Origin of the sequence: Streptomyces sp. NPDC050418 (assembly GCF_044458745.1) — a bacterium.
GTDB lineage: Bacteria > Actinomycetota > Actinomycetes > Streptomycetales > Streptomycetaceae > Streptomyces.
The window spans coordinates 57672-115135 of sequence record NZ_JBITIG010000008.1 but is presented as its reverse complement, the minus strand read 5'-3'; the positions used below and the strand labels follow the sequence as shown (position 1 = coordinate 115135).

The 57464-nt window shown below is 71.6% G+C and carries 47 protein-coding genes and 1 other RNA gene (2 of these 48 cut by a window edge); 17 read left to right on the top strand and 31 right to left on the bottom strand.

The features are described 5' to 3' along the window. The 4 genes from ACIBI4_RS20640 to ACIBI4_RS20625 all read right to left on the bottom strand — a co-directional run. On the bottom strand, positions 1 to 1576 hold the 5' portion of the coding sequence (locus ACIBI4_RS20640) for a xanthine dehydrogenase family protein molybdopterin-binding subunit (RefSeq protein WP_399205394.1). 707 nt of this gene lie to the left of the window's left edge; only the first 1576 of its 2283 coding nucleotides appear in the window; it begins with the start codon at positions 1574 to 1576; its stop codon lies beyond the left edge, outside the window. Beyond that, positions 1573 to 3075 carry a 2Fe-2S iron-sulfur cluster-binding protein gene (locus tag ACIBI4_RS20635; protein ID WP_399205393.1) on the bottom strand — a complete coding sequence of 501 codons (1503 nt, stop codon included), beginning with the start codon at positions 3073 to 3075 and terminating at the stop codon, positions 1573 to 1575. Before ACIBI4_RS20635 ends, ACIBI4_RS20640 begins: the two co-directional genes overlap by 4 nt. Further along, positions 3072 to 3959 carry an FAD binding domain-containing protein gene (locus tag ACIBI4_RS20630; RefSeq protein WP_399205392.1) on the bottom strand — a complete coding sequence of 296 codons (888 nt, stop codon included), beginning with the start codon at positions 3957 to 3959 and terminating at the stop codon, positions 3072 to 3074. The genes ACIBI4_RS20635 and ACIBI4_RS20630 overlap by 4 nt, the downstream gene beginning before the upstream one ends. 289 nt (positions 3960 to 4248) lie before the next feature. Continuing rightward, positions 4249 to 5895 carry a beta-N-acetylhexosaminidase gene (locus ACIBI4_RS20625; protein WP_399205391.1) on the bottom strand — a complete coding sequence of 549 codons (1647 nt, stop codon included), beginning with the start codon at positions 5893 to 5895 and terminating at the stop codon, positions 4249 to 4251. Positions 5896 to 6096: 201 nt separating this feature from the next. On the opposite strand from ACIBI4_RS20625, the gene ACIBI4_RS20620 reads away from it, so the two are divergent. Then, entirely contained in the window at positions 6097 to 6492 is a 396-nt protein-coding gene (locus ACIBI4_RS20620; protein ID WP_399205390.1) for a hypothetical protein, read from the top strand. Positions 6493 to 6613: 121 nt separating this feature from the next. Here the strand turns inward: ACIBI4_RS20620 and ACIBI4_RS20615 are convergent, their stop codons facing one another. Next, positions 6614 to 6907 (bottom strand): DUF3039 domain-containing protein, encoded by a 294-nt coding sequence (locus ACIBI4_RS20615; protein WP_399205389.1) that lies wholly within the window; start codon positions 6905 to 6907, stop codon positions 6614 to 6616. 53 nt (positions 6908 to 6960) lie between these two features. Then, on the bottom strand, positions 6961 to 7521 hold the full coding sequence (locus ACIBI4_RS20610) for a YqgE/AlgH family protein (protein ID WP_399205388.1): 561 nt from the start codon (positions 7519 to 7521) through the stop codon (positions 6961 to 6963). A gap of 279 nt (positions 7522 to 7800) precedes the next feature. On the opposite strand from ACIBI4_RS20610, the gene murA reads away from it, so the two are divergent. Next, the gene (gene murA / locus ACIBI4_RS20605; protein ID WP_399205387.1) at positions 7801 to 9147 is read left to right on the top strand and encodes a UDP-N-acetylglucosamine 1-carboxyvinyltransferase; all 1347 of its coding nucleotides are present in this window, start codon (positions 7801 to 7803) and stop codon (positions 9145 to 9147) included. 118 nt (positions 9148 to 9265) lie between these two features. Next, on the top strand, positions 9266 to 9901 hold the full coding sequence (locus ACIBI4_RS20600) for an HAD family hydrolase (protein ID WP_399205386.1): 636 nt from the start codon (positions 9266 to 9268) through the stop codon (positions 9899 to 9901). A gap of 87 nt (positions 9902 to 9988) precedes the next feature. Here the strand turns inward: ACIBI4_RS20600 and ACIBI4_RS20595 are convergent, their stop codons facing one another. The 7 genes from ACIBI4_RS20595 to ACIBI4_RS20565 all read right to left on the bottom strand — a co-directional run bounded on the left by ACIBI4_RS20595 (position 9989) and on the right by ACIBI4_RS20565 (position 17794). Next, positions 9989 to 10270 (bottom strand): HU family DNA-binding protein, encoded by a 282-nt coding sequence (locus tag ACIBI4_RS20595; RefSeq protein ID WP_016645140.1) that lies wholly within the window; start codon positions 10268 to 10270, stop codon positions 9989 to 9991. 440 nt (positions 10271 to 10710) lie between these two features. Further along, a complete protein-coding gene (locus ACIBI4_RS20590) occupies positions 10711 to 12129 on the bottom strand; it encodes an NAD-dependent malic enzyme (RefSeq protein WP_399205385.1) in 1419 nt (472 codons plus the stop codon). 435 nt (positions 12130 to 12564) lie between these two features. Further along, on the bottom strand, positions 12565 to 14961 hold the full coding sequence (locus ACIBI4_RS20585) for a HelD family protein (RefSeq protein WP_399205384.1): 2397 nt from the start codon (positions 14959 to 14961) through the stop codon (positions 12565 to 12567). A gap of 79 nt (positions 14962 to 15040) precedes the next feature. After that, positions 15041 to 15832, bottom strand: a complete 792-nt coding sequence (locus ACIBI4_RS20580; protein ID WP_399205383.1) for a zf-HC2 domain-containing protein — start codon at positions 15830 to 15832, stop codon at positions 15041 to 15043. After that, positions 15829 to 16413, bottom strand: coding sequence for a sigma-70 family RNA polymerase sigma factor (locus ACIBI4_RS20575; RefSeq protein ID WP_399205382.1), 585 nt, complete (start codon positions 16411 to 16413; stop codon positions 15829 to 15831). The genes ACIBI4_RS20580 and ACIBI4_RS20575 overlap by 4 nt, the downstream gene beginning before the upstream one ends. 134 nt (positions 16414 to 16547) lie before the next feature. After that, positions 16548 to 17129: a CGNR zinc finger domain-containing protein gene (locus tag ACIBI4_RS20570; protein ID WP_399205381.1), complete on the bottom strand. Its 582-nt coding sequence runs from the start codon at positions 17127 to 17129 to the stop codon at positions 16548 to 16550. 143 nt (positions 17130 to 17272) lie between these two features. Further along, complete coding sequence (locus ACIBI4_RS20565) at positions 17273 to 17794, bottom strand: GNAT family N-acetyltransferase (RefSeq protein WP_399205380.1); 522 nt, start codon at positions 17792 to 17794, stop codon at positions 17273 to 17275. A gap of 127 nt (positions 17795 to 17921) precedes the next feature. On the opposite strand from ACIBI4_RS20565, the gene ACIBI4_RS20560 reads away from it, so the two are divergent. Further along, positions 17922 to 18458: a DUF1772 domain-containing protein gene (locus tag ACIBI4_RS20560; RefSeq protein WP_399205379.1), complete on the top strand. Its 537-nt coding sequence runs from the start codon at positions 17922 to 17924 to the stop codon at positions 18456 to 18458. 57 nt (positions 18459 to 18515) lie between these two features. Here the strand turns inward: ACIBI4_RS20560 and ACIBI4_RS20555 are convergent, their stop codons facing one another. The 6 genes from ACIBI4_RS20555 to dacB all read right to left on the bottom strand — a co-directional run bounded on the left by ACIBI4_RS20555 (position 18516) and on the right by dacB (position 27485). Continuing rightward, positions 18516 to 19649: a uroporphyrinogen-III synthase gene (locus ACIBI4_RS20555; RefSeq protein WP_399205378.1), complete on the bottom strand. Its 1134-nt coding sequence runs from the start codon at positions 19647 to 19649 to the stop codon at positions 18516 to 18518. 107 nt (positions 19650 to 19756) lie between these two features. Beyond that, entirely contained in the window at positions 19757 to 21136 is a 1380-nt protein-coding gene (locus tag ACIBI4_RS20550) for a nitrate/nitrite transporter (protein ID WP_399205377.1), read from the bottom strand. Positions 21137 to 21244: 108 nt separating this feature from the next. Beyond that, positions 21245 to 22699: an acyltransferase gene (locus tag ACIBI4_RS20545; RefSeq protein WP_399205376.1), complete on the bottom strand. Its 1455-nt coding sequence runs from the start codon at positions 22697 to 22699 to the stop codon at positions 21245 to 21247. Next, positions 22696 to 24858 (bottom strand): polysaccharide deacetylase family protein, encoded by a 2163-nt coding sequence (locus ACIBI4_RS20540; RefSeq protein ID WP_399205375.1) that lies wholly within the window; start codon positions 24856 to 24858, stop codon positions 22696 to 22698. Before ACIBI4_RS20540 ends, ACIBI4_RS20545 begins: the two co-directional genes overlap by 4 nt. After that, positions 24855 to 25595 (bottom strand): hypothetical protein, encoded by a 741-nt coding sequence (locus tag ACIBI4_RS20535; RefSeq protein WP_399205374.1) that lies wholly within the window; start codon positions 25593 to 25595, stop codon positions 24855 to 24857. The genes ACIBI4_RS20540 and ACIBI4_RS20535 overlap by 4 nt, the downstream gene beginning before the upstream one ends. 297 nt (positions 25596 to 25892) lie before the next feature. Further along, positions 25893 to 27485: a D-alanyl-D-alanine carboxypeptidase/D-alanyl-D-alanine-endopeptidase gene (dacB, locus tag ACIBI4_RS20530; protein WP_399205373.1), complete on the bottom strand. Its 1593-nt coding sequence runs from the start codon at positions 27483 to 27485 to the stop codon at positions 25893 to 25895. 122 nt (positions 27486 to 27607) lie between these two features. Between dacB and ACIBI4_RS20525 the strand changes: the two genes are divergently transcribed. Both ACIBI4_RS20525 and ACIBI4_RS20520 read left to right on the top strand, forming a co-directional pair. Further along, positions 27608 to 28033, top strand: a complete 426-nt coding sequence (locus tag ACIBI4_RS20525; RefSeq protein ID WP_399205372.1) for a DUF4870 domain-containing protein — start codon at positions 27608 to 27610, stop codon at positions 28031 to 28033. Between the two features lie 83 nt (positions 28034 to 28116). Further along, positions 28117 to 28686 (top strand): DUF1203 domain-containing protein, encoded by a 570-nt coding sequence (locus tag ACIBI4_RS20520; RefSeq protein ID WP_399205371.1) that lies wholly within the window; start codon positions 28117 to 28119, stop codon positions 28684 to 28686. Positions 28687 to 28729: 43 nt separating this feature from the next. Here the strand turns inward: ACIBI4_RS20520 and ssrA are convergent. The 5 genes from ssrA to ftsE form a co-directional block, all read right to left on the bottom strand. Then, positions 28730 to 29098, bottom strand: a transfer-messenger RNA (tmRNA) gene (gene ssrA, locus ACIBI4_RS20515). Between the two features lie 100 nt (positions 29099 to 29198). After that, entirely contained in the window at positions 29199 to 29708 is a 510-nt protein-coding gene (gene smpB / locus ACIBI4_RS20510; protein ID WP_399205370.1) for an SsrA-binding protein SmpB, read from the bottom strand. Between the two features lie 28 nt (positions 29709 to 29736). Continuing rightward, positions 29737 to 30915 carry a S41 family peptidase gene (locus tag ACIBI4_RS20505; RefSeq protein WP_399205369.1) on the bottom strand — a complete coding sequence of 393 codons (1179 nt, stop codon included), beginning with the start codon at positions 30913 to 30915 and terminating at the stop codon, positions 29737 to 29739. A gap of 67 nt (positions 30916 to 30982) precedes the next feature. Beyond that, positions 30983 to 31900, bottom strand: a complete 918-nt coding sequence (gene ftsX, locus ACIBI4_RS20500; RefSeq protein ID WP_399205368.1) for a permease-like cell division protein FtsX — start codon at positions 31898 to 31900, stop codon at positions 30983 to 30985. Between the two features lie 33 nt (positions 31901 to 31933). Continuing rightward, positions 31934 to 32623 (bottom strand): cell division ATP-binding protein FtsE, encoded by a 690-nt coding sequence (gene ftsE, locus ACIBI4_RS20495; protein ID WP_399205367.1) that lies wholly within the window; start codon positions 32621 to 32623, stop codon positions 31934 to 31936. A gap of 267 nt (positions 32624 to 32890) precedes the next feature. Here ftsE and ACIBI4_RS20490 point away from each other — a divergent pair, with 267 nt between their 5' ends. After that, positions 32891 to 33082, top strand: coding sequence for a hypothetical protein (locus tag ACIBI4_RS20490; protein WP_399205366.1), 192 nt, complete (start codon positions 32891 to 32893; stop codon positions 33080 to 33082). A 91-nt stretch (positions 33083 to 33173) separates the two neighbouring features. Here ACIBI4_RS20490 and ACIBI4_RS20485 read toward each other — a convergent pair whose 3' ends face one another. Beyond that, positions 33174 to 33956 (bottom strand): hypothetical protein, encoded by a 783-nt coding sequence (locus ACIBI4_RS20485; RefSeq protein ID WP_399205365.1) that lies wholly within the window; start codon positions 33954 to 33956, stop codon positions 33174 to 33176. A 389-nt stretch (positions 33957 to 34345) separates the two neighbouring features. On the opposite strand from ACIBI4_RS20485, the gene ACIBI4_RS20480 reads away from it, so the two are divergent. Continuing rightward, a complete protein-coding gene (locus ACIBI4_RS20480; protein ID WP_399205364.1) occupies positions 34346 to 36532 on the top strand; it encodes a DEAD/DEAH box helicase in 2187 nt (728 codons plus the stop codon). Positions 36533 to 36751: 219 nt separating this feature from the next. Here the strand turns inward: ACIBI4_RS20480 and prfB are convergent, their stop codons facing one another. From prfB to ACIBI4_RS20465, 3 genes are all read right to left on the bottom strand, one after another. Then, positions 36752 to 37861: a peptide chain release factor 2 gene (gene prfB, locus ACIBI4_RS20475; protein WP_399205363.1), complete on the bottom strand. Its 1110-nt coding sequence runs from the start codon at positions 37859 to 37861 to the stop codon at positions 36752 to 36754. Between the two features lie 92 nt (positions 37862 to 37953). Further along, positions 37954 to 39180 carry a serine/threonine-protein kinase gene (locus ACIBI4_RS20470; RefSeq protein WP_399205362.1) on the bottom strand — a complete coding sequence of 409 codons (1227 nt, stop codon included), beginning with the start codon at positions 39178 to 39180 and terminating at the stop codon, positions 37954 to 37956. A 186-nt stretch (positions 39181 to 39366) separates the two neighbouring features. Then, positions 39367 to 41037 carry a serine/threonine-protein kinase gene (locus ACIBI4_RS20465; RefSeq protein ID WP_399205361.1) on the bottom strand — a complete coding sequence of 557 codons (1671 nt, stop codon included), beginning with the start codon at positions 41035 to 41037 and terminating at the stop codon, positions 39367 to 39369. 364 nt (positions 41038 to 41401) lie between these two features. On the opposite strand from ACIBI4_RS20465, the gene ACIBI4_RS20460 reads away from it, so the two are divergent. From ACIBI4_RS20460 to ACIBI4_RS20425, 8 genes are all read left to right on the top strand, one after another. Next, on the top strand, positions 41402 to 44593 hold the full coding sequence (locus tag ACIBI4_RS20460; RefSeq protein ID WP_399205360.1) for an FtsK/SpoIIIE domain-containing protein: 3192 nt from the start codon (positions 41402 to 41404) through the stop codon (positions 44591 to 44593). A 168-nt stretch (positions 44594 to 44761) separates the two neighbouring features. Continuing rightward, positions 44762 to 46123, top strand: a complete 1362-nt coding sequence (locus ACIBI4_RS20455) for an ABC transporter substrate-binding protein (protein ID WP_399205359.1) — start codon at positions 44762 to 44764, stop codon at positions 46121 to 46123. Between the two features lie 9 nt (positions 46124 to 46132). Then, positions 46133 to 47491: a carbohydrate ABC transporter permease gene (locus ACIBI4_RS20450; RefSeq protein ID WP_399205358.1), complete on the top strand. Its 1359-nt coding sequence runs from the start codon at positions 46133 to 46135 to the stop codon at positions 47489 to 47491. Then, positions 47488 to 48402 (top strand): carbohydrate ABC transporter permease, encoded by a 915-nt coding sequence (locus ACIBI4_RS20445; RefSeq protein ID WP_399205357.1) that lies wholly within the window; start codon positions 47488 to 47490, stop codon positions 48400 to 48402. Before ACIBI4_RS20450 ends, ACIBI4_RS20445 begins: the two co-directional genes overlap by 4 nt. A gap of 151 nt (positions 48403 to 48553) precedes the next feature. Further along, positions 48554 to 50818: a CDP-glycerol glycerophosphotransferase family protein gene (locus ACIBI4_RS20440; RefSeq protein WP_399205356.1), complete on the top strand. Its 2265-nt coding sequence runs from the start codon at positions 48554 to 48556 to the stop codon at positions 50816 to 50818. Positions 50819 to 50835: 17 nt separating this feature from the next. Further along, on the top strand, positions 50836 to 51669 hold the full coding sequence (locus ACIBI4_RS20435) for a class I SAM-dependent methyltransferase (protein WP_399205355.1): 834 nt from the start codon (positions 50836 to 50838) through the stop codon (positions 51667 to 51669). Continuing rightward, a complete protein-coding gene (locus ACIBI4_RS20430) occupies positions 51666 to 52460 on the top strand; it encodes a class I SAM-dependent methyltransferase (protein ID WP_399205354.1) in 795 nt (264 codons plus the stop codon). The genes ACIBI4_RS20435 and ACIBI4_RS20430 overlap by 4 nt, the downstream gene beginning before the upstream one ends. 90 nt (positions 52461 to 52550) lie before the next feature. Then, positions 52551 to 53471, top strand: a complete 921-nt coding sequence (locus tag ACIBI4_RS20425) for a L,D-transpeptidase family protein (RefSeq protein WP_399205353.1) — start codon at positions 52551 to 52553, stop codon at positions 53469 to 53471. Between the two features lie 59 nt (positions 53472 to 53530). Here the strand turns inward: ACIBI4_RS20425 and ACIBI4_RS20420 are convergent, their stop codons facing one another. Then, positions 53531 to 54865: a UDP-glucose dehydrogenase family protein gene (locus tag ACIBI4_RS20420; protein WP_399205352.1), complete on the bottom strand. Its 1335-nt coding sequence runs from the start codon at positions 54863 to 54865 to the stop codon at positions 53531 to 53533. Between the two features lie 28 nt (positions 54866 to 54893). Further along, positions 54894 to 55685, bottom strand: coding sequence for a class I SAM-dependent methyltransferase (locus tag ACIBI4_RS20415; protein ID WP_399205351.1), 792 nt, complete (start codon positions 55683 to 55685; stop codon positions 54894 to 54896). 203 nt (positions 55686 to 55888) lie between these two features. Between ACIBI4_RS20415 and ACIBI4_RS20410 the strand changes: the two genes are divergently transcribed. Next, entirely contained in the window at positions 55889 to 57232 is a 1344-nt protein-coding gene (locus ACIBI4_RS20410; protein WP_399205350.1) for a glycosyltransferase family 92 protein, read from the top strand. A gap of 122 nt (positions 57233 to 57354) precedes the next feature. Here the strand turns inward: ACIBI4_RS20410 and ACIBI4_RS20405 are convergent, their stop codons facing one another. After that, positions 57355 to 57464 carry the 3' end of a CDP-glycerol glycerophosphotransferase family protein gene (locus ACIBI4_RS20405; protein ID WP_399205349.1) on the bottom strand. Its footprint extends 3514 nt past the window's final position, so only the last 110 of its 3624 coding nucleotides appear in the window; its start codon lies off the right edge, out of view; it ends in the stop codon at positions 57355 to 57357.

Here is a 57464-nt window from a genome sequence, read left to right as displayed (position 1 = left end):
GGCAGCCCGCGCCGGCCGGCGGCTGGTCGGTGTCGACCGCCGCGACGTGGACCTCCTCGATGCCGAGGGTCTCCTGGACGATCTGGCGGGCGAGCGTGGAGAAGCCCTGGCCGGTCTCGACGGCCGCGCAGATCACGGTCGCGACGCCGTCCTGGACCTTCACGGTCGCGGTCGACACCTCGTCGGCGCCTTCCGCTCCGAGCATGTGCACCATGCCGAGCGCGTAGCCGACACCGCGGCGCACAGCGCCGGGTTCGCCCGCGCCTTCGAGGCCGCCGGGCAGGATCCACTCCTCCTCCGGAGTGTCCTTGGGCAGGGGCGGGAGCTCGAAGTCCCGGACGGCGCGCAGGAGTTCGGCCACCGGGGCCGGGCAGGTCACGGTCTGGCCGGTGGGCAGGATGTCCCCGGTCGCCAGGACGTTGCGCAGCCGCAGCTCGGCCGGGTCGACGCCGAGCTTCGCGGCCAGCTTGTCCATCTGGGCCTCGTACGCCGCGCAGACCTGGAGCGCGCCCTCGCCGCGGACGTGTCCGGACGGCGGGTTGTTGGTGCGCACCGCCCAGCCCTCGATGAAGGCATGCGGCACGACGTACGGGCCGCAGGCGAAGGCGACCGCGGCGGCGAGGGACTCGGCGGAGGCGTCGGCGTAGGCGCCAGCGTCGAGCAGGATCTGCGCCTCGACCTTGACGAGGCGGCCGTCGGCGTCCGCGTGGTGGCGGTAGCGCAGGAGGGTCGGGTGGCGGTGGGCGTGGCCGAGGAAGGACTCCTCGCGGGTCGCGGTGAGCTTGACCGGGCAGCCGGTTTTCAGCGCGAGCAGGCCGAGCGGGAGCTGGAAGCCGGGGTCCTCACGGTCGGCGGTCGCGCCGGGGACACCGGTGACGACGACCTTCACGCGGTCGGGTTCGAGCCCGTAGCAGGCGGCGGCCAGATCGCGGTCGGAGTGCGGGTCGGTGGAGGCGACGTACAGCTCGACGCCGCCGTCGGGGCGCGGCACGGCGAGACCGGCCTCGGCGCCGATCGGCGCGGGGTCCTGGCGGCCGATGCGGTAGAGGCCCTCGACGATGATCTCGCCGGTCGCCTCGGCGTCCCCGTACTGCAGCGGGATGTGCCGGATCAGATTGCCGTCGGGGTGCAACGGCTCGGCCGCGAAGGCCTGTTCGGGGTCGGTGACCGGTTCGAGCATCTCGTACTCGACGACGATCGCCGCCGCGGCCATCCGCGCGGTGTCCGGGTGGTCCGCGGCGACCGCGGCGATCGGCTCGCCGTGGTGCCGTACGACCTCCGCGGCGAACACCGGACGGTCCGCGATCCGCCGACCGTGCGCCGCGTCCCCGGGCACATCCTTGTGCGTGACGACCGCGTGCACACCCGGCATGCTCTCGGCGCCGGAGGTGTCGATCGCGGTGATACGGGCGTGGGGGTGCGGGGAGCGCAGGATCGCGGCCCACAGGAGCCCTTCGGCCCACAGGTCGGAGGCGTACGGGAAGGTGCCCTCGGTCTTCGCCCGCGCGTCGGCGGGCGGCAGCGAGGCACCGAGCCCGTGCAGCTTCTCCTCGGTCACCACGGTCTCACCGCTCACGCCGGCCCTCCGTCCTGCGGATAGTTCACACCGCCGGCACCGGGGGGTGCCTGGTGCGGGATGCGGGCCTGGTCGTCCTCGTCGGGGGCGGACGCCTGGCGTTCGGCGACGACGTCCTTGACCGCTTCGAGCACGCCCTTGTAGCCGGTGCAGCGGCAGAGGTTGCCGCACAGCGCCTGGCGGGCCTCGCGTTCGCTCGGCTGCGGGTTGCCTTCGAGCAGGTCGTGCACGGTCATCGCCATGCCCGGGACGCAGAAGCCGCACTGCACGGCGCAGCTCGCGGCGAGCGCCCGCTGCACGTCCGAGGGCTGTCCGTCCTCGGCGAGACCCTCGACCGTACGGACCTCGGCGCCCGCGGCCGTCGCGGCGGGCACCAGGCAGGAGGCCACGAGCCGGCCGTCGACCTGCACCGCGCACGCCCCGCACTCGCCCTGCGAGCAGCCGTCCTTGGCGCCCGCGAGACCGAGGCGCTCGCGCAGCACGTAGAGCAGCGATTCGCCGATCCAGGCGTCGGCGACGGGGCGGTCGGCGCCGTTCACGCGCAGGACGTAGGAGGCGAGGGGGTGTTCGTCGCCGAAGGCGGAGGGAGGTGCGGAGGGGGCGGCCGGATCGTCGGCGTCGAGGACGGAGGACGCGGCGTCGGGCTGATCGGAGGGCTCGTCGGCGGGCTGGTCCGCGGGCTGAGTGGCCTCCGCCTCGGGGGCCGCGGGCTGCTCCGCCCCGCCGTCCGAAGTGTCCGGTCCGCCGGAGTCCCCCGGCGCCTGCGCTTCCGCGGCCGCGGGCTCCTCGACGCGCACCCAAGGCGCCGAGGCGCCACCGGGCAGCTTCGCGGGGGCGCGCTCGGCCCACTGGTCGACGAGCGCGGACTGGGTGAACTCGCCCGATTCGTCCGGCAGATCGCCTTGCGCGAGCGGAATGGACCACTGTCCGGTGACCTGGCCGTGCGCCCCCGCGTCGGCGGCCGCGGGCTGCTCCCCGTCGGCCCCCTGCGTGAACGACCACTGCCCTGTCATCCCGGCCTCGTGCCGCGGCGCGGGCTCCTGCGGCGCGTTGGGCTCGGGCCACCGCACCGGGGCGGGCGCGGGTTCGGGCGCCGCCGGTTCCGCGTTCATCTGCGGCACCAGCGAAGGGATCACGAAGGTACCGGTCGCCGCCGGATCGGCCGCCGCACCGGGCACCACGGAGATCTGAGGCGGTACGAAGCTGCCGCCGGGCGCCGCGAGCGGGGTGTCGGCGAGCCCTTCGGGGAGCGAGACGAAGGCCGTCGCGTCGGCGTCGTAGTCGCCCTGGCTGGTGGGCTGCCAGCCGCCGTGCCCGTACTCGCCGTCGCCGTGGGCCGGGTCACCGTAGGTGCCGTCACCGTAGGCGCCGTCCCCGTACGGGCCCTCGCCCGTCTGCCCGTTGCTCACGTGCCCGCTTCCGTACGCGTCCCCCGCGCCGTATCCGTTGCCGCCGTACCCGGGAACCCCGGGCACACCGCTGCCGTCACTGCCGCTCATGCCAGCGCCCTCCCCAGAGCCCGCCGGGCCAGGACGGCGACCGTGCGGCGCAGCTGCTGCACGGCGGGCGGCAGCTCCTGCGGGGTGCCGTCGGGCGCCTGGTCGGGGATGCAGGCCGCGGCCACGTAGTCGCCGAAGGCGTGCAGTGCCTCGGGGGCGAGCGCACGGTCCGCGTCCCAGTCGATGAGCGAGGCGATCCAGCGCTCGGCCTCCAGGGGACGCAGCGGCATCGGCGCCACGGCCCCCACCGCGCACCGCACCCCGCGGCGCGCGGGGTCGAGCACGAGGGCGACGGAGGCGAGGGCGCGGCCGGGGCCGGTGCGCCCGGTCGCCTTGAGGAAGACCTGCGGGGCGTGCAGCAGCGGAACCCGTACGAAACCGATCAGTTCGCCGCCGCGCAGCCGCTCCATTCCGGCCAGGAGATGCGAGACGGGCACTTCGCGGCGCGCGCCGTCAGGTCCGGCGACGACGAGGGTGGCTTCGAGCGCGGCGAGCACCGGGAGCGAGTCGCCGGAGGGGGCGGCGGTGGCGATGTTGCCGCCGAGCGTCCCCGCGTTGCGGATCGTGGGCGGTCCGGCCGCGCGGGCGGCGGCCGCGAGCGCGGGGATCAGTGCGGCGAAGTCGGGGCGGCCCATGCGGGCGTGGGTGAGTCCGGCGCCGAGCAGGGCGTGCCCGTCCTGGTACTGCCAGCCGCGGATCTCGGCGATCCGGCCGAGACCGACGAGGGACGCGGGCCGCAGCAGGCCCTTGTTCACCGAGGCCATCAGATCGGTGCCGCCGGCCACGGGCACGGCGGCGGGCATGGCGGAGAGTGCCGCGACCGCCTCGTCGAGCGAGGTCGGCAACGTCACGGACTGCGCCACCTGCGGAGCCTGTGTGGTCAAGACCGGCTGCCCCTTCCCGTGTCCGACTCACGAGCCAGCGTGTATCTACTGCGCCGTACGGTACGTGCTCACTGGCCGGACGTGGCAACTCTGGCACATCTTCCGGGCCCACCGACGCGGGGGTCCAGTAGGACCCTTTCGTACGGGAATTCGCGCAATGCCCGGATTTCATAGGGCATGGTCGACCAGCCCGTACCGCCCTCCGCGGACGCCCGCGCGGGACGCCTGCGGCGGCCGGGCGCCCACCCTCCCAGGGCCGCACCCCCGGGAGTTGCGGACCGTGCTCGCCTCACACGTTCGGGGGCGCCCCCTCGATCGGGCGTCCGAGCACGCCGGGCCGCCGCTGCCACGGCAACGGGCCGCCGGGCGGCCGGAAATCGACGCCGAGCGCCTCAAGTCGGGCGTAGTGCGCGCCCATTCGCCGCTCGAAGTCCGCGACATCGCGCTCGGGACCGGGCGGCAGCGCGCTCCAGGCGACCTCCGCGAAGGCCGCGAGCCGCGGGAACGCCTGGTAGTCCACGCGCGCCTGGCTCTCCATCACCTCGGTCCACAGGTTCGCCTGCGTCCCGAGCACATGTGCGGCCTCCGCCTCGCTGAGCTGCGGGGGCACGGGCTCGAAGCGGTAGACGTCCTGCAGCGTGCGTACGTAGCCGATCGGCATGGGCTCGTCGGCGCCCCCGTCCTGCCGGTGGTCCAAGTACACCTGCTGCTCGGGGCACATGACGACGTCGTGGCCGGCCTGGGCGGCGGCGATCCCGCCCGCGTACCCGCGCCAGCTGGAGACCGCGGCGCCCTCCGCGAGCCCGCCCTCCAGGATCTCGTCCCAGCCGATGAGCCGGCGCCCGCGCCCGGTCAGCCAGGTGTCGAAGTGCCGGATGAACCACGACTGCAGCTCGTCCTCGTCCTTGAGCCCCAGCTCCCGCATCCGCTCCTGCGCGAACGCCGACTGCTTCCACTGCTCCTTGGGGCACTCGTCGCCGCCGATGTGCACGAACGGCGAGACCTCCTCGGGAAAGAGGCCGAGGATCTCCTCGAACACGCCCTCGTAGAAGCGGAGTACGTCCTCGGAGGGCGCGAGCACATTCGGGGTCACTCCCCACGTGTCCCAGACGTCCAGCGCCTCGGTGTCCACGACATCGCGGTTGCCGAGCTCGGGATACGCGGCGATGGCGGCCTGCGAGTGCCCCGGGATGTCGACCTCCGGCACGATCCGGATGTGCCGCTCGCGCGCGTACGCGACGATCTCGCGGATGTCGTCCTGCGTGTAGAAGCCGCCGTGCGGCTTGTCCTCCCACAGCGGGGAGGCGCGGTGCCCGTACTTGGTCCGCGACCGCCAGGCCCCGACCTCGGTGAGCCGCGGATGGCGCTTGATCTCGATGCGCCAGCCCTGGTCGTCGGTGAGGTGGAAGTGGAAGACGTTGAGCTTGTGCGCGGCCATCAGATCCAGGTAGCGCAGGACGCCGTCCTTGGGCATGAAGTGCCGGGAGACGTCGAGCATCATGCCGCGCCATCCGAAGCGGGGTTCGTCCTCGACGACGACCATGGGCACGGCCCACTCGGCACGCCGTTCCACGGGCGCGCGCCGGAAGGCCGCGGGTCCGAGCAGCTGCCGGAAGGTCTGCGCACCCCAGAACACACCCGCGGCGCTGCCGCCTTCGATACGGACACCGGTGTACGCCTCGACGGTCAGGCGGTACGCCTCGGGCGCGAGGTCCTCGTCGACGAGAAGCGTGATCGCGAAGTCGCTGTCCGCCCCGGGGTCCAGCGGCAGCCCGGTCGCGGCGCCGACGGTGGCGCGGAGCCAGCGCGCCACGCCCTCGGTCCCGGGGTGGGCGTGCAGGACCGTTTCGGCGTCAAGCGTGTACCAACCGCCCATGCCCCAGCGGTAGGTGCGCGGTTGCGGAATGAGGGTCGGGAGTTCCTCGGCAGTCGTCATACGTCCGACCCTGCCACGTAGATGGCATACACAACGAGGCTGAATATGTCCCGGTGCCGCACGCCCCGGCTTGAGTGCCCCGGCGCCGCGCACCTGAGTGCCCCTACTCATGCCCGCCCGTCCCGCGCGCACCACGCTGGCCGTACGCAGAGGGTCACCGCCCTCACCGCCCCACCGGCGAGCAGCAACGGAGCACACGCCATGAACCGACCGGCCGTCCCCGCCACCGCACCCCGCCCCATGCCGCCCGGGCTGCGCGAGCTGTACTACCCGTCGCCCCTGCGGCCGCGCCCCTCGTACCGCGGGAATCCGGGGCTGATCCTGCTGGGTGCCGTGTTCTGGGCCGCGTCGTTGCTGCCCGTTGCCTGTGCGGTCGTGCTTCTCGGGCTCGCCATGGTCTGGGGAGCGGCGGCGGGCGAGCCGGTCGGCGACCTGCTCATGACCCTGGCAGGGGTCGGCGCGGTCTGGGCTGCCGTGCTCGCCGCCGTCGCCTTCGCTCCTGGCATCCGCGGCCTCCCGGCCTCGGGCCGGTTCGCCGTCGTCGGCGCGGTGAACTGCCTTGTCACCGCGGGAATGGCCGTGTGGGCCGCGAGCTGACGGCCGCCGCCCGGCGCACCGTGGGCCGCGCGGGCGGCGTGGGCCGCGTGGGCGCAGTCGGCCCCCGGCACACCGCAGCGCACCAGGGGCCGTACAACTCGCAAAGGTCCGGCGGGACGGGCTACTTCTTGCCGCCGCCCTTGCCGTCCTTGTCCTTGCCGCCGTTGTCCCCCATGGACTCGTAGATCTCCTTGCACAGGGGGCAGACCGGGTACTTCTTCGGGTCGCGGCCCGGGACCCAGACCTTGCCGCAGAGCGCGACGACGGGGGTGCCGTCGAGCGCGCTCGCCATGATCTTGTCCTTCTGGACGTAGTGGGCGTAGCGCTCATGGTCTCCGTCGCCGTGCGACACCTGGGGTGTCGGCTCTACGAGGGTCCCCGTACCTGCGCCGCGCTCGGGCTCAAGAGTGCTCATACCTTGAGGCTACCGAAGCCCTCGACCGAACACCCCCGCGCGTCAACCCCGCCTCAGTTGAGCGAGGGGTCGTCGGGATACGTGGCGATCATCGCGAGCTCGCTGCGCTGGCGCCGCAGCACCGCCCGCCACAGCTTCTCCGGCACCGGCGAGGAGACGTCCCCCGGCTCGGACTCCACGACGTACCAGGCACCGTCGGCCAGCTCGTCCTCCAGCTGGCCCGGGCCCCAGCCCGAGTACCCGGCGAAGATCCGCAGCGAGCCGAGTGCCGCCGCGAGCAGCTCCGGCGGGGCCTCCAGGTCCACGAGTCCGATCGCCCCGTGCACCCGGCGCCAGCCGAGCGGACCGTCCTCACCGGGGATGACGGCCACGCCGAGGGCGGAGTCGAGGGAGACGGGTCCGCCCTGGAAGACCACGCCGGGGTCACCGGCGAGCTCCGCCCAGCCTTCGAGGATGTCGCCGACGCCGACGGGCGTGGGCCGGTTGAGGACCACGCCGAGCGACCCCTCCTCGTCGTGGTCGAGCAGGAGGACGACCGCGCGGTCGAAGTTCGGGTCCGCCAGGGCGGGGGTGGCCACGAGCAACCGCCCTGTGAGCGAGGACACCTCGGTCATGGTCGACATGATCCCGCATCCGCGGCCGCGGTGGACAGATACCGGGGCAGTACGGGCTTACGCGCCCCGTATCCGGTGGTGAGCCGGGGGTCGGGGCGACCGCGGGGAACGTTGGGACGCCCGCGCGTCCGGTGACCGTACGCAACTGCGAAGACACCGCTCGTATTGTGGCGAATCCATGACGGTTCCGAACCGCCCGCGGGCTTCCGGAACAGGGGTGTGCGGCCATTACGCTTGCACCTTCGGCCCCCCTGCCCGACTCATCGGAACGCGAGATACATGACCGTCAAAGGCACCGACGACGTACTCATCGTCCACGGAGGAACCCCTCTCGAAGGCGAGATCCGGGTCCGCGGGGCGAAGAACCTCGTGCCCAAGGCGATGGTCGCCGCGCTGCTCGGCCACGAGCCGAGCCGGCTGCGCAACGTGCCCGACATCCGCGATGTCCGCGTGGTGCGCGGCCTGCTGCAGCTGCACGGTGTGACCGTCCGTCCCGGCGACGAACCGGGCGAGCTCGTGATGGACCCCTCGCACGTCGAGAGCGCGAACGTCGCCGACATCGACGCGCACGCGGGTTCGTCGCGTATCCCGATCCTCTTCTGCGGCCCGCTGCTCCACCGCCTCGGCCACGCCTTCATCCCCGGCCTCGGCGGCTGCGACATCGGCGGCCGGCCCATCGACTTCCACTTCGAGGTGCTCCGCAAGTTCGGCGCGACCATCGAGAAGCGCGAAGGCGGCCAGTACCTGGAGGCCCCGCAGCGGCTGCGCGGCTGCAAGATCCGGCTGCCGTACCCGTCCGTGGGCGCGACCGAGCAGGTGCTGCTCACCGCCGTGCTCGCCGAGGGCGTCACCGAACTCTCCAACGCGGCCGTCGAGCCCGAGATCGAGGACCTCATCTGCGTACTGCAGAAGATGGGCGCGATCATCGCGATGGACACCGACCGGACCATCCGGGTCACCGGTGTCGACCGCCTCGGCGGCTACAACCACCAGGCCATCTCGGACCGTCTGGAGGCGGCGTCCTGGGCCTCGGCCGCGCTCGCCACCGAGGGCAACATCTACGTGCGCGGCGCGCAGCAGCGCACGATGATGACGTTCCTCAACACGTACCGGAAGGTCGGCGGCGCCTTCGAGATCGACGACGAGGGCATCCGCTTCTGGCACCCGGGCGGTTCGCTCAACGCCATAGCGCTGGAGACGGACGTCCACCCGGGCTTCCAGACCGACTGGCAGCAGCCGCTGGTCGTCGCGCTCACGCAGGCCGCGGGCCTGTCGATCGTCCACGAGACGGTCTACGAGTCCCGCCTCGGCTTCACCTCCGCGCTCAACCAGATGGGCGCGCACATCCAGCTGTACCGCGAGTGCCTCGGCGGCTCGGACTGCCGCTTCGGGCAGCGCAACTTCCTGCACTCGGCGGTGGTTTCGGGCCCGACGAAGCTCCAGGGCTCCGATCTCGTCATCCCCGACCTGCGCGGCGGCTTCTCGTACCTGATCGCGGCGCTGGCGGCGCAGGGCACGTCCCGCGTGCACGGCATCGATCTGATCAACCGCGGCTACGAGAACTTCATGGAGAAGCTCATGGAGCTCGGCGCGAAGGTCGAACTGCCGGGCGGCGCGCTCGTCTAGTTCCTCAGCTTGTACGCCCCCAGCTACCGCTGGGAGGTGCCCCCGGCGGGGCGGGTGCCGAAGTCGGCACCCGCCCCGTTCGTATGGCCCTCGTTCATCGCCCGCCGTGGAGGCGACCTTGATCACGCTCCCCCGCCCCGCAGCCCTCCTGTCCGACATGGACGGCACGCTCGTCGACACGGAGCACGCCTGGCTCGATGTCGTACGGGAATTCCTCGCGGCGGAGGGCAGGTTGGCGTCCGCGGCGGACCTGGCCCCGTTCGCGGGCGCGACGATCGCGGCGGCCGCGGACCTGCTCGTACGCGGCCAACTGACCGGCCGCCCGCGGGAGGAGACGGCGCGGGTCCTGGACAAGGCGTTCACCGAGGCCGTGGCGGCGGATCTGACGGTGCAGCCGGGGGCGCTCGAGCTGCTCGACCGGGCGCGCGAACTGGGCGTCCCCACGGCGCTCGTGACGTCCTCCGAGCGCCATGTGGCGGACCTCGTCCTCGACGCGCTCGGACGGCACCGCTTCGATGTCTCCTTCGCGGAGGGCGAGTCGGCCCGGGGAAAGCCCCACCCGGACCCGTACCTGAACGCCGCGGCGGCCCTCGGCGTCTCCCCCGCGGACTGCCTGGCGATCGAGGACACCCCCACGGGAGCGACCGCGGCCCTCACCGCGGGCTGCGCCCTCCTGGCGGTCCCTTCCCTCCCGGGAATCACCCCCGGCCCTCGTACGACGATCGTTGCGTCTCTGCGCGACGTCACGTTCTGAGGGCGCCCGCGCGCCGACGCCCGCCGGAAACGACGGAGGGGGTCACCGGGACGCACCCGGTGACCCCCTCCGCGGAAAACCGAAGGCTTACTTGCCCTTGGCGGCTTCCTTGAGCTTCGAGCCCGCCGAAACCTTCACGCTGTAGCCGGCGGGGATGTTGATCGGCTCGCCGGTCTGCGGGTTGCGGGCGGTACGAGCGGCACGGTGGGTGCGCTCGAAGGTGAGGAAGCCGGGGATGGTGACCTTCTCGTCGCCCTTGGCGACGATCTCGCCGACGGTCTCGGCGAACGCGGCCAGCACGGCGTCGGCGTCCTTGCGGGTCACCTCGGCGCGGTCGGCCAGCGCGGCCACCAGCTCACTGCGGTTCATGTTGTTACTCCCGTGTTCTTCTTGCTGTTGAGGCGGTGCCACGCGGCAAAGCCTGTCGGGCACAGCGAAGCCGATGCTGCCAGGGTCCTCGGCGGTCCCGTGACCCGGGTCCGTCGCCGGACCCTCGCGCCCTTCGGGTGCCCCGCGTTCGGAGCCCCTGGGGAAGCATCCTGCCCCCACCTCAGGCGGGAAAGCCAATCCGGCGCCCCGTCAGAGGAGCAGTAGTCACACGAAAAGCACCCATCGTAAGCAACGTGCCACGAAATGGTGACGCTCCGTCGGCTCCCTGCGCAGCGACGCCAGGCGTGAGGGCGTGGTTTCCGCCGCAACATTAGAGGGCCGGACCGCGCACCGCGTTCCACGACGCGCCGCCGCCGGGCCCGTGCTTCCGGTCACACCGGAAGCACGGGCCCGCGGAAGCACATCAGAGGCTCAGCGCCTCACGCGCCCGCGGCACCCGCCGCCTTGGCCGCGCCGCGCACCGCGCCGGCGACCGCGCCCGCGACCTTGTCGTTGAAGACGCTGGGGATGATGTAGTTCGGGTTGAGCTCGTCCTCGGACACCACGTCCGCGAGCGCCGAGGCGGCCGCGAGCATCATCTCCGTGTTGACCGTGCGCGACTGCGCGTCGAGCAGGCCGCGGAACACACCGGGGAACACGAGGACGTTGTTGATCTGGTTGGGGAAGTCGGAGCGCCCGGTGGCGACAACTCCCGCCGTCTGACGGGCGATCGACGGGTCGACCTCGGGGTCCGGGTTCGCAAGCGCGAACACGATCGCGTCGTCGGCCATGGCCGCCACGTCGTTGCCGTCGAGGACGTTCGGCGCCGAGACGCCGATGAATACGTCCGCGTCGACGACCGCTTCCTTGAGCGTGCCGGTGACGCCCTCGGGGTTGGTGTTGTCCGCGATCCAGCGCAGCGGCGAGTCCGCGGCGGCGTCGACCAGGTCGGCGCGGTCCGCGTGCACGACACCGTGGATGTCGGCGACGACGGCGTGCTTGACGCCGGCGGCGAGCAGGAGCTTGAGGATGGCCGTACCGGCCGCGCCCGCGCCCGACATGACGACGCGCACGTCACCGATCGACTTGCCCACCACGCGCAGCGCGTTGGTCAGCGCGGCGAGCACCACGATCGCGGTGCCGTGCTGGTCGTCGTGGAAGACGGGGATGTCGAGGGCCTCGCGAAGGCGGGCCTCGATCTCGAAGCAGCGCGGCGCGGAGATGTCCTCGAGGTTGATGCCCGCGAAGCCGGGGGCGATGGCCTTCACGATCTGGACGATCTCGTCGGTGTCCTGGGTGTCCAGGCAGATCGGCCAGGCATCGATGTCGGCGAAACGCTTGAAGAGCGCGGCCTTGCCCTCCATGACCGGCATGGCGGCCATCGGGCCGATGTTGCCGAGGCCGAGCACGGCGGAGCCGTCGGTCACGACCGCGACGGTGTTGCGCTTGATCGTGAGGCGGCGGGCGTCCTCGGGGTTCTCGGCGATGGCCATGCAGACCCGGGCCACACCCGGGGTGTAGACCATGGAGAGGTCGTCACGGTTGCGGATGGGATGCTTCGACGCCATCTCGATCTTGCCGCCGAGGTGCATCAGGAACGTACGGTCCGAGACCTTGCCGAGGGTCACGCCCTCGATCCCGCGCAGTTCCTCGACGATCTCGTCGGCGTGCGCCGTGGAGGTGGCCGCGATGGTCACGTCGATCCGGAGCTTCTCGTGGCCGGACGCGGTCACGTCGAGGCCGGTGACGGAGCCACCGGAGGACTCGACGGCCGTGGTGAGCTGCGAGACGGCCGTGCCGCTCGCGGGCACCTCAAGACGGACCGTCATCGAGTAGGAGACGCTGGGCGCCGTTGCCATTGCCGACTTCTCTCTTTCACCTGTTTTGCAAAAAAACTGCCATCGCGTGCGTCATCCGATCGTCGCACCTACCTGCCGGTACGAGGTAGCCGTCCCGGGTTTAGAACGTTTTGCTCTTGGAGACGGGCAATTTCGGAAAACTTCTTCCACCATACGAGAAGTAAGGTGCGGGACGGAAGTCCCTTCAGGGGCCACGTACCGACTCTGTTGCTACATACAAAGAGGTCCACGTCAGCGTGTGACGTGGACCTCTTCGCAAAGCTCAGTGACACCGACCCGCCATGCTCGCCTCGCGGCAAGTGGTCGCTCGTAGCGACGAAGGTTGGGCCCGGGGGCTTGGATCGAGCCGGTGCCACGTCCAAGGTAACAAACGATCCCCGCAAGGCAATTCCCGTCCCGGCGGATCCGTTCCGACCCTCCCGCGAACGGCCCTGTTCAGTCCCGCAGCAGGTCGGGCACCCCTTGCGCGTCGGGTGCGTCGGACGCCGCCGAGATCACCGTCAGCTGCTGGGTCGCCCGGGTCAGGGCCACGTACAGGACCCGCAGGCCCGCCGGTGACTCGTCCGCGATCTCCGCCGGGGAGACCACCACCGTCGCGTCGTACTCCAGGCCCTTCGCCTCCAGGGACCCGAGCGCCACGACCCTCTCCCCCAGGCCCTCCAGCCAGCGCGCGGCCTCGCCCCTGCGGCGCATCGCCACGACGACGCCGACGGTCCCGTCGACCTGCTCCAGGAGCCGCGCCGCCTCCGCCCGTACCGTCGCGCCGAGACCGTCCCGTGTACCCGCCGGCACCTGCGCGCCGACGACCGCGAAACGCGGCTCGAGGCCCGTGGAGCGGACCGCCTTCGGTGACGGCATGCCCGGCATCGCGAGCGCGAGGACCTTCGCCGCGAGGTCGGCGATCTCGGAGGGGTTGCGGTAGTTGACCGTGAGCTCGAAGCGGCGGCGCGGGCGGCTGCCGAGCGCCTCGTCACGGGCCGCGGCCGCGTCGTCCGGCTCGGACCAGGAGGACTGGGCCGGGTCGCCGACCACCGTCCACGTGGCGTGCCGGCCGCGGCGGCCGACCATCCGCCACTGCATCGGGGTCAGGTCCTGCGCCTCGTCCACGATCACGTGCGCGTACTCGACGCGCTCCTGCGCCAGTCGCTCCGCACGCTCGCGCTGGGTCTCCTCGCGCTGCGGCATCAGCTCCTCCAGGCCCGTGAGCTGGTCGAGCGGATCGGCCTCGCGGCGGCGCTTGGGCCGGGCGGGGGTGCCGAGGATCGCGTTGAGCTCGTCGAGGAGCGCCACGTCGTGGACGGTGAGACCGTCGCGGCGCAGCGAGCGCGCGACCTTGCGGACCTCGCCGGGGTTGAGGACCCGCCGGCCCCAGCGCGCGAGGCGCCGCTCGTCGGCCATCGCGGCCAGGACGGTACGCGGGGTGAGCTCGGGCCACCACGCGTTCAGGAACGCGGTGAAGCTGTCCTCGTCGCTGACGTCGTCGTCGAACGAGGAGCGCAGCTCGGCCGCGAGTTCCGGGTCCGAGTGCCGGGAGCCCGCACCCGACTTGGCCCACAGCGCGTCGAGCAGGAGCTTGCGGGCGCGCGGGCGGAGCAGGTTGACCGGGGCGGTGCCGCCGAGTGCGGTCTGGCGGATGCGGCGCAGGTCGTCCGCGCCCAGCTCCAGACGGCGGCCGAAGGCCACCACGCGGAGCAGGTCGGTGCGGACGGGGGTGCCCGCTTCCCGTACGGAATCGTCGTCGGAGCCGTCGGAGCCGTCGGAGTCGTCCGGGTCGTCGAAGGAGAGCTGCGGCTGGGCGGGCGGGGCGTCGAGGACGCCGCGGGCCGCCTTGCGGAGCACCTTGAGGATCCGGGAGGCGCCCTTCACGCGGGCGACGGCCGGATCGTCGTAGAGCGTGGCCTCGGCGCCGTCGACCAGGGAGCCCACCGCACGGATCGCGACCTGGCCCTCCTCGCCGAGCGAGGGCAGCACGCCCTCGGTGTACGCGACGAGCAGCGGGGTGGGCGAGACGATCAGGATGCCGCCGGAGTAGCGCCGGCGGTCCTGGTACAGGAGGTAGGCGGCGCGGTGCAGGGCCACTGCCGTCTTGCCGGTGCCGGGGCCGCCTTCCACGTAGGTGACGGAGGCGGCGGGGGCGCGGATGACCAGGTCCTGCTCGGCCTGGATGGAGGCCACGATGTCGCGCATCGAGTGGCTGCGGGCCTGGCCGAGCGCGGCCATCAGGGCGCCGTCGCCGAGCGCGGGGAGCTCCTCGCCGTCCAGGTACGCGGTGAGCTCGGGACGCATCAGGTCGTCCTCGACGCCCAGCACCTTGTGGCCCTTGGAGCGGATCACGCGGCGGCGGACGACCCGGCCCGGGTCGACCGGCGTCGAGCGGTAGAAGGGCGCGGCGGCGGGCGCGCGCCAGTCGATGACCAGCGGCGAGTAGTCGGCGTCGAGGACGCCGATCCGGCCGATGTGCAGGGTCTCGGCGATGTCGGCGGTGTTGTCCGGGCGGATCGCGTCCTCGGCGGGTTCCACCGAGGTGTAAGCGCCGTCGGGGCCCTTCTTGCCGTCCTTGCCGAGAACGAGGTCGATCCGGCCGAAGAGGAAGTCCTCGAACTCGTTGTTGAGGCGGTTGAGATGGATCCCCGCGCGGTACACCTGCGCGTCGCGCTCGGCGAGCGCGCCGGGTGTGCCGACCTGGGAGCGCTTGGCCGCGTCCTTCATCAGGAACTCGGCCTCGTCGATCTTCTCTTCGAGGCGGGCGTAGACCCGGTCGAGATGCCGCTGTTCGACGGCGAGCTCGCGCTCCCGCGTACCGGACGGCGAGGCGGCATTGACGTCGGCCACCGAGGTCCCCTTCTCACGTGCTGCTGCTCGATATGAGCAGCCGTCCACCGTAATCGAAAGGGGCCCCGGTCGGCGACCTTCAGGCCTTCACGTCGACAAGCTTCTTGCCGTCGAAGGTGCGGACCTCGAAGCGGTCGATCTCGTCCGGTTCGAGGGCCGCGCCGCCGTGGACGTACAGCGGGGTGCGGGACCATTTGTCCGAGCCGCCCTCGATGCCGTAGCCGCGGTCGGGGACGGACCACGAGGTGACCGTCTCCTCCTCGCCGTTCTTGCCGATCGCGATCAGGGAGCACTTGAGCGGTCCCTTGACGTTCTTGAGCTCCAGGACGGTGTGCGTGCCCCAGCCCTTCTTCTCGACGCCGACGGTCGCCGTGACCTCGGTGTCCGCGTCGGTCGCGGTGAGCTTGGTGTCCATGTGGTGGAAGAAGGCGTCCTCGGCGGGGCTCGTCGAGTGGGCGTGCGGGGTCGCCGTGCCGCCTCCGTCGTTCATCGCGACCACCGTGAGCGGACCGCCGATGATCAGCGCGGCCGCGGCGGCCACCAGATAGAAGCCGCGGCGCCGCTTCTGCGCGCGCTTCTGGGCCACTTCGCCGACGAGGTTGTCCAGGAGCCGCCCGCTCGGCTGCGCGGACAGCTGCTCGCCGACCTGCCGTACGGGCTGCTGCGGCAGATCCGCGAGCGCGGCGAGCATGGGCTCCATGCCGGCGAGTTCGTCGAGCTGGGCCGCGCAGAAGCCGCAGCCGGCCAGATGCGCCTCGAAGGCTGTCGCCTCGCGGTCGTCGAGGATGCCGAGCGCATAGGCGCCGACGGTCTCGTGGACGTCCGCGGGCTCGTATCCGCCCGGTGCGTCCGGACCGTAGTAGCCGCTCATGCCGACACCCCCCGCTCCTGCAGCGCCAGCTTCATCGACCGGAGGGCGTAGAAGACCCGGGAGCGGACGGTGCCGCTGGGTATGCCGAGCACTTCGGCCGCCTCGTTGACCGTGCGTCCCTTGAAATACGTCTCCACGAGGACCTCCCGGTGCGCGGGGGTCAGATCGTCGAGCGCGTCCGAAAGTGTCATCAGCCAAAGCGCCTTGTCGATCTCATCCTCCGCGGGGATGACCTCCAGTGGTGCCGGGTCGACCTCCTGCGGCCGGGCCTGCCGGCTGCGGTGTCCGTCGATGACGATACGCCGCGCGACCGTGACCAGCCAGGGGCGGACGGAGCCGGTGGCGCGGTCGAGCTGCCCGGCGTTCTTCCACGCGCGGATCAGCGTCTCCTGCACCACGTCCTCGGCACGCTGGCGGTCCCCCGCGACCAGACGGAGGACGTACGCGAAGAGGGGACCCGCGTGCTCGCGGTAGAGCGCGCGCATCAAGTCCTCGTCGGGGGCGGGTTGTTCCGAGGGCGGGGGCACCCGGTGCCTGGCCCGCGGAGGTCGTTCGTCGGCCACTGCGGAATCCTTGCGCACGCCTGCCTCCGGTGTCCCCTGATCGGACGGGGCTGCCCCCACATTGCTTCGCTCACAGGGGAGTTACGGGGCGGGCGGGCCGCGTGTTCAACGCGTCGGGAAGTTTTTTCCTGAACCGTCGTTCAGGAGCACCCTCACGACACGGCCATACGGCGCCGGTGGCGCGCCACCCGCTCCCGGTTGCCGCAGACCTCGCTGGAGCACCAGCGGCGGCGGCGCCCGCGCGAGGTGTCCAGGTACACCAGGCTGCAGTTGTCACCCTCGCACTGCCGGATCCGGGAAGCGGCGACGGGGTCGGTGAGCAGCTCGATCAAGTCGCGCGCCACCGCCGCGAGCAGGGCCGGTCCGTCCGGGTCGTCGTGCAGCCGGCGCACGAGCCGCCCGTCGTCGGTCAGGACGGCGCGCGGTGCGGGCGGAGCGCCGCGCGCGCGGGTGTTGATCCGGTCGAGCGCGGACTCCAGGGGCCTGCGGTCGAGCGCCGGTTCGGCCCGTATCAACTGGTCTATGTCCGCCCGCAGTTCACGGAAGCGCAGCAGACACCCGACGTCGATCCGCCCGAGCGGACCGCCTGCGGGCACCAGGCCCGCGCCGACCAGCCAGGCGCAGAGCGCGCCGGTGCCGTCGAGGCGTTCGACCGGATGGGCCGTGGCGAGCAGATCCAGACAGATCCTGCCGGAGTCGAAGCGCAGCTCGTACGCCGCCGTACTCGCCACCATGCGCCTGTCACCGCCTTGTGGGGTCACCGGTGTGGCCGGTGCCGGCGATGACGGTCACCGGCAGCCGGTGTCCCTCACAGAGTGCCCGTCCGCGCGCACGGCCGGAAGACCCCGCGTTCAGAGGCTCCTTGTGGACCGCGCCTTCAGATCAGCGGCGGCGGGTCGTCGTGCAGGATCCGCTGGAACAGGAAGTGGTCGCGCCACGCGCCGTTGATGTGCAGATACGTGGGCGCGAAGCCGATCTTCTCGAAGCCGCACTTGGCGAGGACGCGCTGCGAGGCGAGGTTGTCGGTGAGGGTGGCGGCCTCGACGCGGTGCAGTCCGAGGTCGTCACGGGCGTGCGCGAGCATCGTCTCGGCGGCCCGTACGGCGAGCCCGCGGCCGAGGTACTCGCCGTCGATCCAGTAGCCGAGGGCGGCGCTGCGGAAGGGGCCGAGCGCGACCCCGGAGAGGTCGGCGCGGCCGATGACCTTGTCGCCGTGGGTGATGATCCAGCGCACGCTCCCGTCGTTCAGGCGGGCGAGCTGGCCCTCGACGGTGAAGAAGGAGTCGGCGCGCACGGGGTCGGTGGTACGCAGGTGCTCCCTGTTGCGCAGATGCGCCTCGACGAGCGCGGCGGCGTCTTCCGGTGTCGCGGCCCGGATCTCATAGGTCTCATCGGTCATCGGCGCACCGTACCCCGGGCGGGAAACGGCCCGCGGTGGACCCTCGCGCAGCGCGGTGGACCCTCGCGTATGCCCCCGAGCGGCTGGACCATGGCCGCGGGGGCGGCCCGGGCGCTTGACTGATCACATGACGACGACAACCGCACCGCAGCAGCAGCGCACCAGGAGCACCGGCATCGTCCTGATCGCCGCCACCTTGTTCAACGGCGTCATGGCGGGTGTCTGGTTCGCCTACTCCACGTCCGTGATGGGCGCGCTCGCCCGCCAGGACGACCGCACCTACATCGGCATGATGCAGGACATCAACATCGTGATCCGCAACCCCTTGTTCTTCCTCGGCATGCTCGGCGCCCTCGCCCTGCCGGCCTTCGCCGCCTGGCAGTTGAGGAAGCAGCGGCCGGTCATCGGGTGGGTCCTGGCCGGGACCGCCCTGTATCTCGCGGCGTTCTTCGTGACGATGGGCGCCAATGTGCCGCTCAACGACGCTCTCGACGCCGCCGGCGACCCCGCGAAGATCGCCTCCCCCGCCTCCGTACGGGCGGACTTCGAGGACCCGTGGGTCATGTGGAACCACATCCGCGGCATCCTCAACGTGGCCGCCGTGGTCTGCCTGAGCCGCGCCCTGATCCTGTTCGGCCGCCGAACGGCCCGGACCGCCGCCTGATCGGACCGTACGGCCACGTGAACGGCCCCGCCCCCTGTGGGCGGGGCCGTGGGCGTGTCAGCCCGAGTACTTCGTCTCCGCCGCCGGGTCCAGGGCCAGGCGGTATCCGCGTTTCACCACCGTCTGGATCAGCTTCGGGGCGCCCAGGGCCGCGCGGAGGCGGGCCATGGCCGTCTCCACCGCGTGCTCGTCCTGCCCGGCGCCCGGCAGGACGCGCAGCAGGTCCGCGCGGGAGACCACCCAGCCGGGACGGCGGGCCAGCGCCCGCAGGAGCGCCATGCCGGCGGGTGGGACGGGCCGCAGTTCGCCGTCGAGCACGGCCGCGTGGCCGCGGATCTGCAGCCGGCGCCCGGCCACGGGCAACAGCGCGGCGCGGACGGGGAGTTCGACGCACAGGAGCTGGACCAAGGGGCCGAGGCGGAAGCGCTCCGGCTGGATCGTGGTCAGGCCCTGGGCCTGCAGCGGCAGGGCGGTGACGGGTCCGACGCAGGCGGCGAGCACGTCGTGGCCGAGCGCGGCGAGCAGCTCCGCGTCCTGGCCTCGTTCCGCCGCGCGGTTCAGGAGCGAGACGGCGGCCGGGGCGCTGGTGAACGTGACCGCGTCCACGGTGCGCGCGAGGACCGCGTCGAGCAGCCGGTCCACGGGCGTCAGGTCCTCCGGCGGCATCCACCGGTACACCGGGACGCCGACGACTTCGGCGCCTCCTGCCCGTAGCGACTCGACGAAACCGGGCAGGGGCTCGCCGTGCAGCTGGAGGGCGATGCGGCGGCCGTCGACGCCCTCGGCGAGCAGCCGGTCGAGCACCTCGGCCATCGACTCGGACGCCGGCGACCAGGACTCGGTGAGCCCGGCGGCCCGGATGGCGCCCTTGACCTTGGGCCCGCGGGCGAGCAGTTCGGCCTCGTGCAGGCACGCGAGGAGCGCGTCGCCGATGCCCCAGCCGTCGGCCGCGGCCAGCCAGCCGCGGAAGCCGATCGCGGTGGTGGCGACCACCACGTCGGGCGCGTGGTCGAGCAACTGCTTGGTGGCGGCGAGCAGTTCGCTGTCGTCGGCGAGCGGCACGATCCGCAGCGCGGGCGCGTGCAGGACGGTCGCACCGCGCCGTTCCAGGAGCGCGCCCAGTTCGTCGGCGCGGCGCGCTGCCGTCACGCCGACGGTGAATCCGGCCAGGGGGCGGGTCTGATCTGCCATGTCGTTGTCCCATCGTGCGGTCGACCGAGCCTGCCAACGGTGCGTGACAGGCTCGGTTCGCCCTGATTGCACGGGTGTTACGCGACCCGGCGCGCGGGTTGCAAGGATCACACCTCGGCGTAACTGAGCTGCGGCTTCGGCTCGGTGGCGGCCGTGGCGGGTGCGGGGGCCGGGCGGCGCAGGTACACGGCCCAGGTCACCACGAAGCACAGCGCGTAGCAGACGAGGAAGGCCGTGAAGGCGGCCGTGGCGTTGCCGACGCTCAGGAAGGACTGGCGGAACGCGAGGTTGATACCGAGTCCGCCGACCGCGCCGACCGCCCCGATCAGACCGATCGCGGCGCCGGAGAGCCGGCGCGCCCAGGCATCGGCCGCCTCGCCGGTCAGGCCCCTGGCCAGCGCCTTCGCCTGGAAGATGCCGGGGATCATCTTGAACGTGGACCCGTTGCCGAGCCCGCTCAGGACGAACAGGGCGGTGAAGCCCACAAGGAACACCGGCAGGGACTCGCGCAGCGACGCGAAGATCACCACAAGGGTCGCCACGGCCATGGCCGCGAAGTTCCACAGCGTGATCCTGGCCCCGCCGAAGCGGTCCGCGAGCAGTCCGCCGACCGGCCGGATCAGCGAGCCGAGCAGCGGTCCGATGAAGGTGAGCGAGGCGGCCTGCAGCGGGGTGCGGCCGAACTGGGTCTGCAGGACGAGACCGAAGGCGAAGCTGTAGCCGATGAACGAGCCGAAGGTGCCGACGTAGAGGAAAGACATGATCCAGGTGTGCGGATCGCTCACCGACTCGCGTACGGCACGGGTGTCGTTGCGCACGGGCGCGAGGTTGTCCATCCGCAGGGCGGCGAGCGTGGCCGCGAGGACGATCAGCGGCAGATAGATCCCGAGCAGCAGCCGCGGGTGTCCCGCGCCCACGACGCCGATCACGAGCAGGCCCATGAGCTGTACGACCGGCACCCCGATGTTGCCGCCGCCCGCGTTCAGACCGAGCGCCCAGCCCTTCTTCCGCAGCGGGAAGAAGGCGTTGATGTTGGTCATGGACGAGGCGAAGTTGCCGCCGCCCACACCGGTGAGCACCGCCACCATGAGGAAGGTGGTGTACGAGGTGCCGGGCTCCATGACCGCGAAGGCGGCCAGGGTCGGGGCGAGCAGCAGCAGCGCGCTGAAGACCGTCCAGTTGCGCCCGCCGAAGCGCGCCACCGCGAAGGTGTACGGGACCCGGATCGCCGCGCCGACCAGCGTCGCCGTACCGATGAGGAAGAACTTCCCGGCCGGGTCGATGCCGTACTCCGGGCCCATGAACAGGACGAGCACCGACCACAGCGACCAGATCGAGAAGCCGATGTGCTCGCTGAGGACGGAGTAGAGAAGGTTGCGCCGTGCGACCTTCTCCCCCGTCGTCGCCCAGAACTCCTCGTCCTCCGGGTCCCACCGCTCGATCCAGCGGCCTGACCTGCGCTGTTGCGCTGTGGCTCGGGCTGTCATCGCGCCTCCCCTGATGCGTCATCCGGTCGAGGACGACGCTAGGGAGCGGTGGTTTCCGGGCGGTGCCCGATCAGATGACCGCGGCGCAACCTTGCTCTCACCCGTACATCAGGCGGCGTGTGAGCGCGCCCTCCGACCGGACCCGCCTGATCCGCCGGTCCCCGTGGAGCCCCGGCGCTTCGAGCCGTTCGGCCACAGGCGTGGCTTGCGCTTGGCGGCGATGTCCTCGATCCAGCCGACGGCCACGATCATCAGGCCGATGAGCGGCCAGACGAGCACGAACATCCAGACCGTGTACGTGGTCTCGAAGGCCGGCCCGAAGTTCTCGTAGAAGCCGGGGATGTCCCAGACCTGGTCGAGGATCGGTATGGTCGCCATGATCAGCGCGTTGTGCCACAGATAGATCGTGACGGCACGGTTGTTGGAGAGCGTGATCAGCTTGTCGAACTGCTTGAGCCGGCCCGGCAGCTCCTGCCACGACGGCGCGTACTGCAGCAGGATCACCACGCAGCCGAAGGACCAGGTGGCCTGGGCGAGCGGGATGTCGTTGAGGTCCCAGCCGTCGGGGCCGAGGTGGTTCGAGGCCCACCACAGGCCGAAGGCCATCAGGAGCGCGGCCAGCGAGACCGTCATGTACCGCGGGATCTTCTTGAGCGTGCCCTCCTGGTGGGCGAAGCCCAGGACCCAGCAGGAGCCGTAGACCGCGAAGTCGGTGACCGCGTTCCCCGTCTCGCCGGGGATCTTCACGAGGCCCGTGCCGACCACCGCGGTGAGCGCGAGCGGGGCGAGCAGCGTGGCATACGGCAGCCGCCGGAAGGCCCACAGGAGCAGGGGCGAGGCGAGCACGAACCACAGGTACGCGCGGATGTACCAGAGCACACCGGCGGCCTGCACCGCCCAGGTCTCCTCCAGGAGTCCGGAGGGCGAGCCGCTCTGCCACGGGTAGGGCGGGGCGCCCACCGGGAACACGTAGTTGAGCAACTGCAGGAACCAGGTGCCGCCGAGGTCCTTCGCCGGGTCCCAGCCCTGCAGGAACATGATCGGCACGATGGCGGCGCCGAACAGCCAGACGGGCGGCAGCAGACGGCGGATCCGGCCGCGGATCACACCGAGCGCGGGCCGCTTCAGGGAGCGCGCCATCAGCGATCCGGCGAGCGCGAACATCACGCCCATGGAGGGGAAGAGGACGGTCAGCCAGGCCCAGCCGAAGATGTGGTAGAGCACGACGCGGACCAGCGCGAGGGAGCGCAGGAGGTCCAGGTACCGGTCACGGCCCGGCTTCGGGGCCGAGGGCTTGGGGGCGGCCTCGGGCTCCGGCTCGGTGGTCCGCTGCTGCGGGACCGCGTACGCGCCGCCGGCGCGGGTGGGGTCGAGCGCCGGGTCGTAGGACGGGTCGTAGCCGGGGTCGTACGTGGAGGCGCGGGTGGGGTCGTACGTGGAGGCGCGGGTGGGGTCCCGCGTCGGGTCGTACGACGGGTCGAAGCCGGGGTCGTACGACGTGGGCCACGCGGACTGCTCGTCCGGGTGCCCCGAGCCCGAGGGGTCGTAGCGGTGCGTGCTCATCCGACCGGCCTCCGCTCGCCGTGGTGCTGCTGGGAGGGGATGCCGGGCGCCGAGCCCACCACGCCGGTGCGCCGCAGCTTCTGCCAGCGCAGCCGGCCGCCGGTCAGTGCGGTGATCCAGGACTGCAGGAGCACCACGTACATCAACTGCCGGTAGAGGATCTGCTGCAGCGGCAGCGAGATCAGATGCGTCATCTTCTCGCGGTCGAGCCGGAAGGCGTACGCGGCGCAGACGGCCTGGATGGCGAGGACGCCCAGCCACGCGATGATCGTCTTCTGGGTCGGCCCGAAGAACAGCCCGTACAGCAGGAAGACGTCGATCAGCGGCGCGAGCAGCGGGGCGAGCACCATGAACGCCGAGACCAGCGGCAGGCCGACGCGTCCGAAGCGGCCGGAGGGCCCGCCCTCGATGAAGGAGCGCTTGTGCTTCCAGATCGCCTGCATCGTGCCGTACGACCACCGGTAGCGCTGCGACCACAGCTGCTGGACGGTCTCCGGGGCCTCGGTCCAGGCCCGCGCGTTCTCCGCGTACACGACGTGCCAGCCGTCGCGGTGCAGGGCCATCGTGATGTCGGTGTCCTCGGCGAGCGTGTCGTCGCTCATCCCGCCGACGCGCTCCAGGGCGGAACGGCGGAACGCGCCGACGGCGCCGGGGATGGTGGGCATGCAGCGCAGGACGTCGTACATCCGGCGGTCGAGGTTGAAGCCCATCACGTACTCGATGTGCTGCCAGGCGCCGATCAGCGAGTCCTTGTTGCCGACCTTCGCGTTGCCCGCGACCGCGCCCACGCGCGGGTCGCCGAACGGCTGGACCAGCTCGCGGACCGTGGACTGCTCGAAGACGGTGTCGCCGTCCATCATCACGATCAGGTCATGACGGGCATTGGCCACACCGCGGTTCAGTGCGGCGGGCTTGCCCGCATTGTGCTGGCGGACCACCCGGACGCCCGGGAGCCGCAGGCTCTCGACGAGGCGGGCCGTGCCGTCCGTGGAGCCGTCGTCGATGACGATGACCTCGATGGGATGGTCACTGCCGACCAGCGAACGCACGGTGTTCTCGATGCACTTCGCCTCGTTGAACGCGGGTACGAGCACCGACACCGGCTCCTGCACCGGCGGCCCCCAGCGGAAGCCGCGGCGGCGGGTGCGGCGGGCGTGCGCGAAGGACAGCACCAGCATCAGGCCGAAGCGGGCGATGACGAGGACGCCGATCGCGGCGAGACCCACGACGAGGACGTCGGTGACGTGCTCGGAGGCTTGCACCGCGTAGACGAACGCCTTGCCCTTCCACAGGTCGAGCCCGGTGACCTCGGTGTGCGCGCTCTGCACGCCCAGCGCACCGGTGAGGTGCGTGAAGTCGTAGCCCTTGGCCTGCAGGTCGGGGATGAACCGGTCGAGCGCCGCCACGGTCTGCGAGCGGTTGCCGCCCGAGTCGTGCATCAGGACGATGGCGCCCTTGCCCTTCTTGGGCGTGGCGCGCTCGATGATCGCGTCGACCCCGGGGCGCTTCCAGTCCTCGCTGTCGGTGTTGTTGACGACGGTGATGTAGCCGCGGGAGCCGATGTACTGCGCGACCGGCCAATTCTTGTTGTCGAAGGCGTCGGCGTGGGACGAGTACGGCGGCCGGAACAGCGTGGTGCGCACGCCGGCCGAGCCCGCGAGCGCCAGCTGGTTCTGGGAGAGCTCCCAGTCGATGCGGTTCTTCGACTGGTAGGAGAGGTCGGGGTGGTTGAAGGTGTGCAGCCCCACCTCGTGGCCCTCGTCGACCATGCGCTTGACGAGGTCGGGGTAGCGCGAGGCCATGGTGCCGGTGACGAAGAAGACGGCGTGGGCGTCGTGCTCCTTGAGCACGTCGAGGACCTTCGGCGTCCAGGTCGGGTCGGGACCGTCGTCGAAGGTCAGGACGAGCTTCTTGCGCGGGACCTCACGCGTGGTGATGTGGTCCTCGCGCGCGTCGATCACCGGGCCGCCGCCGAGCACACGGTGGGGCACCTGGTCGGTGGCGGCGGGCGGGCGCACCCGGTGGTCGGCCAGGATCTCGCTGTGCACGTAGCCGCGCAGCATCAGCATCGCGAGGAGCGCGACGAGGAACAGCAGCGGCAGCAGGTACCGCAGGGGGACACGGCGCCTGCGGGCGGCACCGGTGGAACGGGGGGTCATAGTGCGGCGCCTGCCAGGGAGACGTGACTCCCGCCCTCTTGGGCGGGACCTGTTTCGGGGGTGGGGGCATCGGCTCCGGAGACGACGGGCTGTCCGTTGCCGCCGTTGCCACCCCCGCCGGTGTTGCCGGCCGTGGGGTCGACCGGGTCGGTCGGGTCCGGCGGGTCGACCGGGTCGGACGGGTCCGGGTCGGGGTCCGGTGTCGTCGGGTCGGGATCGGGGTCCGGAGTGGTCGGGTCCGGGTCCGGGTCGCCGCCGTCGGTGGGCTTCACCGTGGGCTTGCCCGTGTCGGTCGGATCGGGCGTCGGGCCGCCCGTGGGGAGGCCGGTCGGCGAAGGGTTCCCGGTGCCGACGGACTCGCCCTGGCCGGGAGTGGCTCCGGGGTCGGCCGTCGAGGTCGGGCCGGTGGGCGAAGGCGAGGGCTTCACCTTGCCGGACGACTTCTTGTCGTCGCCGATGCCCGGCATCCACGGCGCGTCCGAATTGCCCGAGGCGAGCGTGGCGACGAGCACCACCGCGTACACCGCGCAGACGACGCCCATGATCCAGCCGATCCGCCGCACTTTGCGCCCACGGCTGCCGGACTCATCGACGAAAACGGGCTTGTCGGCATCCCGGCTGCCTTCGGCGGCCAGGGCCTCGTCAGCCCGCAGACGGCCCAGACCATCGATCTGGACCGTGACCTCGTTCGGATCGTGTGTGTGCCCCGAGAGGGCGTCTTCCCGCCAATTCTCCACTGCTGTACGCCTATTCCCCCAAGGAACCGGCGGGCGCGCGCGAGACCGGGCACTCGCCGCCGGACCGGACCCCACCCGGTCCGAGCGCCCCCCTCATCACTCTGCGCCCGGATGACGAATGTAGCGCAGACGAGTGACACCCGTTGGTTCAGGTCAGTTCTGCCTCAGCGCTGCTGACGCAGTCCGGCATGGGAGCGGTTCCATCCGGCGCCCCGAAACGATGGCAAAGATTTGGCCATACGAAGGCGGAGGGACCCCCGCCGTACGGCAGGCCCCTCCGCCGTCACCTCATGTGACTCAGCAGCCCCTTGCTTTGCTCCAGGAACATTCAATGTCCGCGCTTCCCGCGTCCCCGCTCCGCCGGAGCGGACGCACGGCCGTGGCCCCGTCCGCGCCGGAGGAGGCGAGGGTCACAACGATGGCGTCCTCGATGCTCTTCACGGACGACGCGAGGTAGTTGTTGAGCACGATCGCGTAGACGAGCTCCCGCCCGTCCTTGTCCTTCACATAACCCGACAGCGCCGAGGCGCCGGTGAGCGAGCCGGTCTTGCCGCGTGCGTTGAGCGCGGCCGGCGTCCCGCACATCCGCGACCTGAGCGTGCCGCCGACGAACCGGTCGGGATCGCAGGCGACCGGCAGGGACCGCGCCCAGTCCGCGTACCAGGGCTCCTCGCGCACGGAGAGCAGCAGTTCGGCGAGTTGGGCGGCCGGGATGTTGTTCATCCGCGAGAGCCCCGAGCCGTCCACCTGCCGCAGCTTCGCGCTGTCGACCCCGGCCTGCTTCAGATAGCCGGCGATGGCGGTGAGCCCGGCGTTCCAGGTGCCGCTGCCGGCGGTCTCGTAACCGATGGCCTTGGTGAGCGCCTCGGCATGCATGTTGTTGGAGAGCTTCATGAACGGGACGAGCAGGTCCTTGAGCGGCATCGACCTGTGCACCGCGACCTCCCTCGCTCCCTCGGGCGCCGCCTTCCCGAGCCGGGTCCCGCCGACGACCCGTACGCCCTCCGCGGCCAGCGCCCTGCGGAAGACGTCGGCGGCGTAGCCCGTGGGCTCCCAGACCGTCACCCACTCCTTGGCCGGGTCGTCGCCCGCGGGGATGCCGCCGCTGACGACGATCTCGTTGCCGCCGTGCCGCCGCTCGACCGTGAGGCCGCCGTCCTGCCCGGCGGGCAGCGTCTCGGCCCGGTTGACGGTCTTCACGTACCCGGTGGAGGGCGTCACCGCGATCCGCGGCCGCTCGCCCGCCGCGGCGCCCGGGTGGACCTCGACGATCACCGTGCCCGCGTCGTAGTCCGTGTCCGGGGCGACGGTGAGGGCGGAGATCTGCGCCGAGTAGTACGAGGACTCGTCGTCGGCGGCCCAACTCCGCCCGAGCCGCTGCGTGTCGAAGCGGGTGTCGTCCGCGACGAGATCACCGCTGACCGTCCGCACCCCGCTGTCCGCGACGTCGGCGGCGAGCTTGCGGTAGTCGCTCGCGAGCGCCGTCGGGTCACCGCTCCCCCGCAGATACAGATCACCCCGCAGTACGGAGCCGTGCCGCGCCCCGTCCGCCAGCGCCTCGGTCGTGAACCGGTAGTCGGTGCCGAGCAGTTCGGCCGCGGCGGCGGAGGTGGGGAGCTTCGTGTTGGAGGCCGGCATCAGACGACGGGACGCCTCGTGCCGGTACAGGACCTCCCCGCTGCCGGCGTCGGCGACGACGACGCTCGCCGCGCCGCCGTCCATCCGCGGATCGGCGAGGATCGTCTCGATGGCCTCGGTGAGCCCGGGCCTGGCGGCCGCTTTCCCGTCCGCACCGGCCGGTCCGCTCCAGGTCAGCACGGTGGCGGCGAGACCGACGACGAGGGGCAGGGCGAAGGCCCGCTTGCGCATACGTCCCAAGGGTCTACTCATGCCACCGCAGCATCCCGGATCCGGGGCGCGCCCAACAGAAGGCATGAGACCTTCCACGTATTGCGCGCATCCCGTTACAAATGCTCCCGGCCGCCGCAATACGCGGTTCCTAGGCTGGCCCCATGACCACCACCGTCCCCACGCCCACCACGACGGCTCCGGCTTCCGCGCCCGACTCCTCGGGCGCCCTGTTCGGTCACGCCGCCCACGTGGTGTGCCTGCTCCTGGGCCTCCCGTTCCTGGCCTGGGTCCCGGCCCTGTGCCTGCGGAACACGGCGAAGGACGCCCACCAGCGCGCGCACGCCACCACCGCACTCGACTTCGCGCTGACCCAGTTGATCGTCTGGAGCGTGTGGGGGCTGCTCCTTCTCGGCTCCCTGGTGATGGCCGCGTCGAACGGCGCGGTCGTCGCACCGGTCGTCATCGGCGCGGCCGGACTCGTCTACTTCGCGCTCGGCGTCCGGGCCACGTGCCATGCGCTGTTCCACGCGTACCGCATCGAGCCGTACCGCTACCCCGCGTACGTGGCGTTCCGTATGGTGCGCTGAGCCACTCGGCCCGGGCACGGCCTTCCAACGCGATGTCCGAATCCCGCCAGCACGTACGTCCCGCCCCCCGCACCCTGGCTGTCATGACACCGACGCAGACCGAGCCCGACACCCGGACCTACGAGGTCAGGGCCATCGCCCCCGAGACGCTCGCGCAGCTCCTGATCCGGGACGACGCGGGGCAGCACCGGCAGGCGTTCACCGACCGCGAGGGCGGCGCACCCCTGCGCTGCTGTCTGCGGCGGAGCACGGCCGGCGAGCGCATCGCGCTCGTCTCGTACGCGCCCCTGCGACGCTGGGCCGCGGAGACGGGCGCCGAGCCCGGGGCCTACGACGAGTGCGGCCCGGTCTTCGTGCACGCCGACGCGTGCGGCGGTCCGCCGCCCGGCGACAACTACCCCGCCGCCCTGCACGGCGAGCGCCGCGTCCTGCGCGCGTACGACGCCCGCGGCCACATCCTCGGCGGCCGTCTGATCGAGTCCCCACGCGCGCACACCACCGAGGCGGAGCAGGCCATCGCCACGCTCCTCGCCGACCCCGCCGTGGCCCTCGTCCACGTACGGGCTGTGGAGTTCGGCTGCTTCTTCTTCGAGGTGCGCACCCGCATCTCCACGGAGGGCCTGCCCGGACACAGCACAACGCCCCTGACCTGACGGCAAAGCCGCAGGTCAGGGGCGCTGTATTCAACACATGGGGTGGTGGAGATGGCGGGAATCGAACCCGCGTCCAACGGTGCGGAATCAGGGCTTCTCCGTGTGCAGTCCGGTATGAGTTTCTCAGCCCTCCGCATCACCCGGACGAGTGCGGAACAGGCTCAGTCACTGTTTGATTTCCCTCTTCACCCCGTGACCGGGATCAAGGTTTAGTCCCCTGAATGATGCCAGGATCCGGGTCGGGAACACCCCCGGGCTGACACTTCGCAAGTCGCTACTTAGGCAGCGAGGGCGAAGGAATCGCGCTTGGTATCGGCGATTATTGGTTTCGGCATGTGGTTAACGAGATCATTGCCGCTTCCTCGACACGCTTCCCCTGCTTCGACATCCGCTGTCGAAACCGATCATCCCCATGTTGATTTTTCAAAGCCGGATCCGGGGATCCGACGTGTGCCCCTGCTGTGAGGTGCACGGCCCATCGTACGGGACCGGGGCCTGGTGAGGCCAACCATTTACTCGCGCCCGCGCTCCTTGCGCTTGGCCGCCGACATCGCGCGGTCCGCCTCGCGCCGGTCCTGCTTCTCGCGGAGCGTCTGCCGCTTGTCGAACTCCTTCTTGCCGCGCGCGAGCGCGATCTCGACCTTCGCCCGGCCGCCCTTGAAGTACAGGACGAGCGGCACGATCGTGTGCCCCGTCTCCTGCGACTTCGACTCCAGCTTGTCGATCTCGTCGCGGTGCAGCAGCAGCTTGCGCTTGCGGCGCGCGGAGTGGTTGGTCCAGGTGCCCTGGGCGTACTCCGGGACATGCACGTTGTGCAGCCATGCCTCGTGGTCGTCGATCTGCACGAAGCCGTCCACGAGCGAGGCTCGCCCCTGGCGCAGCGACTTCACCTCGGTGCCGGTGAGCACGAGACCGCACTCGTAGGTGTCGAGGATGTGGTAGTCGTGCCGCGCCTTCTTGTTCTGGGCGACGAGCTTGCGCTCGGGCGCCTTGTCCTTCGCGGACTTCCTGGATTCCTTCATCTTGGCCATAGTGCTGGCCATTTTCGCACTACGAGGGGGGTCCGAGGCCAGTCAATACTGTGCGGGCCCGGTTCTCGGCGTTCTCGCCCGCCCGGACGTCCGGAGTGATGCCCCGGCCGTCGACACCGCGCCCCGAGGGGGTCCGGTAGTGACCCACCGTCAGCTCGGCCACGGAGCCGTCGGGCAGCCGGGTGGGCATCTGGACCGAGCCCTTGCCGAAGGTCCGCGAACCCACCACGATCGCCCGGCCGCGGTCCTGCAGGGCGCCGGCGAGCAGTTCGGCCGCGCTCATCGTGCCGCCGTCGACGAGCACGACCAGGGGTCTGGAGGTCTGTCCGCCGCGGATCGCGTGCAGCGCGCGCTGTTCGCCGCGTACGTCGTACGTGGCCACGAGGCCGCCGTCGAGGAACACGGACGCGGCGTCCACCGCCTCGGCGACCAGACCGCCGGAGTTGCCGCGCAGATCCAGCAGCATGCCATGGCCCGCGGGCGCGGTCTCCAGCGCCTTGCGGACCTCGGCGCCCGAGCCCTTGGTGAAGGAGGCGACCTTCACCAGCCGGGTGCCGTCCGCGAAGTCCCGTACGGAGACGGTCTGCCGGGCGAGGGTGGCGCGCTGCAAGGTGCTGCTCCAGGTGCGCCTGCCGCGCTGCATGCCGAGCGTGACCTCGCTGCCGGGCGCCGCGTCGTCCGCACGGCCGGCGCTCGCGTCCTCGTCGGCGCCGCGCAGGAGCCGTACGACATCGGCCGGTGAGCGGCCGTGCACGCGCCGGCCGTCGACCGAGCGCAGTTCGTCGCCCTTCTCGATGCCCGCGAGGTCGGCGGGGCCGCCGCGCTGGACCGCGGCCACCTCGATCGCGCCGGAGCGGTCCTTGCGGGTCCACAGGCCGACACCGGTGTACTCGCCGTCAAGGGCCTGCTCGAACTTCTCGTACTCCTCCTCGTCGTAGACCTGCCCCCAGCGGTCACCACTGCGGCTGACCGCCTCGCGGGCGGCCTCCGTGGGCGACTTGCCGTCGGCCATCGCCTCGGCGGCGGCCTCGGAGACGTCCTGGGCGACGGGGGTACGGGAGGCGGGTTCCTGGTGCGGCTCGGAACCGAAGGACCCGGTCGCGGCACCGGCGGCGAGCACACTCGCGAAGAGCAACGTCAGCCCCGCCCCGCGGCGGATGCTGCGGGGCCTCTTGAAGAGGCTCTCGGGGCCCGACATGTCGGTGAGTCTAGGACAACGCCGGGCGCCGTACGGTCCGTTGACCGTACGGCGCCCGGGGCATGTGTCACACCTTCAGGTACTTGCGCAACGCGAAGAACGCCGCCAACGCCGGCATCAGCAGACCGATGACGATGACGAACGGAAGGACGGCGAAGACCTCGTCCATGCCGATGAAGTTCACCAGGGGCATCTTGTCGGCGAGTTCGAGACCGTGGTCGATCATGAAGACGCGGCCGGCGATCAGCAGCCCGGCGGCGAGCAGCGCTCCCAGCGCCCCCGCGAAAGCGGCCTCCATGATGAACGGCAGCTGGATGTAGAAGCTGGAGGCGCCGACCAGCCGCATGATGCCCGTTTCACGGCGTCGGCTGAACGCCGAGACGCGCACCGTGTTGACGATCAGCATCAGGGCGACGATCAGCATCAGGCCCATGAGGGCGAGCGCTCCGATGTTCATGCCGTTGAGCAACTCGAAGAGTTTGTCGACGGTCTCTCTCTGGTCCTGGACGGACTGCACGCCCGGGCGGTCGGCGACGGCGCTCGTGATGACCTTGAACTTCTCGGGGTCGTCGAGCTTGACGCGGAACGACTCCTGCATCTGGTCGGGCTGCAGGCTCTGGGCGAGGGGCGAGTTGCCGTACTGCTCCTGGTAGTGCTTCCAGGCCTCGTCCTTGTCCTCGTGGATGACCTGCTCGACCGGTTCGAGCTTCTCGAGGTCGGCCTTGAGGGTCGCCATCTGCGCCTTGGTGACCGCGCCCTCGGTGCAGTTGGGGTCGGACTCCGCGTCGCCCTTGCTGCACAGGTAGACGGCGACGTTGACCTTGTCGTACCAGTAGCCCTTCATCACGCTGACCTGCTTGAGGCCGAGCAGGGCACCGCCGAACAGCGCGAGCGACAGGGCGACCGACACGATCACCGCGATGGTCATCGTCAGATTACGGCGGAGACCGACGCCGATCTCCGACAGTACGAATTGGGCGCGCATGGCGTCCTTTCAGTGCTCGGGTTGCTCTGTGCCTCAGTGCTGGTAGCCGTAGACGCCGCGCGACTGGTCGCGCACGAGGCGTCCGCCTTCCAGCTCGATGACGCGCTTGCGCATCTGGTCCACGATGTTCTGGTCGTGGGTGGCCATCACCACGGTGGTGCCCGTGCGGTTGATGCGGTCAAGCAGCTTCATGATGCCGACGGACGTCTGCGGGTCGAGGTTGCCCGTGGGCTCGTCCGCGATGAGCAGCATCGGGCGGTTCACGAAGGCGCGGGCGATGGCCACGCGCTGCTGCTCACCACCGGACAGCTCGCCCGGCATACGGGACTCCTTGCCGCCGAGACCGACGAGGTCGAGGACCTCGGGGACGGTCTTGCGGATGGTGCCGCGGGGCTTGCCGATGACTTCGAGCGCGAACGCGACGTTCTCGCCGACGGTCTTGTTGGGCAGCAGCCGGAAGTCCTGGAACACAGTCCCCAGCTGGCGCCGGATGTGCGGCACCTTCCAGTTGGAGACGCGGCCGAGGTCCTTGCCGAGGACGTGCACCTGGCCCTGGCTCGCGCGCTCCTCGCGCAGGATCAGCCGCAGGAAGGTCGACTTTCCGGAGCCGGATGACCCCACAAGGAAGACGAACTCGCCGCGCTCGATCTCCAGGGAGACATCCCTGAGGGCGGGGCGGTTCTGCTTGGGGTAGGTCTTGGAGACGTTGTCGAATCGGATCACGGATGCACCACGAGTCGCCGGGGGTAGGTGAGCGTGACCATACGCGAAGCGGGGTACGCGGCGCAGGGGGCGGCTGGGGTTGCGCGTGGGATGTGCGATTTGTCGCCGCATTCGCTGTGATTCGCCCGTACGCGAACCGGTGCCTTCCGGCGGGGCGCGCCGAATCGTGGCGAAGCTGGCACAGTGGTAGGGGGAACCGCAGCGTTCCCGTGAGCGTTGTGCGCGGTGAAGCCCTGAGGTGGGGCCGCGCGGGAGGAGGGCAGGCGCATGACCTATGACCGATTGGTGTGTGCGAGCTGTGCTGCGCCCGTGAGCGAGGGCCGCTGCCCCGTATGCCGGGCGAACCGCGAGCGCCTCGCGCAGCAGGGCCCCTTCGGCGGGTTGAATCCCGTGACGCTGATAGCGCTGCTCGTGATGGTGGTGGCGGCGATGGCGCTGGTGGCACACCAGGCGGCCTAGCGCCCGCAGGAACGTGAGAAGGGCCCGGAGCCGAGGTGGCTCCGGGCCCTTCTGCCGCTCGCACGCGAGCGTCACTTCCAGGTCACTGCACTCAGGCAGCGGCACCGGTGTTGCGGTTCACCAGACGCGGGAGCATCCGGAAGCCGATGCCGCCGGCGATCATGGTCGCGGCGCCGATCAGCAGGAATGTGGTCTCGGCCGCACCGGTCTCGGCGAGCTCGCCGCCACCGTTGCCGGTCTCGGCCGGAGCCGTGCCGGTGTCCTCGAGGCCTTCCTTGCCGCCCTGCTCGACGGGCTGGTTGCCCTCGTTGTCGGGGTCGGTCTCGTTGCCGCCGGTGTTGCCGCCGTTGCCGGAGCCGCCGTTGTCGGAGCCGCCGTTGCCGTTGCCTCCGTCACCGCCGTTCCCACCGTTGCCGTTGCCACCGTTCCCGTTGCCACCGTTGCCGTTGCCGCCGTTGCCGGCGTCGCCGCCCTCGGTCGCGCCGCCGTCGGTGTCGCCGCCGGAGGTGGTCTCACCGGTCGTCTCGCCCGACGTGGTCTCACCCGTGGTCTCGCCAGAGGTGGTCTCACCGGTCGTCTCGCCCGACGTTGTCTCACCCGTGGTCTCACCGGAGGTGGTCTCACCAGTGGTGGTCCCGCCCGCGGTCTCACAGTCCGGAGCGCCCGGGATGCAGTCGTCGTCGTCCTCGTCCTCATCGCCCAGTCGGGCGTTGACGTTGAGGCCGTCCTCGTCAGCGGTGACGCCGACGCTGCCCACGCCAGGCACCTCAATGCCGGCGGCCGAGGCCGCGCCGGCCGCGGTGAGGGACGCACCGGCCGCGATCACGGCACCGGCGGCTATCCGCGCAACGCGGATCCGCGTCTTCTTGGTCATCTGCCTGCTACCCCCAGTAGCTTCTCGTCGATGGAGCAGCCGTATCCGGGGCCACGGCCCGGCGGGGTTTGCTGTTCTCTTACGGGACCGCCTCAGCAAGGGCTTGTCCCGCTTGCCCCGTTCACACCCGCCCCAGACATACGCATGCTGCCCAGCAGCCTGTCCAGAGTTAAGAGTTACGTCAAGGCCGCTTAGTGCAGGATGTCCGTTTCATGATCAGTTGCCCGGCAAGAGCGTCATGACTGTGACCGATCCCCCATCACCTCCACACGATTCCCACCGCCGCCCGGCGAATCCCCGCGCGACGAGGGCGTGTTGTCGGTGCCTCCTGACACGATGGATGCAGTCGGGAAGATCGCACGGGGACGTGCACACGGAACGGGGGCGGCGTGACGGAGAGCGGCGGCCAGGCGGCCGTGGGGGCGCGGGCCCGGGCCCTGCTGCGGTCCGGGCGCGAGCTGCTGGGGGCGGCCCGGTCGGTGCTGCGCGAGCAGGAGGCCGCGCAGGGCGAGGTGCGGTGCGCGTACGGGGTGCTCGCCGAGGTCTGCGTCAAGGAGGAGCTCGCGGGCCTGCCGCTGACCGCGCTGCGGGAGGTCACGCGCGGGCAGCTGCGCGAGGCCGCGCTGCAGGCGCTGGACGCGGGCGGGTACGCCTCGGTGGGACAGGTCCGCGAGGCGCAGCCGTACGCACTGCGGCAGGTGCCGGGGATCGGCGCGCAGACGGCGGGTCAACTGCACGGCGCGGCCGAACAGTTGGGGCGTGCGGCCGCGGAGAGCGTGGCGGTGCGGATCGATGTGGACGCGCAGGGGGATCCGCGGCACACCGCCCTGGTGCGGGCACTGAACCGGATGGTGCTCGCCGGGCCCGGCATCCCCGAGGTGGCGGCGCTGGCCCGTAAGACCGTCGAGGCGCTGGAGGACGATCTGCACACCGCCGCGCCCACCGCCTCCCGGCTGCAGTGGCTGCTCACCGGCGGCAAGCGCCGCGAGAAGGCGCGCGCCGCGCTGCTGCGCGTGCGGCAGGCCTGTGCGGACGCGGCGGCCGACGACGTACGGATGACGCTCGACCAGGCCGTCACCGACCTGCTGCGCGGCCCCGAGCCGGCCGACCAGGCCTGGCTGGACTTCCAGGTGCGCGCCGCCGAGTACTACACGGTGCTCGGCAAGGTCGCCGATCTGCCCGAGGACCGGGAGTCCGCCGAGGGGTACATCCCGACCTCGATCGCCGAGGAGGTGCGGGCCCAGGCGCTGGACGAGTCGCTGCTGCAGGTCTCCCTGCGCAGCTACCAGGCTTTCGGCGCGCGTTTCGCGCTGGCCCGGCGGCGGGTCCTGATCGGGGACGAGATGGGGCTCGGCAAGACCATCCAGGCGCTGGCCGCGCTGGCCCATCTGCGGGCCGCGGAGGAGGGCCGGCACTTCCTCGTGGTGTGTCCGGTGGGCGTGCTGCTCAACTGGATACGGGAGATCGAGGGCCGCAGCTCCCTCACCGCGTACCGGGCGCACGGTCCCGGGCGCGATGCGGCCGTCTCGGCCTGGCAGGCGGACGGCGGCGTCCTCGTCACCACGTACGACGTGCTGCGGACGCTGAAGGTGCCCAAGGTGCCGCTGGCGATGGTGGTCGCGGACGAGGCGCAGTACGTGAAGAACCCGCAGACCCAGCGGGCGTACGCGCTGCGCTCCCTGCTCCGGCGGCCGTCCACCGGGCGCGTGCTGTTCCTGACAGGCACCCCGATGGAGCACCACGTCACCGAATTCCGGGCGCTGATCGGGCAGTTGGAGTCCCGCGACGCGAAGGCGCTGCAGTACGGGGCCGGGCTGCGGGACTCGAAGGCGTTCCGTGCGGCGGTCGCGCCCTGCTATCTGCGGCGCAATCAGCCGGATGTGCTCGGGGAGCTGCCCGGGGTGATCCATGCCGACGAGTGGGAGGAGTTCTCGGACGGCGACCGCGCGGCGTACCGCAAGGCCGTCGGCGAGGGGAACTTCATGGCGATGCGCCGGGCGTCGTACGCGGACCCGGCGCGCTCCGCGAAGCTGCACCGGCTGCGCGAGCTGGTCGCGGAGGCGGCCGCCAACGACCTGAAGGTCGTGGTGTTCTCCGCGTTCCTCGAAGTGCTCGCCGCGGTCGAGGCGGCCCTCGACGGCGCGGCGCTCGGCCCGCTGACGGGGGCGACCGGCGCGGACGAACGGCAGGCGCTGGTCGACGAGTTCACCGCCGTGTCCGGGCACGCGGTGCTGCTCGCGCAGATACGGACCGGGGGCACCGGGCTCAACCTGCAGGCGGCGTCGGTCGTGGTCCTGTGCGAGCCGCAGCTCAGCCCCGCCCAGGAGGCCCAGGCCGTGGCCCGCGCCCACCGGATGGGCCAGGTCCGCCGGGTCCAGGTGCACCGCCTGCTGGCCGCGGACAGCGTGGACGTACGCCTCCTGGAGACCCACAGGACGAAGCAGGACGACTTCGACGCATACGCCCGCCGCAGCGAGGTCGCCGAGACGGTCCCGGAGGCGGTGGATGTCTCGGACCCGGAGGTGGCGCGCCGGATCGTGGAGGACGAACAACTGCGACTGGCGCTACGGTCCTGAGCGGCCCCTGAAGGGATGCCCGGCAAAGCCGGACCATCCCATCAGGGGCGCGGGGAACTGCGCGAGAACCGGCCACCGACCCGCAGCCGAAAACCAACCCCTCAAGGGGCGCGGGGAACTGCGCAAAAACGACCACCGGCCCGCAGCCGAAATCAAACCCCCACAGCGCAAGCCGCAAAAGCCCCCACGGCTACGGGGAGCCGACAACCCGCCCAACCCCTACCCCTGGGACTCCTGCTGCTTGCGCCAGCGGATGCCCGCCTCGACGAAGCCGTCGATCTCGCCGTCGAGCACCGCCTGCGGGTTGCCGACCTCGAACTCCGTACGGAGGTCCTTGACCATCTGGTACGGGTGCAGGACGTACGACCGCATCTGGTTGCCCCAGGACGAACCGGAGTCCTTGAGCGCGTCCATCTTGGCGCGCTCCTCCTGCCGCTGGCGCTCCAGAAGCTTGGCCTGGAGCACGTTCATCGCGCTGGCCTTGTTCTGGATCTGCGAGCGCTCGTTCTGGCAGGAGACGACGATGCCGGTCGGGATGTGCGTGATGCGCACCGCCGAGTCGGTGGTGTTGACGCCCTGACCGCCGGGGCCGGAGGCGCGGTACACGTCCACGCGCAGCTCGGACTCGTCGATCTCGACGTGGTCGCTGGACTCCACGACGGGCAGCACCTCGACGCCCGCGAAGGAGGTCTGGCGGCGGCCCTGGTTGTCGAAGGGCGAGATGCGCACGAGGCGGTGCGTGCCCTGCTCGACGGAGAGGGTGCCGTAGGCGTAGGGGGCCTGGACGACGAAGGTGGTCGACTTGATGCCGGCCTCTTCGGCGTACGAGGTCTCGTACACCTCGGTCTTGTAGCCGTGCCGCTCGGCCCAGCGCAGGTACATGCGCTGCAGCTGCTCGGCGAAGTCGGCGGCGTCGACACCGCCGGCCTCGGCACGGATGTTCACGAGCGCCTCTCGGGCGTCGTACTCACCGGAGAGGAGGGTGCGGACTTCCATCTCGTCCAGCGCCTTCTTGACGTCGGTCAGCTCTGACTCCGCCTCCGCGAGGGTGTCCGCGTCGTCCTCCTCCGCGGCCATCTCGAAGAGCACGGCGAGGTCGTCGATGCGGCCTCGGAGGGCCTCCGCCTTGCGGACGTCGGCCTGCAGGTGCGAGAGCTTGCTGGTGATCTTCTGAGCGGCGTCCGGGTCGTCCCACAGGGACGGGGCCGCGGCCTGCTCCTCGAGATCGGCGATGTCGGCCCTCAGCTTGTCGAGGTCCAGGACGGCCTCGATCGACCCCATGGTCGCGTTGAGGGACTTGAGCTCTTCGGAAATATCGACGACTGCCACCTCAACAGGGTACCGGGGGTGGTGGGCCCCCTCGCCCCGGCTCCGCGGACCGCTGTCGGCGGGCGGGCGTCACGGCGCGGGGAGGGCGGGCGTCACGGTGTGGCCGAGACCGAGGGATTGCCGTCCGAGGGGGGTTCCTCGTCGCCGGAGACCGCCAGCCAGCCGCCCACTCCCAGCGCCGCCGTCAGGACGACCGCCGACGTCGCCAGGATCAGGCGCCGGCGGCGGGCCGCGGCCGCGCGGTGCCGGGCCGAGCCCGGGCGCGGGGCGCCCGAGGCACGTGGGGCGCGGGCCGTGCCGCGGGCGCCGCCCGCGAGCTCGTCGGGGCCGGGGACGCGCATCGACGTGTGGGTGTCGCGGTTGGAGTCGGGCGTCGAGCCCGGCACGAGCGGGACCGCACCACGGCGCGGGGCCTCGGGCTCACCGGCCGGGAAGGCGGTCTCGGGCTCCTCGGCGTGCTCCGGCTCGGGCTCGTCCACATCGAGCGGCGGCATGCCCGAAAGGAGCGGCAGCTGTTCCCGCAGCCGGTCGGCCAGTTCCGAGGCGCGCAGCCGGGAGGCCGGGGCCTTGGCGAGGCACTGGACGATCAGCTGCCACAGTTCGTCCGGGATCCCGGGCAGCGGGACGACGGTCTCGGTGACGTGGCGCCGCAGGACCGCGCCGGGGTGCCCGCCGCCGAAGGGGGTGAAGCCGGCGAGGAGTTCGTACAGGACGGTCGCGAGCGCGTAGATGTCGACGGCGGCGCGCGGCGGGAGGCCCTCGATGATCTCGGGCGCCAGATAGTCGGGGGTGCCGATGACCTTGGTCGCGCGGGTGCGGCGCGGGGAGTCGACCAGCTTCGCGACGCCGAAGTCCGTGAGCAGCGCCGGGTGCGAACCGCCGGGGCCGAGCGGTCCCTGCATGTCGAGCAGGACGTTCTCCGGCTTGACGTCCCGGTGCACGATCCCGGCCGCGTGCGCGGCGGCGAGCCCGTCCGCCACGTCCGCGACGATCGCGACGGCCGCCTCGGGCGCGAGGCGGCGCTCGCGGTCGAGCCGGGTGCGCAGGTCGGTGCCGCGGACGAGGTCCATGACGAGCGCCAGGTCGTTGCCGTCCACGACGAGATCGCGGACGCCGACCACGCTCGGGTGGTCGAGGCTGAGCAGCGCGGTGCGCTCCTGGACGAAACGGCCGACGAGCTCCTGGTCGGCGGCGAGGTCCTCGCGCAGCATTTTGATCGCGACCGGCCCTTCGGGGCCTTCGCCGAGCCAGACCGTGCCGGCGGAACCGCGCCCCAGGATCTGGTGGGCGGTGTAGCGGCTGCCGATTTTCCGTGCCAAGACTGCTCCTACGGGCTCCAGTTGCCGACAAAGCTACGCGGCTTCGGCGCCAACCTTCACTTCCGCGGGGGAAATCACTCGCCGGATGTCGATAAATCCACGGCATCGCGTTCCTCTTGGAACGGCCGGAGCACAAAAAAGCCGGGCCCCTCGCAAGAGGAGCCCGACTTCCCTGATCCGTACCGGCTACTGCCCGGACGCTCCCCCCGGACCCTGGTCCGTGGCCTCGCCCAGGTCCCCGATCCACTTGGAGACGGTGTCGTACATGTGCGAGATCTGGTTCCAGAACGAGCGGCCCTGCCCGATCCACTCCTGCAGCGGGCTCAGCTCCCAGATCAGCCAGGCGCCCACCACGAGGATCAGGACGGTGAACAGACAGCCCTTGAGGCAGCCGAGCCCGGGGATCCGCATCGGGTTCGCGCCACGCTGCCGGGGCTGACGCGGCGCCTGGGGCTGCTGCGGGGGCGGCGACGGAGGCGCGTACCGCTGCGGCTGCTGCTGGGGCTGCGGCGCGGGTGCGTACCGCTGCGGCTGGTGCTGCTGCGGCTGGTGCTGCGGATATCCGTACCCCTGCTGCTGGGGCGCCTGGCGCTGCTGCTGCCCGCGCTGGACCTGGCGCTGCGGGCGGCGCCGCAGCGGGTCCTGGTTGGGGTCGAGGTACTGGACCTGCGTCTGCTCGTTGCGGTCGCGGGCCGCGCGCAGCTGGTTCTGCCACGGGTGCGGGTCGTCGGGGTTGCCGCCCGCGGGGGCGCCCGGCGGGACCGGCGGCATGACGGAGGTCGCGTCCGCGGCGCCGCGGTTCGGCAGCACCGAGGTGGGGTCCGCGTCGGAGGGGCCCGTGTGCGGCATCACATTGGTGGCCGCGTTCGGGTCGTACGATCCTGCGCCCTGCGGCAGCACCTGCGTGGGGTCCGCGGCACCGGGCGCCGCCGGGACGGCCGCGGGCGCGGGGTCCGGGGCGAGCAGCGCGGCGACGCCCTCGGCCGCGGCGATCTGCGCGGAGTTCGCGTGGATCCCGATGCCGTCGGCGACGACGCGCAGCCCACGGCCCAGGCTCTCGGCGCTCGGCCGCTCCTCGGGCTGCTTGCGCAGACAGCGCTCTATGACCGTCCACAGCGGCTCGGGCACGGTGCTCGGGCGGCGCGGCTCCTCGGCGAGGTGGCGGTGGAGCACTTCGAGCGCGCTGCCGCCGGAGAACGGCGGACGGCCCGTGACCAGCTCGTACAGCAGGATTCCGGCGCCGTAGATGTCGACCGCGGAGGTCTGCGGGCGACCCTCGGCGGACTCGGGGGCGACATACGCCGGCGTGCCGACGAATTCATGGGTACGGGTCAGGCCCGGGGAGTCCGCGAGGCGGGCGATGCCGAAGTCCGTGAGCATCGGCGTCATGCCGGACTCGTCGTCCTTGAGCAGCACGTTCGCCGGCTTCAGGTCGCGGTGCACCACGCCGTCGGCGTGCGAGGCGGCGAGCGCGTCGGCGATCTGGGCCGTCAGGAGGGAAGCGGCGACCGGGGTCATCGGGCCGTTGTCCCGGATGTAGCGGTGCAGGTCGGGACCGTCGATGAGGTCCATGACCAGGGCGAGGAGGTCGCCCTCGACGACGAGGTCGCGGGTGCGCACGATGTTGGGGTGCGTCAGGCGCAGGAGCACGGAGCGCTCGCGCAGGAAGCGCATCACGACGTCCGCGTCGTTGGCCAGCTCTTCCTTGAGGACCTTGATCGCGACGGTCTCGCCGGGGTGGCCCTGGACCGCCGCCTCCGCGCCCGCGGTCTCGCGCTGGCGGGCTCGCCAGACGGTGCCCGTGGCTCCGCGCCCGAGCGGCTCCTCGAGCAGGTACTTGCTGCCTACCGGCCGCACGTCATGCGCTCCCTGTCGATCGTCGATCCTGTCCCATGCATTCCGGTCCACTCTAGTGCGGCCGAACGGGGCACTGGTGTGCGCTCGGCCACGCGTTCCCGCACGCCCCCGTACGCCCTGTTCCGGGGGAAGACGCAGGCCGCGGGAGGTTGGTTGCCGGGCTTCCCCGCACCTTGCCTGCTCGGCGCTCCGATCGGCCCCCGCCGTGCGTCCCAATTCGGTATCGACGAGGGCGATTTGGGCGCCAAAGGCGGAAAACTCGATCAATCAAGATCACTTACGGGTGGGTGCCGGGCGTGTTGTCAGTGGCAGGTGCGAGGATGCACCCGAGCATGCACCCGCGCAGAAGGGACCGCTGACGGCGATGCAGATCCGGCTGACCGTCCTCGCGCCGCACGGCGGCCGCACGTCGCAGTCGGTGGCGCGCGCCATTGATGTGCTGGTCACGGCGCCCTCGGGCAGTGCGCTCGCGGCGGTCGCGTCCGGTCTCGCCGCGGCGGCGGGCGCGGGTGAGGGGCCCGTCGTGCTGTATGCGGGCCCGGAGCGGCTCGATGCCAAGTCGTGCGTGCTCGGTGAGCCGCCGCTGGTCGACGGGGCCGTGCTCTCGCTGCACATGCCCGGTGAGCCCGCCCCGACCGCGCAGGGCGCGGAGGCCCGGCTGCATGTGGTCGCGGGCCCGGATGCGGGCGGTATCCATCTGCTGCACGGCGGCCGGATCACCATCGGCCGCTCCGCGGATGCGGATGTGCCCCTGGACGACCCGGATGTCTCCCGGCTGCACTGCGCGGTCACGCTCGCCGGGGACGGCCGGGTCTCGGTCGCCGATCTCGGCTCCACGAACGGCACGCGGCTCGACGGCACCCCGGTCGGCGACCGCCCGCTGCGGCTCACCCCCGGCGCGCTGCTGCGCATCGGCGAGTCCACGCTGCGGCTCTCGACGACCGCCGACCCGGGCCCGCTGCCCACGGCACCGGACGGGGAGGGCCACCTTCGGGTGACGTCCCCGGAGGCCGCGCCGGGCCCGGCGGCCGGGCCCACGGGCCACGCCACCGGTCCCACCGGCCAGGCGCTCGGTCCCGGAGGCCGGTCCCCCGGTCTCGTACGAGAAGGAGAGAGCCACTCCGTACGGGAAGGAGGGCCCCACTCCGTACGGGAAGAGGCGGCGTTCGGACAGGACGAGGCCCGCGCCCAGGCCGCGCAGGTCCGCCCGCAGAGCGGGCAGGCGCAGGCGCGCGTGCCCGCGCAGGCCTCCCCCGCCGCGGTCCCGCCCGCCGGGGACACCCATCACGCGTACGGGCAGGCCGAGTTCGACCCCTCGGAGCCGGGCGGCGGCGAGGAGCCGCGGGAGCACGGGCGGCTCGGCACCCCGGCCCGCGGCACCACGGTCCCGCGCCAGCTGCGCCGCCGCGGGATCGGCGCGTGGGCCCGGCGGCTCGCGGGCGGGCGCGAGGACGAAGCACCGCGGGCCGCGGAGCCGGTGGCCGTCGAGCCGCCCGCCGAGCGCACCCCCGTCCCCGACACGTGGCCGGACCTGGCGGCCCTGCTGCTCACCGCGCTCGGCCCGGGCCCGCGCCTGTGGGAGCGCGGGCGGGCCCACCCGGAGGCGCTCGCGGTCCGGCTCGGCACGGTCGACCGGCCGCTGAGCGACGAGGGCACGCTGCTGCCCGCCGTCCCGGTCACGGTCGGCCTTCGCGAGGCGGGCGGGCTCGGTCTCGCCGGTCCGCGGACCCGGCTCGCGGGCCTGGCCCGCGCGGTGCTCGCCCAGCTCGCGGCGCTGCACGCGCCGGGCGAGCTGGAGATCGTGCTGCTCAGCACCGACCGTGCGCGCACGGTCGAGGAGCGCGTCGCGGAGTGGTCCTGGCTGGGCTGGCTGCCGCATCTGCGTCCGGCGCGCGGTGAGGACTGCCGGCTGCTCATGGCGTACGACCGCGAGCAGGCGGCCGCACGGACGGACGAGCTGCTGCGGCGTATCGACGACGAGGCCGACGATCCCGGGCGCGCGGCCGGTCCGCGCACCCTGCTCGTGGTGGACGGCGATCCGGGCTCGGCGGCGCTGCGCGCGGCGACGGTGCGGCTGGCCGAGGAGGGCCCGCGGGCCGGCGTCCATGTGCTGTGTCTCGCCGAGACCCCGTCGGCGTCCCCGTCCTCGCCGGTCGCGATCACGTACGAGACGGCGTGCACCGCCGTGCCCGCCTTCCGTTCCTGCGGAGCTGTCGCGCTGCTCAGCGGTGATGTGGCCACGGCGCTGCGCCTGGTGCGTACGGTGCGGGGGCAGCTCGCCGGGCAGGGCACGGTCGCCTCGGTGGACGCGGTGTCCGTGGCCTGGGCGGAGCGCTTCGCGCGGGCGCTCGCGCCGCTGCGCACGGCGGAGACCGGCCCGCAGGCGGCCCGGCTCGCCTCGCCGCTGCCGCAGGCGGCCCGCCTCCTGGACGAGCTGGGGCTCGCGCGGGCCACCCCCGCCTCGCTGCTCGCCCGCTGGGCTGCGGCCGCCGACGATCACGACTCACCGGGCGGACGTGCCTGGACGGTCCTGGGCGCCGGACCGCGCGGCCCGGTGTGCGCGGATCTCGTCGCGCAGGGTCCGCACGTCCTCGTGGAGGGCCCGGCGGGCAGCGGCCGCACCGAGCTGCTGCGCGCCGTCGCCGCCTCGCTCGCCTCGGCCGAGCGCCCCGACCGCCTCGGTCTCGTCCTCGTGGACGGGGCGGGCTCGGACCGCGGGGACGGGCTGCGGCCCGCCCTCGACCTGCCGCATGTCACCACGCACCTCGCGGCCAACGATCCCGTCCGGATGCGGGAGTTCGCCCAGTCCCTGACCGCCGAGCTGAAGCGCCGCAGCGAGCTGCTCGGGCGGGACGGCTTCGCCCAGTGGCACACGGCACGGGCGGTCGCCGGGCGGATGGTCGCGCAGCGCTCGGGCGTACGCGGGGAGGGGGCCGGGTCCGCGGACGGACCGGGCGATCTCGACGCGCCGCCGAGCGCCACGCTCAAGTTGCGTACGGGCGGCCGCGGTTCACGGGAGGACACCGTCCTCACACAGGAGACCGCGCTCCCGCGCCTCGTGGTCCTTGTCGACGACATCGACGCCCTGATCGCCCCGGCGCTCGGCGCCCCCGGCCGCCCGTCGGCGGGCTCGGTGGTCCGCGCGCTCGAAGCTGTCGTGCGCGAAGGGGAGCGGCTCGGGGTGCATCTCGTCGCCGCGACCGGCCGCCCCGAGCGCACCGCGGACTCCCCCGCGGCACGCGGCGCCTCGGTGCGGATCGTGCTCGCCGCGCCCTCGGCCGCACCGGAGGATCCGGCGCCCGGGCGGGGGCGGCTGCTGCCCGCGGACGGGCAGGTCGTGCCGTTCCAGGCGGGGCGCGTCACGGGCCGGATTCCGCGGACGGCCACTTTGCGGCCGACGGCGGTCCCGCTGGAGTGGGAGCGCATGGGCGACCCGCCGGACCGTCGCCCGGTCCGCGAACTGGGCAACGGGCCAACGGACTTGGCTTTGCTCGCCAGCGCCCTGGAGCGCGCGGCACGTTCGGTCGCGGCACGCGAGGTGCCTTCGCTGCTGTGAAGCGCCGGCCGGGCGGCACGAGCTGCCCGGCCCACGCCCCCGTATGTACGGACATCCCGTCACGACCCCATCACGATCCCCCGCTTGACACCGCAGGCGCTCTTGCCGCGTCCATCCCCCGGGCGTAGACCAGACCGCACGGGAGACAACGGAAGAGACGGGGCAGTGATGCGCACAACTCTTCGGACACAGAGGGCCGTTATCGCGCTGGCCGCCGTCGGCGCGCTGACGCTCAGCGGCTGCGGCGACGACGGCGGCGACGGCGACAAGCCCGGCGGCGGCAAGGAGACCGGGACGGACACGGCGTCCGTCCAGCTCCCCAAGCTGGACGGGCAGACCCTTGAGGTCTCGGGCCCCTGGACCGGGCCCGAGGAGGAGAACTTCCGCAAGGTCCTCGCCGAGTTCGAGAAACGCACCGGCGCCAAGGTGAACTTCCTGTCGACGGGCGACAACACCGCCACCGTGCTCGGCACGAAGATCGAGGGCAAGAACCCGCCGAACGTCGGCTTCCTGCCGCAGGTCGGTGTGCTGCACCAGTTCGTGGACAAGGGCTGGGTGGTACCGCTCGGCGCGGAGGCACAGGCCGAGTTGGACAAGAACTTCAGCGCGGGCTGGAAGGACCTCGGCGCGTACAAGGACAAGCAGTACGGCGTCTATGCGAAGGCCGCGAACAAGTCCCTTGTCTGGTACAACACCGCCGCCTTCGAGGCCGCCGGGCTCACCGACCCGCCGAAGGACTGGAAGGGCTTCCTGGAGACCGCCCAGACCCTGTCCGACGCGGGCTCGCCCGCCGTCTCCATCGGCGGCCAGGACGGCTGGACCCTCACCGACTGGTTCGAGAACATCTATCTCTCGCAGGCCGGTCCGGAGAAGTACGACCAGTTGGCGAAGCACGAGATCAAGTGGACGGATCCCTCGGTCGAGCAGGCCCTGGAGACCCTCGCCGAGCTGTGGGGCAAGGACGATCTGATCGCGGGCGGTGCGGACGGGGCGCTGCGCACCGAGTTCCCCAAGTCCGTCACTCAGACCTTCACCGGTGACACCCCGGCGGCGATGGTCTACGAGGGCGACTTCGTCGCGGCGAACATCAACGCCGACACGAAGGCGAAGCTCGGTACCGACGCCAAGGTCTTCCCCTTCCCGGCGGTCGGCGCCGACTCCCCGGTGGTCAGCGGCGGCGACGTGGCGGTCGTCCTCAAGGACGACAAGGCCTCGCAGGCCATGATCACCTGGCTCGCCTCGAAGGACGCGGCCGAGATCTGGGTGGGCCAGGGCGGTGTCATCTCCCCCAACAAGTCGGTGGACGCGGCCAAGTACAAGGACGCCATCACCCGCGACATCGCGAAGGCGCTGCTCGCGGCCGGTGACGACTTCCGCTTCGACATGTCCGACCAGGCGCCCGCCGCGTTCGGCGGTACGAAGGGCCAGGGCGAGTGGAAGGCGCTGCAGGACTTCCTGAAGAACCCCGATGACGTGGCGGGGATCCAGGCCCAGCTGGAGAGCGCGGCGGCCAAGGCGTACAAGGGCTGACGGGCGGCGATGTCGACCCCGGCAGTGAGCACGGGGGGCGCGGGCACACCGCCCGCGCCCCCCGTGCAACCGCGCAAGGGCGTGCTGGGCTCCAACCCCTGGCTGGTGGCGCTGTTCCTGCTGCCGGCCGTGGTGCTGCTCGGCGCGCTCGTGGTCTACCCCATCGGGTACTCGCTGTGGCGCAGCCTGTTCGACGAGGAGGGCTCGTCCTTCGTCGGACTCGGCAACTACGGCGACGTGTTCTCCAACGACGCCACCTTCACGGCGCTCAAGAACACCGCGATCTGGGTGGCCGTGGCCCCGGCGCTCGTCACCGGTCTCGGCCTGATCTTCGCCGTGCTCACCGAACGCGTGCGCTGGCAGACGGCGTTCAAGCTGATCATCTTCATGCCCATGGCGATCTCGATGCTGGCCGCGGGCATCATCTTCCGGATGGTGTACGAGGCCGACCCCGACCAGGGCGTGGCCAACGCGGTGGTCGTGGGCGTGCACGACACCTTCGCCGAGTCGACCGGCTATCCGAAGGCGAGCGCCGCCAACTGGTCCGACATGACAGGGCCGCGCGCGAAGGGCCCGTACACCACGAAGGGCACGGTGTCCGCGGGCGAGGTGGCGATGCTGCCGCTGGTCGGCATCCCGCCGAACAAGGTGCCCGGCGACCCGGGCCCGGCGAAGGCGGCGACCGCGCCGGGCGAGGGCGTCAGCGGCACGGTCTGGCTGGACTTCCAGCTGGGCGGCGGCGGTGAGAAGGGCGCTGTCGACGGCGGGGAGCGCGCCCTGCCGGGCGTGAAGGTGGAGGCGGTCAAGGACGGTGAGGTGGTCGCGTCGGCGACGGCTGCCGCCGACGGCACGTTCACCTTGCCCAAGGAGGCGGACGGCGCCCAACTGAGACTGCCCGCCTCGAACTTCGAGGCGCCGTACAACGGCATCGACTGGCTGGGCCCGAACCTGGCGACGTGGTCGATCATCGGGGCGTACGCCTGGATGTGGGCGGGCTTCGCGATGGTGCTCATCGCGGCCGGGCTCGCGAGCGTGGACCGCAATCTCATGGAGGCGGCGCGGGTCGACGGGGCGAACGAGTGGCAGGTGTTCCGGCGGATCACGGTGCCGCTGCTCGCGCCCGTGCTCGTCGTCGTCCTGATCACGCTGATGATCAACGTGATGAAGATCTTCGACCTGATCTATATCATCGCGCCCGAACCGGTGCAGGACGACGCGAACGTCCTGGCCCTGGAGCTGTACACGGTCGCCTTCGGCCCGCGCGGCGACCACGGTCTGGGCAGTGCGATCTCGATCATCCTGCTGGTGCTCGTCCTGCCGGTGATGATCATCAACATCCGCCGGCTGCGCAAGGAGGGACGACGGTGACCGACGCAACCGCCGCGGCGGCTCCCCCGGCCGCCGCCACCGGGTCCGCGGGCCCGCCGCCGCGCTCGCTCGGCTCCCGGATCGCGGGACGCACGGCGGGCGGCGCCCTGCGCGTGTTCCTGGTCGTGATGGCCCTGCTGTGGCTCACGCCCACGGCCGGGCTGCTCGTCTCCTCGTTCCGCGCCCCCGAGGACATGGCCGAGTCCGGCTGGTGGAAGGCGCTCACCGCGCCGTCCGAGCTGACCACGAAGTCGTACGAGACCCTGCTCGGCAAGGAGGTCATCACCGACGCCCTGCTCAACTCCGTCTACATCACGGTGACCTCGACGGTCCTCGTCGTGGTGATCGGCGCGATGGCCGGGTACGCGTTCGCCTGGATGGACTTCAAGGGCCGCGACTGGTGGTTCGTCTCCGTGGTGGCGCTGCTCGTCGTCCCCGTGCAGATCGCGCTGATCCCGCTGGCGCGGGTGTTCGGTGACATCGGCCTGTTCGGCAAGACCTTCGGCGTGATCCTCTTCCATGTCGGCTTCGGGCTGCCGTTCGCGGTGTTCCTGCTGCGGAACTTCTTCGCGGAGATCCCCCGCGAGCTCATGGAGGCGGCGCGGCTCGACGGCGCGGGCGAGGTCCGGCTGTTCTTCACCGTGGTGATGCCGCTGGCCGGGCCCGCGCTCGCCTCGCTCGGCATCTTCCAGTTCCTGTGGGTGTGGAACGACCTGCTCGTGGCGCTGACCTTCTCCAATACGGAGTCGCAACCGCTCACGGCCGCCTTGGCCCGTCAGTCGAGGGCGTTCAGCCAGAACATCGACACGTTCGCGACCGGCGCGTTCCTGTCGATGATCATCCCCTTGGCCGTGTTCTTCGCGTTCCAGCGCCAGTTCGTCTCGGGCGTCATGGCGGGAGCGGTCAAGTAACCACAACGGGTGAGGAGTTGGGAGGCGCCCCTGACCTGCGGGGCGCCTCTCCCCGTTCCGGACCGTTCCCCCGTATGCCACGTCTGGCGTAACCGCCCCGAGCCATGGGCTGTTTCACGGCAGTATGCCCGTGCCGACCCATGGATGTGCCTTGCCCCGGTTCAGTGTCATCGTCCCCGTGTACAAGGTGCAGGCATACCTGCACGAATGCCTCGACTCGGTCCTCCGGCAGTCCTGTACGGACTTCGAGTTGATCGTCGTCGACGACTGCTCCCCCGACGGGTCAGGAGCGATCATCGACGAATACGCGGCGGCCGACCCCAGGGTCAGGGCGATCCACCTCGCCGAGAACGTGGGGCTCGGCCCGGCCCGGAACGCCGGGATGGCGCAGGCGAGCGGCGAGTACCTGATCTTCCTGGACAGCGACGACACACTCACCCCGGACGCCCTGCGCGCGGTCTCGGAGCGCCTCAAGGAGACCGGCGGCCCGGACATCCTGCTCTACGACTACGCGCGCACCTTCTGGACGGGCGAGACCGTCCGCAACGCCTTCGCGCACCTCCTGAACGAGGAGGGCCCGGCGAGCTTCGAACTGGCCGAGCGGCCCGGCCTGTTGAAGGTCATCATGGTCGCCTGGAACAAGGCGTACCGCCGCGAGTTCATCGAGCAGCAGCAGTTCACCTTCCCGCCCGGCTACTACGAGGACACCCCGTGGACCTACCCGGCGCTGATGGCAGCGGGTTCGATCGGGGTCCTCGACCGGGTCTGCGTCCACTACCGCCAGCGCCGCCGCGGCTCGATCCTCGGCACGACGACCCGCCGGCACTTCGACATCTTCGACCAGTACGAACGCGTCTTCGCGTTCCTGGACACCCGCCCTGACCTGGAGAGCTGGCGGCCGGTGATGTTCCGCCGGATGACCGACCACTACGCCACGATCTTCACCAAGCGCGGCCGTCTTCCGCGCGGCACCCGCGGCGAGTTCCTGCGCCGCGCCCGCACCCACTACCGCCGCTACCGCGCCAAGGGCCACCCCGTATCGGCGCGCACCCGGGTGCGGCACGCGCTGGTCAAGTTCGGTACGCACCGCACGTACCACGTCCTGCGGACCCTGTTCCGGGTCGGCGCGCGGCTGCGGCGCTGGGCGGGCGCCGCCAAGCGGCTGGGCCGCGGCGCCCTGCTGCAGCTGCACTACCGCATCCAGCTGCGGCTGCCCGTGAAGCAGGACTACGCGGTGTTCTCGGCGTACTGGGGCCGCGGCCACAGCTGCAATCCGGGGGCGATCGAGGCGAAGCTCCGTGAGCTGGCGCCCGGGATGCGCACCGCGTGGATCGCCCGGCGCGAGCACCACCAGCACGTACCGACCGGGACCCGCCGCCTCGACTACGGCACGTTCGCGTACTGGACGGCGCTGGCCCGCGCGAAGTACCTGGTCAACAACGTCAACTTCGACTACCGGCTGCGCAAGCGCCGCGGCCAGATCATGATCCAGACCCAGCACGGCACGCCGCTCAAGCACATGGGCCTCGATCTGATGGACCACCCGGCGGCCTCGCGCTCCATGGACTTCAAGCGGCTGATGCCGAACGTGGACAAGTGGGACTACGTGCTGTCCGCGAACCGCCACTCGACGCTGGTCTGGGAGCGGGTCTTCCCGGCCTCGTACGAGGTACTCGAGTACGGCTATCCGCGCAACGACCGCTTCCAGCACACGAATACGGAAGAGGTACGGCGGCTGCGCGAGACCCTCGGCATCCCCGAGGGCTCCACCGCGATCCTGTACGCGCCCACGCACCGCGATTACCGGCGCACCCAGCGCCCGCCCGTCGACCTGGAGCGGATGCTGCGCGAACTCGGTCCGCGCTTCACGGTCCTGACCCGCGCGCACCACGCGTACGACACCCCGCTGAGCACCCCGGACACCGCGCACGCCCGCCTCGTGGACGTCTCGGACCATCCGAGCATCGAGACGCTCTGCCTGGTCAGCGACGCCCTGATCACGGACTACTCGTCCCTGATGTTCGACTACGCCAACCTCGACCGCCCGATCGTGATCTACGCGGACGACTGGGAGGCGTACGAGGCCGCCCGCGGCACGTACTTCGATCTGCGGGCCTTCCCGCCGGGCGCCGTGGCCCGCAACGAGGACGAGCTGACCGACATCTTCGCGACCGGCCACTGGCGCGGCTCGCGCTCGGCGCAGCTGCGCGCCGCGTTCCGCGAGCGCTTCTGCCCGTACGACGACGGGCGGGCCGCGGAACGCGTCGTTCGGCATCTGTTCCTCGGCCAGACACCTGGTCTTCCCGCTGTCGCCCCTCTGGCGGAGAGGCGCCCCGTGCCGGGCCCGGCACCGCGCGTCGGAGTGCCGGGACCGGCCGAGCCGACGCTCGTCACCCCTGTGCCCGAACGGCCCTGAGACGCCACGGAGTTGAGATGCAGCCCGCACCGCGCGACACCGCCACCCTGCCCCGCCCCACCAGCCTGTCCGAGGTCAAGGGGTGGTTCCACAGCCCGGACCAGGTCCTCTTCGACTGGTTCCTGACCCGGCAGCGCGACCAGAGCCAGCAGGGTGATCTGCTGGAGATCGGTGCGTATCTCGGCAAGAGCGCCATCTTCACGGGCCGCTATCTGCGCCCGGGCGAGCGCTTCACGGTCTGCGACCTCTTCGACTCCCCCGCCGGGGACGACGCGAACAGCCGCGAGATGGACCGCTCGTACGCGACCCTCACGCGCCGCGCCTTCGAGGCGAACTACCTGTCGTTCCACGACGAGCTGCCGGACATCGTGCAGGGCCCGTCCTCGGTGATCACGGACCATGTGGCGGCGGAGAGCTGCCGCTTCATCCATGTCGACGCCTCGCACCTGTACGAGCACGTGCACGGCGACATCGCCGCGGCCCGCGACCTGATCACCGACGACGGCATCCTCGTCCTCGACGACTTCCGCGCCGAGCACTGCCCGGGCGTGGCCGCCGCCACCTGGGGCGCGGTCGCCACGACAGGGCTGCGGCCGCTGTGCATCACGGCCACGAAGTTCTACGGGACGTGGGGCGACGCGTACGACGCCGTGCACGCGGACCTGGCGGTGATGCTGGCCGGCCGTGACGACATGTGGCACGGGGCCGAGCAGGTCGCGGGGGACCCGATGATCCGCATCAGCGGACGCAAGGCCCGGCTGCCCGAGCAGCCGGTCTCCCGGCACCCGGGGACGGAGACGGGGCCCGCGCCGCGGAAGGGGCGGCTGCGCGCGCTGCTGGGGCAGCGGTGAGCCGGGCGCTGCCCCGCACCCTCGACGACGTGCCCGGCTGGTTCCAGCCGGTCGACCAGGAGCTGTTCGGCGTCCTGATCGAGGCGACCGGATCCGAGCCCGGCGATCTGCTCGAGATGGGCTGCTACCTCGGCAAGAGCGCGATCGTCATGGGGCGGCACGTGGGCCGGGGCGAACGGCTCACGGTCTGCGATCTGTTCGGCGACGAGACCCACGGCAACTACAGCCGCCCGGGCACGCTCGCCTTCTACCGCAAGACGCTCACGAGGGACGCCTTCGAGGCCAACTACCGCGCGTTCCATGACGAGCCGCCGCACATCGTGCACGGCCGCACCACCGACCTCGCGGACGGGATCGGCGCGGGCAGCTGCCGCTTCGTGCACATCGACGCCTCGCACCAGTACGAGGACGTCAGCGGCGACATCGACATCACCCGGCGCGCGCTGCGCCCGCACGGCATCGTCGCGTTCGACGACTACCGCACGGCGCATGTGCCGGGTGTCGGTGCCGCCGTATGGGAGGCCGTGTTCACGAAGGGGCTGCGCCCGGTGTGCCTCTCCTCGTCCAAGCTGTACGCGACGTGGGGCGACCCCGAGCCGTTCCAGGCGGCGGTACGGACCTGGGCGAAGGGACGCGCGGACCGCACGGTCGCCAAGGACACGATCGCCGGCGGTCCGGTGCTGCGGGTGAGCGCCGCGAAGGTGCCGGTCCAGGGCGGCGGGGCACGCCGGATGGTCCGCGAGCGGCTGCCGCCGGTGCTGCTGCGGACCGTGCGCAAAGTGCTGCCGTAGGGCGCGGGCCTCCGGGCGGACTGCCGCCACCTGGGGGAGTACGACGCGCCGCTCCCCCGGGCGCGGGTCCGGTGGCGTTTCCCTGTGCCAATGATCCGCAAGAGAACCTGTCAGGGACTTGCCCTGCTCCTCGCCGTGGCGGCGGCCCTGCCCGCCGGCCGGGCCGCCGCCGACCCCGTACCGCCCACGACTCCCCCACCGGCCGCGACGGCGCCCGAGCTCACCCCGGACATGACACCGGCCTGGCCGCTGGCGGGCGCGGAGCGGCTGGTGCCGGGCCGGGTGCAGCCCGCGCTGCCGGACACGCCCGACCAGGCGCTTCCGCCCGAGGTGTACACACCGAGCGCGGCCGAGGACGCCCGGGAACCGCTCGCGCCCGCCGAGTCGGTGGACGCGCTCGTCGAGTACGTGCCGACGGCCGACGCGGCCCGGGCGCCCTCGTGCACCGCGAGCACGGGCCCGTACCAGAAGCAGGTCGAGCGCTGGCTGAAGCTGAAGGCGGACGGGAAGCAGTCACCGGCCGACTGCCGGGCCATCAAGGCCTTCCAGCAGAAGCAGGGCATCCGGCCCGCGATCGGCTTCGCCGGGCCCGTCACGTACGCCCGGATCAGGCAGCTGTACGCGATCAAACACCCGGAGAGCCTCTGCCCGAAGCGGCCCGGGCGCGTGGCGTGCGTGGATCTGCGGCGGCAGCTGATGTGGGTGACGAAGGCGGGCAAGCGGATCTTCGGTCCGGTGCCGGTGCGCACGGGGCGGCCCGGGTACGAGACCCGCACCGGCTGGTTCAAGGTCTACTGGCGGCACAAGAACCACTACTCGACCCTGTACGAGGCACCCATGCCCTACAGCCAGTTCTTCAGCGGCGGGCAGGCCTTCCACGGGATCTACGGGAGCGTGCACCGGCCGCCGGGTTCGCACGGCTGCATCAACCTCACGTTCAAGGACGCGAAGGTGCTGTGGGCGACTTTGCGGGCGGGTGATCAGGTGTACGTGTGGGGGCGCAAGCCCTGAGGTACGGCTGGGGCGCGAGCCCTGAGGTACCGGTAGGCCCCTGAAGACCCGCCCGCGGGTCAGGCCTGGGGCCGGCGGACCGGGCGGCCGAGCTGGCGGACCGTCCAGCCCGCCACGGTCCAGTCGAGCGGGTCGACGACCGTGCGGATGTCCACCAGTTGGCGCGCGGCGACGGTCCGCGCGGCCGTGGCCGGGAGCCCGGCGTCCTCGCTGAACTGCGGCCATTCCGTGGCGATGACGGTGACGTCGGCCCCGGCCAGCGCCTCTTCGAGCGTGTCGGCGTAGGCGTGTTCGGGGTGCGCGCGCCGGGCGCTGTGCACCGCCTCCGGGTCGAAGACGACGGGGCGGGCGCCCTCCGCGCGCAGCCGGCCGGCCAGCGCGAGGGCCGGGGAGTTGCGGATGTCGCTCGTCCCGGCCTTGAACGCGGCACCGAGGAACGCGATACGGGCCCCGGCGAGCGGACCGCCGAACGCCTCCTCGACGAGGGTCACCGCGGCGTCGACCCGGCCGTGGTTGACGCCTTCGACGGCCTGGAGCAGCGTGGCCGCGCCGGTGGCGCCGATCTCGCCCATACGGTGCGCGAAGGCCCGTACGTCCTTGGGCAGACAGCCGCCGCCGTACCCGATGCCGGGCCGCATCCCGGCGTGCCCGATGCGGTGGTCGATGCCGATGCCGTGGGCGACGGCCTTCACGTCCGCGCCGGACAGGGCGCAGACCTCGGCCATCGCGTTGATGAACGAGATCTTCGTGGCCAGGAAGGAGTTGGCCGCCGACTTGAGGACCTCGGCGGTGGCCGGGTCCGTGACGATCAGCTCGGCGTCCCCGCGGGCGAGGATCGGCGCGTACACGGCCTCGATGGCCTTCTGCGCCTCGGCGCTGGACAGACCGGCGACGATCCGGTCGGGATAGAGGGTGTCCTCGACCGCGTGGCCCTCGCGCAGGAACTCCGGGTTCCACACGAGGTCGACCCCGGCAACCGCCTGCTCGGCGAGGATCCGCTCAAGACGCGCCACGGTGCCGACGGTCACGGTGGACTTGCCGACGACGGTGCACGGGCGGGTGAGCAGCGGGGCCAGCGAACGGACCGCGCCGATCACCTGCCCCATGTCGTACCCCTGCCCGTCCGCGTCGAGCGGCGTGCCGACCGCGATGAAGTGCAGGTCGGCGAAGGCGGCGGCCTCGGCGAGATCCGTCGTGAACCGGAGCCGACCGCTGGGCACATGCGTGGCGAGCAGCGCGTCGAGCCCCTTCTCGTAGAAGGGACTGTGTCCGCTCCGCAGGGTCCGGCACATGTCCGGATCGAGCTCGACGCCGATGACGTCGTGCCCGAGGTCCGCCATGGCGGCCGCGTGCGGGGCTCCGAGGTGGCCGCAGCCGATCACCGAGATACGCATGGCTGTCCTGTTCGTCGGTCCGGGTGCGTCAGTCGAGTGCGAGGACCGTGGAGCGGGCCACGTCCTTGACGAAGGTGACGGGGCGGTCGAAGGCGCCCTCGGCCGTCCACATCTTGGTGATGTCGCGCTCGTCCTTGCGGTTGGTGTCGTCGAGGACGACGTACGCGCCCTTCGCGAGCCGCGAGATGAGCCGCGGGAGCGCGGGGTAGCGGGCGAGGGAGGCGGTGGGGCGGGGCGGTCCGTCGATGAACAGCAGGTCCACGTCGGCCACGTCGTCGGAAAGACCCGACAGGTCGTACCAGGGCTGGGTGCCGAGGCCGGGGACCTCGGTGTCGACGAGCGGCGCGTCCACGACGGTCGCCCACTTCTCCAGGCCGTGGTCGATGAGCTTCTGCCGGGTCACCTCCGCGTACTCGCGGTCGTGCTCGACCGAGGTGACATGGCCCTCTCCGCACTTGCGCAGCGCGGCGGCCGTCCACAGCGTCGAGGCGCCGGAGCCGCACTCCAGCATGGTGCGGCGGCCGGTGCGGCCGAGGACCTCGTCGACGATGAAGAGGACCGTCGGCGCGATCGCCGCCCAGTTCGCGCCGAGGACCGGCATCGGCATGTGGCTGTCGATGAGGTGCTCGTAGCGGCGCATCAACTCGGCGACCACGTACGGCTGGTGTTCGAGGTCCTTGCGGATGCCGGTGATCGCGGCGGACAGCGTCTTGGTCTGCTGCTGCAGCGTGCGCAGGATCTGCTCCGTGTCGGCCTGGCCCGGGACGGACGCCGCCGGCCGTTCCGTTTTCGGCTTCCCGGCGGATTTGAAGATTTTCATGAACTCTCCTGTGCACTGCGTCAGTTGGCGGGGCGAAAGGCTCGCCGGACAGGCCGAACACTCACCGTTTCACTCAACGACACCGGGGGTGACTTGGTTATTCATCCGGCGCCACTCGTTCAACTGGCCGAGCATTTCCCCTTGTTCGTGGCTTTCCCGCCTCCCATTCGTTGGTTCTGCATCAGCAATACGGAGGAGCGGTCATGACATCTGGGGCCATCGATCAGGCCGGCGTGGTGCGTCCGGCGGAGCCCGCCGACGGACTGCGCGCGGAAGTCGCCCAACTCGGCAGGCGTGTAGCGCAATTGGAGGCGGAGAACGACCGGCTGGCGCGCGCCTCGGGCACCGCCACGCTCGACCAGTTCCTCGGCCCGGTCCGCGAGGCCCGCCGCTCCTGGGACGTGCAGCGCGCCCTCGGGCACCCGCGGGAGCGGGTCATCAAGGTCGTACGGCCGGGCGGGATGATCCTGCCGAAGAGCTCGCCGCTGCGTCGCGAACCGCCCCGCGACCCGGCCGACCGGCAGGCCGACTACCTGGAGAAGTTCGACGCGAGCACGCTGTTCTACGACGCGTTCCGGCACGGTGACGACATCTGGCTGTCCGGCCCGCCGCTGCACAACCTGAAGGCCGAGCTCGACGGCGCGGACTGGCGGGTGGACGGCGCGGACGTGAGCGGCGCGCTCAGTCTGAGCGACTGGGGCCGCACCCAGCGCTCCCGGATCACCGGCGCGGGCGCGGGGCGGCATCTGAACCTGGACGTGGGCGGGACGCGGCTGCGTACCGTCATCGCGCCGGACGATTCCGAGCTGTTCGCCGGACAGCGGACCATCATCACGAAATCCAAGGACAACGATCTGGTCTGGATCAAGGATTTCCTACGGTATTACCACATCGTGCACGGAGTGACGGGAGTTGTTTTCTACGACAACAACTCGACGAACTACTCGGCGCGCGAAGTGGCCGACGCGATTGCCTCCGTCGAGGGCATCACCACCGCCGTCATCGTCGCGTGGAACTATCCGTGGGGTCCCAACTCCGGCCCCAATAACGTCTGGGATTCCGACTACTGCCAGTACTCGCTTCTGGAGCACGGACGCTTCCGCTACCTCTCCAGGGCCGCGGGCGTCATCAACGCGGACATCGACGAGCTGGTGCTCACGGGTGACGCGCGGTCCGTGTTCGACCATGCCGCCGAGTCCGAGGTCGGCGCGATCTCGTACACGGGTTACTGGATCGCCAAGGCCACCAGCACACCGCTGAACCCGCGGCGCCAGCGCCGCTTCGTCGACTACCGGCACCGGTCGAAGGGCACGACGACCGTGAAGTGGACGGTCCTGCCGGAGCTGCTCGACGACAGCACCACGCAGTGGCGGGTGCACAGCGTCGTCGGCGCGGGCACCGAGCGCACCGAGCGGATCCACCACCGGCACTACCAGGGCGTCAACAACGGCTGGAAGTACAACCGGGGCGAGGGTCTGGCCAAGCCGGGCACGCACACGTACGACGTCCGGATGGCGCACGTCCTGGACATCGTGTTCGGGACCTGAGCGGCGGAAGCGGAACGGGCGGAGACGGAACGGGCGGAGACGGAACGGGCGGAGACGGAACGGGCGGACACAGAACGGGCCTTCACCGGCGAGGTGAAGGCCCGTTCCGTATGCCGCGAGCCTCAGCCCCGCCCCATCTCGAGCATCCGGTCCGCTACCCGACGGGCCGACTCGCCGTCGCCGAACTCGCAGAAGCGGCGGCGGAACTGTCCGTACGCGTCGGCGTACTTCT

Bases quoted from the DNA above. Each gene is read 5' to 3' on its own strand.
- ACIBI4_RS20610 (WP_399205388.1), bottom strand. From the start codon at position 7,521: ATGACCGAGGTGTCCTCGCTCACAGGGCGGTTGCTCGTGGCCACCCCC.
- ACIBI4_RS20555 (WP_399205378.1), bottom strand. From the start codon at position 19,649: ATGGCAGATCAGACCCGCCCCCTGGCCGGATTCACCGTCGGCGTGACG.
- ACIBI4_RS20410 (WP_399205350.1), top strand. From the start codon at position 55,889: ATGACATCTGGGGCCATCGATCAGGCCGGCGTGGTGCGTCCGGCGGAG.
- ACIBI4_RS20505 (WP_399205369.1), bottom strand. From the start codon at position 30,915: ATGTCGGGCCCCGAGAGCCTCTTCAAGAGGCCCCGCAGCATCCGCCGC.
- ACIBI4_RS20625 (WP_399205391.1), bottom strand. From the start codon at position 5,895: ATGACGACTGCCGAGGAACTCCCGACCCTCATTCCGCAACCGCGCACC.
- smpB (WP_399205370.1), bottom strand. From the start codon at position 29,708: ATGAAGGAATCCAGGAAGTCCGCGAAGGACAAGGCGCCCGAGCGCAAG.
- ACIBI4_RS20415 (WP_399205351.1), bottom strand. From the start codon at position 55,685: ATGAAAATCTTCAAATCCGCCGGGAAGCCGAAAACGGAACGGCCGGCG.
- ACIBI4_RS20620 (WP_399205390.1), top strand. From the start codon at position 6,097: ATGAACCGACCGGCCGTCCCCGCCACCGCACCCCGCCCCATGCCGCCC.
- ftsX (WP_399205368.1), bottom strand. From the start codon at position 31,900: ATGCGCGCCCAATTCGTACTGTCGGAGATCGGCGTCGGTCTCCGCCGT.
- ACIBI4_RS20570 (WP_399205381.1), bottom strand. From the start codon at position 17,129: ATGGTGGCGAGTACGGCGGCGTACGAGCTGCGCTTCGACTCCGGCAGG.
- ACIBI4_RS20565 (WP_399205380.1), bottom strand. From the start codon at position 17,794: ATGACCGATGAGACCTATGAGATCCGGGCCGCGACACCGGAAGACGCC.
- ACIBI4_RS20460 (WP_399205360.1), top strand. From the start codon at position 41,402: ATGCAGATCCGGCTGACCGTCCTCGCGCCGCACGGCGGCCGCACGTCG.
- ACIBI4_RS20450 (WP_399205358.1), top strand. From the start codon at position 46,133: ATGTCGACCCCGGCAGTGAGCACGGGGGGCGCGGGCACACCGCCCGCG.
- ACIBI4_RS20545 (WP_399205376.1), bottom strand. From the start codon at position 22,699: ATGAGCACGCACCGCTACGACCCCTCGGGCTCGGGGCACCCGGACGAG.
- ACIBI4_RS20435 (WP_399205355.1), top strand. From the start codon at position 50,836: ATGCAGCCCGCACCGCGCGACACCGCCACCCTGCCCCGCCCCACCAGC.
- ACIBI4_RS20485 (WP_399205365.1), bottom strand. From the start codon at position 33,956: ATGACCAAGAAGACGCGGATCCGCGTTGCGCGGATAGCCGCCGGTGCC.
- ACIBI4_RS20455 (WP_399205359.1), top strand. From the start codon at position 44,762: ATGCGCACAACTCTTCGGACACAGAGGGCCGTTATCGCGCTGGCCGCC.
- ACIBI4_RS20425 (WP_399205353.1), top strand. From the start codon at position 52,551: ATGATCCGCAAGAGAACCTGTCAGGGACTTGCCCTGCTCCTCGCCGTG.
- ACIBI4_RS20615 (WP_399205389.1), bottom strand. From the start codon at position 6,907: ATGAGCACTCTTGAGCCCGAGCGCGGCGCAGGTACGGGGACCCTCGTA.
- ACIBI4_RS20520 (WP_399205371.1), top strand. From the start codon at position 28,117: ATGACACCGACGCAGACCGAGCCCGACACCCGGACCTACGAGGTCAGG.
- dacB (WP_399205373.1), bottom strand. From the start codon at position 27,485: ATGAGTAGACCCTTGGGACGTATGCGCAAGCGGGCCTTCGCCCTGCCC.
- ACIBI4_RS20560 (WP_399205379.1), top strand. From the start codon at position 17,922: ATGACGACGACAACCGCACCGCAGCAGCAGCGCACCAGGAGCACCGGC.
- ACIBI4_RS20580 (WP_399205383.1), bottom strand. From the start codon at position 15,832: ATGAGCGGCTACTACGGTCCGGACGCACCGGGCGGATACGAGCCCGCG.
- ACIBI4_RS20635 (WP_399205393.1), bottom strand. From the start codon at position 3,075: ATGAGCGGCAGTGACGGCAGCGGTGTGCCCGGGGTTCCCGGGTACGGC.
- murA (WP_399205387.1), top strand. From the start codon at position 7,801: ATGACCGTCAAAGGCACCGACGACGTACTCATCGTCCACGGAGGAACC.
- ACIBI4_RS20490 (WP_399205366.1), top strand. From the start codon at position 32,891: ATGACCTATGACCGATTGGTGTGTGCGAGCTGTGCTGCGCCCGTGAGC.
- ACIBI4_RS20540 (WP_399205375.1), bottom strand. From the start codon at position 24,858: ATGACCCCCCGTTCCACCGGTGCCGCCCGCAGGCGCCGTGTCCCCCTG.
- ACIBI4_RS20590 (WP_399205385.1), bottom strand. From the start codon at position 12,129: ATGGCAACGGCGCCCAGCGTCTCCTACTCGATGACGGTCCGTCTTGAG.
- ACIBI4_RS20420 (WP_399205352.1), bottom strand. From the start codon at position 54,865: ATGCGTATCTCGGTGATCGGCTGCGGCCACCTCGGAGCCCCGCACGCG.
- ACIBI4_RS20525 (WP_399205372.1), top strand. From the start codon at position 27,608: ATGACCACCACCGTCCCCACGCCCACCACGACGGCTCCGGCTTCCGCG.
- ACIBI4_RS20595 (WP_016645140.1), bottom strand. From the start codon at position 10,270: ATGAACCGCAGTGAGCTGGTGGCCGCGCTGGCCGACCGCGCCGAGGTG.
- ACIBI4_RS20550 (WP_399205377.1), bottom strand. From the start codon at position 21,136: ATGACAGCCCGAGCCACAGCGCAACAGCGCAGGTCAGGCCGCTGGATC.